Annotated in this window: 45 protein-coding genes and 1 pseudogene (1 of these 46 running past the window's edge); 20 read left to right on the top strand and 26 right to left on the bottom strand. The window is 36.7% G+C overall.

The features are described 5' to 3' along the window. Together FEDK69T_RS12115 and FEDK69T_RS12110 are read left to right on the top strand one after the other, a co-directional pair. Positions 1-85, top strand: the final stretch of a protein-coding gene (locus tag FEDK69T_RS12115) for a SprT-like domain-containing protein (protein ID WP_023574464.1). Its footprint begins 515 nt before the window's first position; 85 of the gene's 600 nt are visible here — the last part of the coding sequence; its start codon lies off the left edge, out of view; it ends in the stop codon at positions 83-85. A 38-nt stretch (positions 86-123) separates the two neighbouring features. Further along, a complete protein-coding gene (locus tag FEDK69T_RS12110) occupies positions 124-1,188 on the top strand; it encodes a mannose-1-phosphate guanylyltransferase (protein ID WP_035629509.1) in 1,065 nt (354 codons plus the stop codon). A 45-nt stretch (positions 1,189-1,233) separates the two neighbouring features. Here FEDK69T_RS12110 and FEDK69T_RS12105 read toward each other — a convergent pair whose 3' ends face one another. Together FEDK69T_RS12105 and FEDK69T_RS12100 are read right to left on the bottom strand one after the other, a co-directional pair. After that, positions 1,234-2,004, bottom strand: coding sequence for an ABC transporter ATP-binding protein (locus FEDK69T_RS12105; protein WP_023574462.1), 771 nt, complete (start codon positions 2,002-2,004; stop codon positions 1,234-1,236). Between the two features lie 4 nt (positions 2,005-2,008). Continuing rightward, positions 2,009-2,752 (bottom strand): MlaE family ABC transporter permease, encoded by a 744-nt coding sequence (locus FEDK69T_RS12100; RefSeq protein ID WP_205622819.1) that lies wholly within the window; start codon positions 2,750-2,752, stop codon positions 2,009-2,011. A 320-nt stretch (positions 2,753-3,072) separates the two neighbouring features. Between FEDK69T_RS12100 and FEDK69T_RS12095 the strand changes: the two genes are divergently transcribed. Together FEDK69T_RS12095 and FEDK69T_RS15535 are read left to right on the top strand one after the other, a co-directional pair. Continuing rightward, positions 3,073-4,314 (top strand): response regulator, encoded by a 1,242-nt coding sequence (locus FEDK69T_RS12095; protein WP_023574460.1) that lies wholly within the window; start codon positions 3,073-3,075, stop codon positions 4,312-4,314. A gap of 151 nt (positions 4,315-4,465) precedes the next feature. Beyond that, the gene (locus tag FEDK69T_RS15535) at positions 4,466-8,068 is read left to right on the top strand and encodes a DUF7619 domain-containing protein (RefSeq protein WP_023574459.1); all 3,603 of its coding nucleotides are present in this window, start codon (positions 4,466-4,468) and stop codon (positions 8,066-8,068) included. A gap of 85 nt (positions 8,069-8,153) precedes the next feature. Here FEDK69T_RS15535 and FEDK69T_RS12085 read toward each other — a convergent pair whose 3' ends face one another. Then, on the bottom strand, positions 8,154-9,002 hold the full coding sequence (locus FEDK69T_RS12085) for a glycosyltransferase (protein ID WP_035629515.1): 849 nt from the start codon (positions 9,000-9,002) through the stop codon (positions 8,154-8,156). Positions 9,003-9,121: 119 nt separating this feature from the next. Between FEDK69T_RS12085 and FEDK69T_RS12080 the strand changes: the two genes are divergently transcribed. From FEDK69T_RS12080 to FEDK69T_RS15865, 4 genes are all read left to right on the top strand, one after another. Next, positions 9,122-10,234: a glycosyltransferase family protein gene (locus FEDK69T_RS12080; RefSeq protein ID WP_023574457.1), complete on the top strand. Its 1,113-nt coding sequence runs from the start codon at positions 9,122-9,124 to the stop codon at positions 10,232-10,234. Positions 10,235-10,237: 3 nt separating this feature from the next. After that, positions 10,238-11,002, top strand: coding sequence for an FkbM family methyltransferase (locus FEDK69T_RS12075; RefSeq protein ID WP_023574456.1), 765 nt, complete (start codon positions 10,238-10,240; stop codon positions 11,000-11,002). Between the two features lie 144 nt (positions 11,003-11,146). After that, positions 11,147-12,619, top strand: a complete 1,473-nt coding sequence (locus tag FEDK69T_RS12070) for a lipopolysaccharide biosynthesis protein (protein ID WP_023574455.1) — start codon at positions 11,147-11,149, stop codon at positions 12,617-12,619. 85 nt (positions 12,620-12,704) lie between these two features. Next, on the top strand, positions 12,705-12,878 hold the full coding sequence (locus FEDK69T_RS15865; protein WP_023574454.1) for a hypothetical protein: 174 nt from the start codon (positions 12,705-12,707) through the stop codon (positions 12,876-12,878). Between the two features lie 59 nt (positions 12,879-12,937). Here the strand turns inward: FEDK69T_RS15865 and FEDK69T_RS12065 are convergent, their stop codons facing one another. From FEDK69T_RS12065 to FEDK69T_RS12055, 3 genes are all read right to left on the bottom strand, one after another. Further along, positions 12,938-14,605: an alpha/beta hydrolase gene (locus tag FEDK69T_RS12065; protein ID WP_023574453.1), complete on the bottom strand. Its 1,668-nt coding sequence runs from the start codon at positions 14,603-14,605 to the stop codon at positions 12,938-12,940. A gap of 159 nt (positions 14,606-14,764) precedes the next feature. Beyond that, positions 14,765-16,885, bottom strand: a complete 2,121-nt coding sequence (locus FEDK69T_RS12060) for a DNA/RNA non-specific endonuclease (RefSeq protein WP_023574452.1) — start codon at positions 16,883-16,885, stop codon at positions 14,765-14,767. A gap of 578 nt (positions 16,886-17,463) precedes the next feature. After that, positions 17,464-18,129 carry a CDP-alcohol phosphatidyltransferase family protein gene (locus FEDK69T_RS12055; protein ID WP_211234595.1) on the bottom strand — a complete coding sequence of 222 codons (666 nt, stop codon included), beginning with the start codon at positions 18,127-18,129 and terminating at the stop codon, positions 17,464-17,466. Between the two features lie 244 nt (positions 18,130-18,373). On the opposite strand from FEDK69T_RS12055, the gene FEDK69T_RS12050 reads away from it, so the two are divergent. Together FEDK69T_RS12050 and FEDK69T_RS12045 are read left to right on the top strand one after the other, a co-directional pair. Beyond that, positions 18,374-18,952 (top strand): hypothetical protein, encoded by a 579-nt coding sequence (locus tag FEDK69T_RS12050; RefSeq protein ID WP_035629519.1) that lies wholly within the window; start codon positions 18,374-18,376, stop codon positions 18,950-18,952. A gap of 2 nt (positions 18,953-18,954) precedes the next feature. Further along, on the top strand, positions 18,955-19,785 hold the full coding sequence (locus FEDK69T_RS12045) for a T9SS type A sorting domain-containing protein (RefSeq protein ID WP_023574448.1): 831 nt from the start codon (positions 18,955-18,957) through the stop codon (positions 19,783-19,785). Positions 19,786-19,980: 195 nt separating this feature from the next. On the opposite strand, the gene FEDK69T_RS12040 is transcribed toward FEDK69T_RS12045, so the two are convergent. From FEDK69T_RS12040 to FEDK69T_RS12000, 8 genes are all read right to left on the bottom strand, one after another. Next, on the bottom strand, positions 19,981-20,328 hold the full coding sequence (locus FEDK69T_RS12040) for a DUF1801 domain-containing protein (protein ID WP_162147250.1): 348 nt from the start codon (positions 20,326-20,328) through the stop codon (positions 19,981-19,983). Positions 20,329-20,442: 114 nt separating this feature from the next. Further along, positions 20,443-20,844 (bottom strand): hypothetical protein, encoded by a 402-nt coding sequence (locus tag FEDK69T_RS12035; protein ID WP_131494721.1) that lies wholly within the window; start codon positions 20,842-20,844, stop codon positions 20,443-20,445. A 129-nt stretch (positions 20,845-20,973) separates the two neighbouring features. Beyond that, positions 20,974-22,509 (bottom strand): serine hydrolase domain-containing protein, encoded by a 1,536-nt coding sequence (locus FEDK69T_RS12030; RefSeq protein WP_023574445.1) that lies wholly within the window; start codon positions 22,507-22,509, stop codon positions 20,974-20,976. 718 nt (positions 22,510-23,227) lie between these two features. Then, positions 23,228-23,665, bottom strand: a complete 438-nt coding sequence (locus FEDK69T_RS12020; protein ID WP_035629721.1) for a VOC family protein — start codon at positions 23,663-23,665, stop codon at positions 23,228-23,230. A 103-nt stretch (positions 23,666-23,768) separates the two neighbouring features. Then, positions 23,769-24,131, bottom strand: coding sequence for a VOC family protein (locus FEDK69T_RS12015; protein WP_035629526.1), 363 nt, complete (start codon positions 24,129-24,131; stop codon positions 23,769-23,771). A 191-nt stretch (positions 24,132-24,322) separates the two neighbouring features. After that, entirely contained in the window at positions 24,323-24,838 is a 516-nt protein-coding gene (locus tag FEDK69T_RS12010; RefSeq protein ID WP_035629527.1) for a hypothetical protein, read from the bottom strand. A gap of 209 nt (positions 24,839-25,047) precedes the next feature. Continuing rightward, a complete protein-coding gene (locus FEDK69T_RS12005; protein ID WP_023574439.1) occupies positions 25,048-25,857 on the bottom strand; it encodes a mechanosensitive ion channel family protein in 810 nt (269 codons plus the stop codon). A gap of 428 nt (positions 25,858-26,285) precedes the next feature. Further along, positions 26,286-26,831 carry a dihydrofolate reductase family protein gene (locus FEDK69T_RS12000; protein ID WP_035629530.1) on the bottom strand — a complete coding sequence of 182 codons (546 nt, stop codon included), beginning with the start codon at positions 26,829-26,831 and terminating at the stop codon, positions 26,286-26,288. A 423-nt stretch (positions 26,832-27,254) separates the two neighbouring features. Here FEDK69T_RS12000 and FEDK69T_RS11995 point away from each other — a divergent pair, with 423 nt between their 5' ends. Beyond that, positions 27,255-28,928: a T9SS type A sorting domain-containing protein gene (locus FEDK69T_RS11995; protein WP_023574436.1), complete on the top strand. Its 1,674-nt coding sequence runs from the start codon at positions 27,255-27,257 to the stop codon at positions 28,926-28,928. 111 nt (positions 28,929-29,039) lie between these two features. On the opposite strand, the gene FEDK69T_RS11990 is transcribed toward FEDK69T_RS11995, so the two are convergent. Further along, the gene (locus FEDK69T_RS11990) at positions 29,040-29,468 is read right to left on the bottom strand and encodes a hypothetical protein (RefSeq protein ID WP_035629533.1); all 429 of its coding nucleotides are present in this window, start codon (positions 29,466-29,468) and stop codon (positions 29,040-29,042) included. A 463-nt stretch (positions 29,469-29,931) separates the two neighbouring features. Here FEDK69T_RS11990 and FEDK69T_RS11985 point away from each other — a divergent pair, with 463 nt between their 5' ends. Next, positions 29,932-30,444, top strand: a complete 513-nt coding sequence (locus tag FEDK69T_RS11985) for a hypothetical protein (RefSeq protein ID WP_023574434.1) — start codon at positions 29,932-29,934, stop codon at positions 30,442-30,444. A gap of 223 nt (positions 30,445-30,667) precedes the next feature. On the opposite strand, the gene FEDK69T_RS11980 is transcribed toward FEDK69T_RS11985, so the two are convergent. From FEDK69T_RS11980 to FEDK69T_RS11950, 7 genes are all read right to left on the bottom strand, one after another. Beyond that, positions 30,668-31,051 (bottom strand): SpoIIAA family protein, encoded by a 384-nt coding sequence (locus tag FEDK69T_RS11980; RefSeq protein ID WP_023574432.1) that lies wholly within the window; start codon positions 31,049-31,051, stop codon positions 30,668-30,670. 197 nt (positions 31,052-31,248) lie between these two features. Then, on the bottom strand, positions 31,249-31,695 hold the full coding sequence (locus FEDK69T_RS11975; RefSeq protein ID WP_023574431.1) for a VOC family protein: 447 nt from the start codon (positions 31,693-31,695) through the stop codon (positions 31,249-31,251). Between the two features lie 286 nt (positions 31,696-31,981). Beyond that, positions 31,982-32,440, bottom strand: a complete 459-nt coding sequence (locus tag FEDK69T_RS11970) for an SRPBCC family protein (protein WP_023574430.1) — start codon at positions 32,438-32,440, stop codon at positions 31,982-31,984. A 17-nt stretch (positions 32,441-32,457) separates the two neighbouring features. Then, positions 32,458-32,850 carry a DUF1801 domain-containing protein gene (locus FEDK69T_RS11965; protein WP_023574429.1) on the bottom strand — a complete coding sequence of 131 codons (393 nt, stop codon included), beginning with the start codon at positions 32,848-32,850 and terminating at the stop codon, positions 32,458-32,460. A 71-nt stretch (positions 32,851-32,921) separates the two neighbouring features. Beyond that, positions 32,922-33,521, bottom strand: coding sequence for a hypothetical protein (locus FEDK69T_RS11960; protein ID WP_023574428.1), 600 nt, complete (start codon positions 33,519-33,521; stop codon positions 32,922-32,924). Positions 33,522-33,834: 313 nt separating this feature from the next. Then, the gene (locus tag FEDK69T_RS11955) at positions 33,835-34,326 is read right to left on the bottom strand and encodes a hypothetical protein (RefSeq protein ID WP_023574427.1); all 492 of its coding nucleotides are present in this window, start codon (positions 34,324-34,326) and stop codon (positions 33,835-33,837) included. 455 nt (positions 34,327-34,781) lie between these two features. Next, the gene (locus tag FEDK69T_RS11950) at positions 34,782-36,182 is read right to left on the bottom strand and encodes a S41 family peptidase (RefSeq protein WP_023574426.1); all 1,401 of its coding nucleotides are present in this window, start codon (positions 36,180-36,182) and stop codon (positions 34,782-34,784) included. A gap of 527 nt (positions 36,183-36,709) precedes the next feature. Here FEDK69T_RS11950 and FEDK69T_RS11945 point away from each other — a divergent pair. Further along, positions 36,710-37,231 carry a DinB family protein gene (locus FEDK69T_RS11945; RefSeq protein ID WP_051385135.1) on the top strand — a complete coding sequence of 174 codons (522 nt, stop codon included), beginning with the start codon at positions 36,710-36,712 and terminating at the stop codon, positions 37,229-37,231. A 215-nt stretch (positions 37,232-37,446) separates the two neighbouring features. Here the strand turns inward: FEDK69T_RS11945 and FEDK69T_RS11940 are convergent, their stop codons facing one another. Further along, complete coding sequence (locus tag FEDK69T_RS11940) at positions 37,447-38,535, bottom strand: type I restriction enzyme HsdR N-terminal domain-containing protein (RefSeq protein WP_023574424.1); 1,089 nt, start codon at positions 38,533-38,535, stop codon at positions 37,447-37,449. A gap of 289 nt (positions 38,536-38,824) precedes the next feature. Continuing rightward, the gene (locus FEDK69T_RS11935) at positions 38,825-40,378 is read right to left on the bottom strand and encodes a T9SS type A sorting domain-containing protein (RefSeq protein WP_023574423.1); all 1,554 of its coding nucleotides are present in this window, start codon (positions 40,376-40,378) and stop codon (positions 38,825-38,827) included. Between the two features lie 356 nt (positions 40,379-40,734). On the opposite strand from FEDK69T_RS11935, the gene FEDK69T_RS11930 reads away from it, so the two are divergent. Both FEDK69T_RS11930 and FEDK69T_RS11925 read left to right on the top strand, forming a co-directional pair. Continuing rightward, complete coding sequence (locus FEDK69T_RS11930; RefSeq protein WP_023574422.1) at positions 40,735-41,250, top strand: hypothetical protein; 516 nt, start codon at positions 40,735-40,737, stop codon at positions 41,248-41,250. 154 nt (positions 41,251-41,404) lie between these two features. After that, complete coding sequence (locus FEDK69T_RS11925; RefSeq protein ID WP_023574421.1) at positions 41,405-41,734, top strand: hypothetical protein; 330 nt, start codon at positions 41,405-41,407, stop codon at positions 41,732-41,734. A 313-nt stretch (positions 41,735-42,047) separates the two neighbouring features. On the opposite strand, the gene FEDK69T_RS11920 is transcribed toward FEDK69T_RS11925, so the two are convergent. Both FEDK69T_RS11920 and gcvP read right to left on the bottom strand, forming a co-directional pair. Next, positions 42,048-43,106: a 3-oxoacyl-ACP synthase III family protein gene (locus FEDK69T_RS11920; protein WP_023574420.1), complete on the bottom strand. Its 1,059-nt coding sequence runs from the start codon at positions 43,104-43,106 to the stop codon at positions 42,048-42,050. Positions 43,107-43,325: 219 nt separating this feature from the next. After that, the gene (gcvP, locus tag FEDK69T_RS11915) at positions 43,326-46,175 is read right to left on the bottom strand and encodes an aminomethyl-transferring glycine dehydrogenase (RefSeq protein ID WP_023574419.1); all 2,850 of its coding nucleotides are present in this window, start codon (positions 46,173-46,175) and stop codon (positions 43,326-43,328) included. Positions 46,176-46,357: 182 nt separating this feature from the next. Between gcvP and FEDK69T_RS11910 the strand changes: the two genes are divergently transcribed. The 5 genes and pseudogenes from FEDK69T_RS11910 to FEDK69T_RS11890 form a co-directional block, all read left to right on the top strand. Further along, positions 46,358-47,173, top strand: coding sequence for a UbiA prenyltransferase family protein (locus tag FEDK69T_RS11910; protein ID WP_023574418.1), 816 nt, complete (start codon positions 46,358-46,360; stop codon positions 47,171-47,173). Between the two features lie 81 nt (positions 47,174-47,254). Beyond that, a complete protein-coding gene (locus tag FEDK69T_RS11905) occupies positions 47,255-48,643 on the top strand; it encodes a Gfo/Idh/MocA family protein (protein ID WP_023574417.1) in 1,389 nt (462 codons plus the stop codon). After that, a complete protein-coding gene (locus FEDK69T_RS11900; RefSeq protein WP_035629544.1) occupies positions 48,630-49,550 on the top strand; it encodes a nucleotidyltransferase family protein in 921 nt (306 codons plus the stop codon). Before FEDK69T_RS11905 ends, FEDK69T_RS11900 begins: the two co-directional genes overlap by 14 nt. A 1-nt stretch (position 49,551) precedes the next feature. Continuing rightward, on the top strand, positions 49,552-50,595 hold the full coding sequence (locus FEDK69T_RS11895) for a phosphotransferase enzyme family protein (RefSeq protein WP_023574415.1): 1,044 nt from the start codon (positions 49,552-49,554) through the stop codon (positions 50,593-50,595). A 511-nt stretch (positions 50,596-51,106) separates the two neighbouring features. Continuing rightward, positions 51,107-57,671 (top strand): annotated as a pseudogene (locus tag FEDK69T_RS11890) (hypothetical protein); the annotation flags it as partial.

Genomic DNA, 57,671 nt, shown 5'->3' with positions numbered 1-57,671 from the left:
CAAACGGTACGAGTGCGTCGAGATAAATTCGGGGAGAATCTATCTTTTTAACCCCAATGCCGAGGTGGAGTTGTTGCCAAATTAAGGTCTCAACAACTCGGTAACTTATCAAGTTTAAAACAGATGAATAAGAATTATTATGCAATAGTAATGGCCGGTGGAGTAGGCTCCCGATTTTGGCCTGTAAGTACAACAGAATTTCCAAAACAGTTTCACGATATGTTGGGAACTGGGGAGACGCTGATTCAAAAAACGTTCAGCCGTTTGTCACAGTTGATCCCGAAAGAAAATATCTTAATCCTTACCAATGAGGTTTACAACGACTTGATTTTGGAACAACTTCCGGGGGTGAAACAGGAGCAGATTGTTTTGGAGCCTGCTATGCGAAATACCGCTCCGTGTATTTTATATGCATCGCTGAAAATAAAAAAACAAAATCCGAACGCTGTTATGGTGGTGGCGCCCAGCGATCATTGGATAGAAGATGAATTGCAGTTTGTCTCTAATTTGCAACATGCCTTTGATTTTTGCGAGCGTGAAGACAAATTAATGACACTGGGAATTTTGCCGACATTTCCAAATACTGGTTACGGTTATATTGAATACGATAAATTGGATTCACGACCGATAAAAAAAGTGGTACAGTTCCGTGAAAAACCGGATTATGCCACGGCCAGAAAGTTTATTCAGAGCAGAAATTTTCTTTGGAATGCAGGGATATTTGTGTGGAGCGTAGAATCTATTTTGAAAGCTTACGAGGATTTTAATCCGGTGATGTATTCAGAATTTATGAACGGATTTGATGTTCTTAATACTGCGGATGAAAAACAGTTCATAAAAGAATATTATCCTAATTCCGAGAACATTTCGGTGGATTATGCCATCTTGGAGAAAGCACAAAATGTGTATGTTTTACCGGCAACATTCGACTGGAACGATTTAGGTACCTGGGGTTCATTATATGATAAATTGCCGAAAGATGAACAGGATAATGCAGTAGTGAATGCTACAGTAATTCTTGAGAATGCATCTAACAACATAATCCGTACAGAAGGAAAGAAACTTGTTGTTGTTGATGGACTTCAGGATTTTATTATTGTTGATAAAGACGATGTGTTGTTGATTTATCCAAAAGGCAAAGAGCAAGACATCAAGAGGATAACCGCAATGGCGAACGAATTGAAGTAAATAAACTGTATAAAAAAAACGGAGTCAATTTTGACTCCGTTTTTTTTATAATTTGTCGGCCCTGTTTTGCGCCTTTCTAACTTTTTTGAATAATTCTGACGAGTAAACAAAATCCACAATCGCTTCGTTGTCGGTTTTGAAAATTTCCTTTTTAGTACCTTCCCAAGCTAAAACGCCTTCTTTCAGGAACACGATTTTTTCTCCGATTTCCATTACTGAGTTCATGTCGTGTGTATTGATAACGGTTGTGATGTTGTATTCTTCCGTGATTTCCTGGATAAGGTTGTCAATAACCACAGCGGTTTTAGGATCCAGTCCGGAGTTAGGTTCGTCACAGAATAAATACTTCGGATTGTTTACTATCGCACGAGCAATCGCCACACGTTTTTGCATACCTCCCGATATCTCGGATGGTTTCTTTGTATGTGCATTAATCAGTTTTACACGATCGATTACAAAATCAACACGTTCTTTAATTTCGCGTGAATTTTTGTTTGAGAACATCTTCAGCGGGAAACCTATGTTTTCCTCTACTGTCATCGAATCAAAAAGTGCGCTTCCCTGAAATACCATTCCTATTTCGGTTCGCAATTCTCTTTTTTCATCGTCATTCATATCGGAATAAATTCGGCCATCAAAAGAGATTGTGCCTGAATCCAGTTTATGAATTCCCAATAAACTTTTAAGCAAAACCGTTTTTCCGGAACCAGACTGTCCGATAATCAGGTTGGTTTTTCCGGTTTCAAAACTGGTTGTGATTCCTTTTAAGACCTTCTGTTCTCCAAAGGATTTCTCTACATTTTTTACCTCAATCATCTTATTATTTGCTTAACAGTAATTGTGTTAGGATATAATTCACCAAAATAATAGCAACGGAAGTCCAAACGAACGAAGTTGTGCTGGCCTTTCCAACTTCCAAAGCGCCACCTTTCATGTAATACCCGTGAAAAGACGGAATCGTCGCTAATAAAAAAGCAAAACAAACCGTTTTGATGAACGCGTAAGTCACGTGAAACGGTATGAATTCTACCTGAAGCCCGGTTTGGAATTCAGTACTCGAAGCAAACCCTCCATAAACACCGGCTATCCATCCGCCAAAAATTCCCAGGAACATACTTAGTCCGATTACGAACGGGTATAACATCATGGCTACAATTTTAGGGAATACAAGATAATTCAACGAGTTTACACCCATTACTTCCAAAGCGTCAATTTGTTCTGTAACCCTCATAGTTCCTATACTTGAAGTGATGAACGATCCCACTTTACCGGCCATAATGATAGAAATGAAGGTAGGGGCGAACTCAAGAATAACCGACTGACGTGTTGCAAATCCTATCAGGTATTTCGGAATCAACGGGTTGGTTAGGTTTAATGCCGTCTGAATCGCCACAACGCCGCCCACGAAGAACGAGATGAAGGCTACAATTCCTAAAGACCCCATGACTAAATCGTCTATTTCCTTCATGATAAGTTGCTTCATCATGGACCATTTTGTCGGCTTGTTGAAGACTTCCTTCAACATCAAAAAGTATTTTCCTATTTGGGATAAATATCGAATCATGCTTATAAATATTTAGCGAAAATACGAAAATTGTTATGAGTTAGGATTTCGATTTATGAATATTTTGAAACCGGAATTACAATTGAATTAGTAAATAATAAATAAAGAATACTTTTTAAGATATTCTTTATTATTCAAGTAAATAGGAGCTTTAGTTTGTCATGAAACTTTTAAAATTCTGTCTTTTGTTTTTTTTATATCGTAACTTTGTGTAAATCAAATAGATGTATGTTTTTGGTTGTGTGTTTTGAATTTGATTTTATGCTTTTTCGTTGAATTTATTATGGAGGGTGAAAATAGTTAATTAAAAAACAAGGGAGATGAATGCAAATAAACCATCTTATGAAGAGTTAGAAGGCCAAGTGAATGCGTTGCGCGATCAGTTGGCAAGTTTGTCTTTGGTGTTGAGTGAAACCTATAAGGGAGTTAAAGTTGTTTCGGATAATTTGGAAAGCGGGGAATCGGTTGGAGGTAAATCATTGAAAACCGAGCTGATTGAATCTGTTTTACATCGGATCAAAACACCTTTAAATACCATTGTTGGTCTCTCCAATTTATTGAGTACAACTAAATTAGATTTAGAAGAAAGAAATAATTTCGCTGAAATCATAGCTAATTGTTCGAGTGAATTGGAAGAAGTTTTTTCGGAATTTCTTAATTATAATTCTTTCGAATCCCAAAAAGAAACCGTTAACAAGCAAAAGGTCTCTTTAAATGCATTGCTGGACGAATTGAAAGTCAAATTTGTTGGCAGGGTTTTGTATAAAGGATTGAATTTCAGATCTGGAAAAGGTTTGGTGGATAAGGACGATTTAGTTATGACAGATGGAGTTAAGATCAATCAGATTTTTACCAGTCTGCTTAGTAACGCATTGAAATATACAAACAAGGGTTTTATAGAAATGGGCTACCGATTGGTAAATAATGAAATTAAATTTTACGTGAAAGACAGTGGTGTTGGTTTCGATAAAAGGGCGATTGAAAAACAATTGGCATCGCAGTATACTCTCGAAAAAGTTACTGATGATGGCAATAATGTGGGCTTAGGTCTTTTTATGGTGAAACACTACGTTGATTTATTGGGTGGAAATCTGGAAATAGAATCAGAACTTGGAGCAGGAACCGAATTTTATTTCAAAGTTCCATATGAACCAGCATTAGCAGAAACAGAAGCAACCGCGTCCAAAAAAACAATTAAAGTGTTAGTTGCCGAAGATGAGGAAATCAGTTATATGCTTTTGAAAAAATTGTTGGAAAAAGGTGATGTGGAGATTATAAGAGCTAAAAACGGAGAAGAAGCATATGAAATATACAAAAACAACCCAGATATCAATTTGATTTTAATGGATCTTCGCATGCCGCAAGTTGATGGATATACCGCTGCCCAACTCATTAAAAATGAGTCACCGGAAATTCCAATCATAGCGCAATCGGCCTATTTACAGAATGATGATAAAGAGAATTACCGCAAGGCTTTCAATGGTTATCTTTCAAAACCGGTTAATAAAGAAGAATTTAAAGCAGTTGTAGATAAATACATTGCTTTGGCTTTTTTGAATTAAATAGTTTAATATAGTATCAGATAAAAAACCAACTTTATGTTGGTTTTTTTTGTTGATATCGAACTAGTTCATTTTTATTTGTAAGTATTTATTTGTGAAAAAATAACAATAACAGGTTTGAAAATATTATTTTTGTCACAAAAATGTTTTTATGATGAAAAAAATATACTTTCTTTTATTGTTGTTGATTGTTTTTGTTGGCTATTCTCAAAATGCTACAGACATCGATCCTAGTTTTAACCTAGTTAATCTACCTTATAATAATTTCTATGTTGAAAAAAATGTGAAAAATGCAAAACAATTTCCAGATGGGAAATTACTTCTCCAATTACAAGGTGTTGATGATAGGTTATTTAGGATTCAGGGTAATACCTATGATAATACTTTTTCTACTGGCTCAGGATTCAACGGTGTCATAAATGATTATGAAATACAGTCAGATGGGAAAGTGATTGTCGTTGGTGATTTCACTACTTATAATGGTCAGGATGTTGATAACGTGATAAGATTAAATGGTGACGGAAGTATTGATACAAGTTTTAATTCGGGAGGGACCGGATACAACGGGACCTCCATAGTAGGGGTTGATTTGCTTTCGGATGGAAAAATTTTTTTAAAAGGAAATTACTTCAATAGTAACTTTAATGGAATTGCAGTTGGATTATTGTTTAGATTAAACTCTAATGGCTCCGTTGATAACTCTTTTGTACTAAATATACCTAGTACAGAGTATGTGATGGCCTTTTTTGTATTGAGTAATGGTAAAATACTACTTAACCTACAGGATAATAGTTTATATAATGCTCGTAGATATCGGTTGTTGCAGGCAAATGGATCAAATGATGATGCGTTTGCAAGTGTTATTGTGGATGGTATGGCGCCTTTAAATGATGCTGAATTATTAAGCGATGGGAAATTATTAATTGCAGGTGATTTTACAACGCTTAATGGAGTTTCTAAAAAAGGGTTAGCGAAAATTAATCAAGACGGAACGGTAGATAATACTTTTGTAGGAAATGTTAGTAATGGAATGTTTGAGTCCAGTAGTGTTAAGAGTTTTGTTGTTCAGGCGGACAATAAAATAGTTTTATTTGGTCCCTTTAACCAGTATAATGGAATAAATAAACGTGGTGTTGTAAGGGTTAATCCTGATGGAAGTGTCGATAATACATTTAATGTAGGTAATGGTTTTGGGGGTGACAATTCGGCTATGAAGTATTTTTCATTTATTTTCAATGATAAAATAAATGTGTTGGGTGATTTTGGAGTCTATAATGGAAATGCAGTAGACGGATACATGAAACTCAATAGCGACGGAACAATTGACACTGCAATTCGTAACATTACTAAAGGGTTGAACGGTTTTGTTTCATCAATAACAATGCAATCGGATGGTAAACTTCTATTGTTGGGTGATTTTACGATGTATAATGGTACTAAAAGATATTGGCTGCTTCGGTTAAATACGAATGGAGAGTTAGATACAACTTTCAATTTTGGAGGGCAAACAGGGTTAGAAAGCACGATGTATAGTGATAATGCTTATTCTGTTGCTGTCGATTCCAATAATAAAGTTTATTTGACAGGACGCACTTTTTATTTTAATAACCAACTGATTCAACAAATTGTCAAATTGAATGCTGACGGATCAAAAGATACGACTTTCTCAACCGGTTCAGGATTTGATTATGATGCAGCATACACTAGTCCTAGTTCAGTTGGGGTATGTCTACAAAATGATGGTAAACTTTTAGTTTCTGGAGATTTTCGATATTACAATGGGCAGGTATTACCAATTCGTAATCTCATGCGTATGACCTCAAATGGAGCAAATGATTTGGCTTTTAATAATAATTTAGCTGCAGCTGTTTCGGGAGAGATTATTACAGGATATGCTCTTTTAAGTGATGGTAAAATTTTAGTATTAACAAATTTGAATAATAATAGCAAATTAAGGAGGATTAATAGTGACGGTACGCTAGATGTTACTTTTGCTCCAGTCCAGATTAGTGGTATACGGTCTTGGTTAAAAGTATTATCAGATGGGAAGTATTTTCTTTTAAAGAGAGTGAATAATAATGACATATTAGAGAAATACAATTCAAATGGTGTTTTGGATACTTCATTTACCATGCTGCCAATGAGTGGATATTCTAGTTTTATTTGGGATTTTGCTTTGCAGCCAGATGGTAAAGTAATTTTGTCAGCAGATTTAAACGGTAACCAAAAAATTCTTAAAAGATTAAATAGTAATGGAAGCAACGATGCTTCATTTATGACTTCTACATTGGACAATGGCTGTCAAGTACTCCTTCAAAATGATGGGAAGATTATTTTGTCAGGATCTTTTAAAAAGTATAACGGTGTTTCTGTTACTGGCATTGTACGATTACTTGGGGAAGAATTTAATGCTGTTCAAGGGAAAAACAGATTGGATTTGAATGTAAATGGATGTGATATAAATGATGTGAATTTTTCTAACTTAAAATTGGCGGTAGATTCGCCTGCATCTGATTTTGATTATTATGCAAACTCGAATGGAGATTTTAAATTTGGGGTGAAAAATGGGATAACTGTTATTACCCCAATTTTAGAAAACCCAGCCTATTTTACAGTAAGTCCATCCAGCGTAACTGTTGATTTTCCAACACAAACAAGTTCGTTGGTACAGGATTTCTGTGTCACTCCAAACGGTAATCATCCGGATCTTGAAGTGGCATTATTGCCAATAACGCCAGCAAGACCAGGCTTCGATGCGAAATATAAATTGATTTATAAAAACAAAGGTAACCAGGTTCAGTCAGGTACAATAAATTTAACTTTTAACGATGCGGTTTTAGATGTAGTATTATCGACTCCAGTTGCTTCAAGTCAAACTGTCAATACATTGTCTTGGAATTTTGCTAACTTGAATCTTAATGAAACGAGGGAGATTGTTCTAACTTTGAATTTGAACACCCCAACGGAAACACCGCCATTAAACGGAGGCAGTATTTTAAATTACACAGCTAATGTCACATCTGTGCTGACAGACGAGACACCGAACGATAACACTTTTGCTTTAAACCAAACCGTTGTAAACTCATACGATCCAAATGACAAAACCTGTTTGCAAGGAAATATAGTGGGTCTTGATAAAGTAGGCGGGTACGTTCATTATGTGATTCGCTTTGAAAATACGGGAACGTATCCGGCTCAAAACATCACCGTTAGGGATTATATTGACACAAATAAGTTTGATATTAATACATTGATTCCGATTAATGGGAGTCATTTGTTTACCACTAAAATATCAGAAGGTAATAAAGTAGAATTTGTGTTTGAAAACATCAATCTCCCTTTTGCAGATGCAACCAATGATGGTTATGTAGCTTTCAAAATTAAAACGAAATCTACATTGGTTTCCGGAGATACTTTTAGCAATGGAGCAAGCATTTACTTTGATTACAATTATCCGATTGTCACAAATACGTATGCAACAACCATTCAATCGTTGAGTAATCAGGACTTTTCATTTGCGAATTACTTAAGTCTGTATCCTAATCCAGTGAGCGATGTTTTAAATATTAGCAAGAAAGAAGATATTGAAATTACTTCGATTCATATTTATAATGTCATGGGGCAATTAATGATGGTGATTCCGAATGCGAAAAACACATCAACAATAGACGTTTCAAATTTAGCGTCAGGGAATTATTTTGTAAAAATAAATTCCGATAAAGGAACTTCTAACACGAAATTCATAAAGAAATAGCAAAGAAAAAGCCTCATACAAATGAGGCTTTTTTTATTTCTCTAAATCTGTAAAGAATAAATACTTGATGGAACAAGGTGTTTTGTTAAAACAGCTTTTCTTTCATTTTTTTCCAGCGATAGCTACGCACAAATTTTGCCTGTTCCGGTGTAACCAACATGGTTTTGTTCTCCGATTTTGCCTTCCAGAACCCTTTGATGTAATCCAAAAACAAAAGCGGTTTCCCTTTGCGCATCGCCAGTTTTAGGGAAGCAATTGACGTTATGAAAAAGCCGTAGCCTAAAGTATAGAATGCTTCGCCCTGTTTGTAGCGGGAGGCTTGGTTGTAGTTTGCTCCGGTGGGTTTCAGGTGTTTTACTTTCAGGGATTCGTCGGTAATCACTTTCCAGTTGTAGAATTTACACAGCAGTTCGTCCACGGTGTCCCAACCCATGGCCGGTTTGAGTCCACCAATCTTTTCAAAACAGTTTTTTCGGTAGGCTTTGAAAGCGCCTCGGATGTGGTCTTTGTCTGTCAGACTTTCTAAAATCCAATCGCCGTTTTTCTCGATGTAGGCAAATCCGCCCGCCATTCCGATTTGTTCATCGCTTTCAAAATGTTTGATAATCGTTTCAAAATAGTTTTCGGGAAAAATCAAATCGGCGTCGGCCTTAACGATGAGGTCGTAGTTTTGGTCGACGGTTTCAAATCCCTTCTGAAAGGCCTGAATCACCTTGCTTCCCGGTAAATGAATCGCCTCCGAGGTTTTGTTTACCAATGAAATCCACGAATGTTCTTCGGCGAAAGCCTGAACTATTTCGGCAGTCCGATCCGTCGAATTATCATTTACGACCACCACTTTTGAAGGTAATACGGTTTGCTTTACCAACGATTCAAGTGTCAGCGCCATGAATTTTTCTTCGTTATGCGAAGGAATTACAATGTAATATCTCATAATTGTACCAAAGGAATATACAAACGTACATAAATTTTATGTTGAGTAACTTGTTTCCTTTGAATAATCAAATTTAAAGAGGAAATATCTTTATTTTTGTGGGATTAGAAAATTGTTCAGTGGAAAAGAAACGATTCGCCTTTATCGAAATGGAAACCCATTCAGCCTTGCTGGAGCAGTGGTACTTATTGTTGAAGGAGATGAGTCAAATTGAATTTGAGTTTTTTGTCCACGAAAAAGTGCTGCACAAACTCAGCAGTATTCCTAAGGAATTAATCACCGTTGTGAAATCGGTTTTGGAAATTCCTGTGCGCAATTTTGATGCAGTAGTTGTAAATACCTTTCATCGCAATTTCGAACAATATAAAGCGGTTTTTGAACAAAAGCCTACGCTGTGTTTGCTGCATAATCTCAACTTCAGTCTTTTTTTTAAAGGGATTTCAATACGGAATATTTTTGGTGAAAAAGAGCGGTTGACGTATTTTCTGAAGTTGTACCTTAAAGAAAATGTCGGTTCAAACCGAAAACTGATTTTGAAAGCATACCGATTCGGAGTTTTGTCGAAAAGTCTGCAGGATGAGGTTGCTGGAAAAAGCAGGTATGCAGACCGAACTCAAGTCGTTCAGATGAATTACTGTCAGTCAAGCACTCTTCCGTCATCGGACACCATCAATATTGTAATGCCCGGCAATGTTTCCAACAAACGCAAAGATTTTACGATGTTACTTTCGGTATTGCCAAAACTTCATCCGAAATCAAAACTTCATTTTACTTTTTTGGGAAAACCTGAAAACGATATCGTGTTAGGGCAGCTTGAATCCTTACAGAAGCAATGCGATGCTGCTATTGCCATTACCCATTATAATCAGTTTATTCCGTGGGAAGAATACAGCAGAACGGTTGCTAAAGCCCATTTGTTGCTGTGTCCGATTAAAAGCGAAACGTCGTTTTATTGGGTGGATGAGGTTTATGGAAAAACCAAAGTCAGTGGCAGCGAAGGTGATTGCATTTACAACGGAAAAATAGGTTTATTTCCAACGTCATATCCAAAAATGAACTGGCACAATCTGTACTATAAAAATGCGTCGGATTTGGAAACCATTTTAAACAACCTTACTATTGCACAACTTTCATCGGAATACGAAAAATTGCAACCGTATTTGGAGCAATATACTTTTGAAAGTGTAAAAAATAATCTCGAAAACCAATTGTTGCAATTGGCAAACTCATAGAAAATGCTGAAACTCTTAATCAATCTGGCCTATCAGTTCTGGCCGTCGTTATACAAAAAGCGTTATTACAAAACATTGGATTCTTTGACAACCGGGAATTACAAATGCGAACCCGAGTTGTTGTACATACAGCAAATCCTGAAATCGGATTCGGTGTTTATCGATATCGGAACCAACAAAGGGATTTATCTGTATCAGGCAGAAAAGGTGGTTGCGAACGGGAGAGTAATCGGTTTTGAACCCAACAAAAGCCTGGTGAATTACATCAAACCATTATTTACGAAAGCAGAGATTTATCCGTTTGCCGTTTCGTCAAAATCAGGAACAGCTGTCTTGAACATTCCGAAAAAAGGTAATGGGCTGCAGGATACGCGTGCCTCGTTGGAAGCGATGGGAGAGGATGTGGAGAAAGTCGAAATTCAAATGGTGACTTTGGATGGATTTGCAAAGGAGAAAAACCTTTCGAAAATCGATGTAGTGAAAATCGATGTGGAAGGTCATGAATTTGATTCGGTAAAAGGTTGCGAAAATATCCTGAAAACCATCAAACCGATTTTTATCATAGAAATTGAATTGCGCCACGCCCATTATCCAATACACGAAATTTTTGAGTACATAAAAGGTTTTGGTTATGAAGTGTTTTACTTCGATAGAAAAACCCTGAAAACCGTTCCGTTTGATTACAAACAAATGGCCGATTTCCAGAAAGACGAATACCTGAACGATTTTAACCGATATATTAATAATTTTATTTTTATTCCGAATTGAGTGAAGAATCAAGAGTGAAGAGGGAAAAGGGATAAGTGATAAGGGAGAAGAGAAAAGGGATAAGTTTAATATTGTATCTAATAAAACTGATCTTTTAAAGACTTTAGGACTTCTAGGGTAATTTAAAAATGGAATTTTCGTAACATGAGTGTTGTCGCGCGTCAAAGTTTAAAATACAGCATCGTAGGCTATTTCAGTACGTTGATAGGTATCCTGTCGACGGTTTTCTTATATCCGCATGATTTGGATTTTGCCGGGAAAATACAATACATTTTACCCACCGCTTTGCTTGCTTTACCACTGGTGACATTTGGAATCATGCACGCCAATGTTCGCTTTTACCCTAAAATGGAGCAGTCGCAAAACCAGCACAATCTTTTGAAGTATTCCATTTGGTTTATTATCAGGAATTTTGTGATTGTCGCCCTTTTGTTTTGGGGACTGTCTTATTTTATAGAACAAATCAGACAAACCCAGTTTTATGCCTTTGGAGAATACATTTTTCCGGTGATGTTGTGTTTGGCATTGATTCAACTGTTTTCGCGTTTTATTTCGATTAAAAAGCGAATTGTTGTTCCCAATATTTTCGAAAACGTTTTCCCGAAATTAGGTTTGATTTTTGCTTTTGGCATATATTTCTTTTTGAAAGTGGAAGCCGCTACAGCGATTTGGATTGTAGTGTTGTTTTTCGTGCTGGCACTTGTCGGGATGTTCTTTTACGTACAGCGTCTGGACCGATTCACTGGGAAGACATCATTCGCCTTCCTAAAAGAGAACAATTTCCAGAAGGAACTGATGCAGTACTCATTTTACACGTTCTTTGGGAGCTTGGGTTCAATTGTAGCGTTAAATATCGACGCTTTTATGATAGGTGAGTTTATTGACGATTTCTCTCAATTGGCCATATACAACACTTCCGCCAATCTGGTGCGCATGATTACTGTCCCTGCTCTGGGAGTGTATACGATTTCGGCCCCTATCATTGCAAAGTACATCGAGGAAAACAACATGGCCGATTTAAAATCCCTGCACCATAAAACTTCCTTGTATTTGTTTACCATGGGAGCGGTTTTGTTTGGGTTGGTCGCGTCCGGTATTGAAGATTTGTTCGGATTGATGAAAAACGGCAGCGAATTGGCACAAGGTCTTCCGGTTGTATATATCCTGGGCTTTGCGCTCTTGTTTGATTTAGCCACCGGATTCAACGGTTACATCATTACGAATTCCAAATATTATAAATTCAACAATACGACCACGATCGCTTTGGCTTTACTGACAATAATAAATAACCTGATTTTCCTTCTGATCTTCAAAATGGGAATTACCGGGGTAGCTATAGCCACATCCATTTCATTAACGGTTTATAACCTGATTAAAATAGGATTCAATTACAAAAAGTTTGGTGTGCATCCGTTTAGCAGCAAGTATCTTTATGTTTTGGGACTTTTGATTGTTGTTCTTGTCGTTGGGAAATTCTTGCCTGATTTTGAAAATAAGTTTATTACGCTTTGCTACAAACCGGCTGTTGCCTTTGTGATTTTTGCATTGGGCAATCAAATGTTCAAAATTATTCCGCTGAAAGAGGTGATGCCGAAATCACTTTTTGGGAAGAAATAGGTTTTCATTTTGCGAGCTAGGTCGGGGCTGAGGTCCTCGAAGCGGCGTTCTTATTTGAGGGAGTTAGCATCGAAATCATTAAGCCTTGCCATACATAACACAAAATAACAACGTCAGTTTCGAAATTATCCTAACTCCTGTGGTTAAAGGAAATCTTCTTAACGAAACTGACTTTGATTTTATTAACGGTTATGTGTTCTTTGGACTTGTGTTTTCCGATGGGGAATTCAAGCCCAATAAAAAATCAATTGATTACTAAAGTTCAGTAGCGACTTTATACCCGATGTTTGCATATTAGTCTCCTATGAAAGACACTTTTTATAATACATTTGTATCAATTTCAATTTCCTTGAATAAGTGGGTGATGCTCTCTCTTATTGAATCACTTATTGTATTTTTCTCTTCCCTGTCATCCCCATCATTATCGAAAAAACCATGATCCTCAGCTTTTCCTCGGTATCCTATTGGGGCTTCCTTTGCTGAAGGTACCAGTGCAATCCGGTTTTTGTATTCTCCATTTTCAAAAAGAAAGTTATGTATTTCTTCCATTATTTCATATTCAGTATAGGGGCTTTTGCCACAAATGTGTTGATCCAACCCAAGTAAGCAGGTGTCGCCTTTTACATCTTCATCAAACCATTTGTCGCCATCTTCGCATAAGCCTGATACGAGATATAACAGAGAAAGAGGGTATACCCAGTGAAGATATTTTTCATCAATCAAAATATCTTTACGTTCGAAGTCCATATGCATTGTAAACATTCTGAATCTGTTATAACGATTCTTCATAGGCATCACTGTTTCGTAAAATAGGTCGCACTTGACAGCCGGGGCCATAAACAATACATTGTTAAACGTAATGTGCCCATAAAGGTTATTGTTTTTTTTGAGCATGTCAAATAGCTCGCATATAGCAATCGCTCCAGCACTATGTGCTACCAATTCAATTACCACATTCCCTCCTTGTTTTTGCACTTCTTTTGTGTATTCTGACAGTTTATCCCAAAAGTATCTTCCTGCGAATTGGTCATCACCTTTTTTGTGATCGTTGCTCTTCCACATTGAAGCTGCTTGTTGTTTCATTTGGTCCCAAATTCCGATAGCTGTTTTTTCTACACTGACAAAATTACCTACTTTGATCTGTCTGTAAGTTTCTTCCAATACCGTTCCTTTAATGCCGTGATCTCGTTTGCGTGCAAAGCGGTAAATACATCGAGCAGCCACTTTTATACCTGCCCAAATCACGTTGTTTATTCCTAAGAATCCTTCGTTGGAGACTAAAGCATTCTTGTTCATTTCATACAAGTGGAAAGCTTTCTGTTCAAACGGATTAGTTTCTGACAAAAGTTCTTTTTCGATTTCTTCCAGTGACAGGTGTTTATAACCAGCTGCTGCAGTTTCTATTTCTAATATCTTTTGCTGTGACTCGATGTAAAAAAAATCATTTGTTTTTATGAAAGAGATATGTGGTTTACCTTCATCCTCTGTTATCCCTGGAACTTTTATTCCTAGCTTACTAAGTATACGAGAAGCAGCATCGCCAAAGATCGATTGAAAGTAACTGTCGCCAACAGCATCTTTTACATATTCAATTAGAGACGAAACAAAACCTGTTTCCCATATAAAGGATACAGGATATACATCATTTACACCATTGTAAAAATGATAGAACCGCTCTGCAGCAGCCATGCCTGAGCATTCTCCAACCAAACCACCGTGGAAAAACAGTGCAATATGCCTTTTGTTTCCAGCTCTGATGGTCTCAAACATTGCATCAACATCCGTATATGAAGTTTGTATTTTGCTGATGTCAGGACCAACAAGTATCGGTTTATAGGGTTTCAAAGTCCCATAGGGATTCACGTTGACAAAGTGATTTTTATCTAACTGTTTGTTACATTGTTTTTTTTCCATGACCTTTTCTGTTAAATTAGTTGATGTCAAATTATTGGCTAGAGTTGCTGTTTTTACTCTAAAACCATTCATAAATCCTTAAAAATTAGTCATAACGTTTCGGATATTGCTGAAGACAGGATTTTCAGCACTACCACTTGATAGGATTGCAAATATTAAACTACTTACGTCAACCCAGTAATGTTGTATCAGCCCTGTTTTTGGCAATACCTTGGTGGCTACGGCTCTTTTTTATTTGAGCAAGTCGTCCCAGTCTGAAATAATGGTTTTTGCGAATGCTTCTTCTCCTACATTTGGTTGTTCAACAGAAGAAATGGTGTCTGCCAAAATTATGTCTTTCCCAAATTTTAAATCTGTCAGTCTTTCAATTTCTTTGATTGAAACTCTCCACTCGTTTACATCAATAGTATTAGCAGGTTTAGGTTTTCCTAAATTTTTTCGTTCTTCTGACAATAGATTGCTTTGGTCAACTATCAGTCCAACTGATTTTAATTCTTTCTGCTTGTTTCTCCAAACCGCAATCTTGAAATATTTGGATGGAATTTGGAAATCACCAGCCCACAAGTCTATTTCGTCATTATAAATAGGTCCTTGGAACACAGAAATTTTATTATTAACGCCATCGTTAATTACTCCCTTTTCCAAAATATATCTTTCTACACCCTGCCAATACTTTACCGTTTGATTGAATCTGAAGTGCTGGATTGAGCAATTTGAAAAATGAAAAGTATCTGCATCGGCTCTTAATGCCTCCTGATCTGTTCCCCAAGATGTGTCTGTTCTTCGGGTTAAATGTCCTCGGTCAAAAAAATGAGACCAATTTGAGAAAAATGGTTGATTGAGATGAAAGTCAGGATTTATTCTATCATCTTCGTACCAAGTTTCACCTTCGTCTTCATTAATATTCGTCCTGTCTGTTATTTCCCCTGTTTTTCTATTTATCGATTTGTAAGTTTCACCGTCTATATTAGTTGCAGAATAAAATGCACAACGTTTTTCTTTGTTTATTACAATTGAAAAATGTTCATATTTCAAAATTCCTTCTTTGTAATTAGGTTGGTTGGAGTATAGGGGAGCAATGTCCTCTTTGTTGCCAATTTTAGGCAAGGGTATTTCATGTGAGGTTATAAAATTCATATTATACCCTTTCCTGTTTGAGTAATTTTTATCTATTTTATTTGCTTCTGATTTTACTAATGCTGTAGGGGTACTGCTAATTTCATCTTTTCCGATACCGTTGCTAGTACTTGCTTTTCCAATACCAATAGTTATTTCCAATGGGATTTGAATTTTTATATCATTTGTATTTGAGCCCATATTGGTTAAATTTAGTTGATGGCTGTTTTCATTTTTTGGGATTTCTGAAGTGGATTCTACTGTACTTTTCTTTGGTAATGGTACTTTGTGAGAAGTCAAAGGATTTGTTTTTGCGTATGAAAGTGCTTCTAATAAAGTGTTTTTTTGTGAGTTCTGCAGAGTATCTAACTGATTGTTCAGGAATTTGTAAATCGAACTTATTCTAATTCCTTCGTTAACATAGTTTGGCAGATTGCTATTCGGATTGTCTAACTTGGCTTTGTAGGGTTCTCCCCAGTGGTGTATAGCAACTAAATCCCAGTTATCATTTAATACAGGTGAACCTGATGAACCATTTTCTGTATCGGTTTCATAAAGTAGCGATGTGTCTGTCCTTTCTACAAGGGTATTGTTCCTGAAAACAACTTTCTTAGGTAAATCTAGCGGATGTTGAATGATGTTGACATTCATGCCAAGAATGTGTTTGTCTGACGAATCGGAAATTATAAAGTGCCCAACCTCTTCAATTGATAAATTTCCTGATTGTTTTTCTCCAATTTGTATAACTGAAAAGTCTAAATCATTTTCAGGACTTGTTATAAAAAAAGCAGTTGGGTTAAATCTAAAAATGCTCGTTTGCTTTGGAAAACCGTTTTCATCATTCTCTTTATTAAAAGTGACAAATGAATTTTCAGCATCATTGGCACTTGATATGATGTGATTATTTGTCATAAAAAGTTTATCGCTTATCATAAATCCAGAGCCAGTTGTAACTTTCCCGTCTACTCTTACTGTTACATACCCAACGGCCTGTTGGATAATGCTTCCTTCTGTTAAAAACGAAGTGTCAATCCAGTCTAATGTATCACCTATTTGAGATTCCTTTCCTCTAATTCTATTCTTGAGCTTATTTTTCAGGACAAATCTATCTTTTCTCGTTTGGTCAGTTTCAGCTTCTGTCCACTGGCCAATGTCAACCAAATGTCTTACTCTGTCTCTTTTTTCTTCTGTGCTTTTTATAAGCTGCTCAAATTTTGAGATTGAATCTTGTGTCATAATAGAAGTTTTTTGTTACTAAAATTAATAATGAGATGTAAGGTTTAGGTTAATTGAATATTTTAAAAAAAATCATTCAAACCTCTCAAAGTTAACTATAAAAAAAAACTTACACAATAACCTAATTTGGTGATTTTTAAAAAAGTAGCGTAAAAAACTGAAGAGTCTGTAGAAGGATTGAAGTCGGGTGGTTGAGATTCTTAAAGCCAGGGACCGTACAGAAAGTTAAGTTTTCAAACCGAAAACCGAGACTCTCAAATATCAGGGTTACTATTTTTTTATTTTTGAAGACGAGAATTTGATTCGTGTTTTTTCCAATATATAAGGATAGACGATTTCCATAAAAACACCAACAAATAGACCTTTAAAGAGTAGGTGAATAATGCTGTAATCTTTGTCACCGATAAAATAGCTAAAGAGCCAATATATGCCTATAAAGGATAGTCCGTTCAACAGTATGGATACAGTTTTATATTTCCAGTGTGATGTATTCACGCTTCTATTTTTATAGCGTTTTATAGTTTGGTAAAACAATATGATGGTTGTTATAGTATTATCAAATCCTTTTAGCAGGAGTATTATCCATTGAACATTTTATGTCTTTTAATGTCTTTGCCTTGTCTGAGTTGCAATGAATGATAAAAGGAGGGTACATCGGTTGCCCAGTTTTTTAAAGTCAGAATGATAGCTATAATTTCAAGTCTGGTCAACAAGCCAACCCAAAAGCAAATGTCAAATAAAACGGTTGACTGACATTGCATAATGATTTGAATAAGTGTTGCAAATAATAGTAAGGTCCAAACTTTGGCGCCAATTGAATGCGTAGCAATTTCTTTTCTGAATTTAAAAAAACAGACTATATATGTTAATGCCTCGGCACCTATAAGTATTGTTAACTTTAAAGCATTATCTGTGAAAAAGTCAGGGCATTGAATATAGGTTGCAACTGCAACGGAAACGAAAAATACTTGGTCAACTGTTGAATCTAACCGTCTGAGTTTCTGTGTTGAAATGTTTAGTTGTCGTGCAATAATGCCGTCAAAGATGTCTGTCAACAATCCAATTGTCAAAAGTGTTATCGCAATTATTTCGTAATTGTCAATATGAAAACAGCTAAAGGCAATTATTGCAAAACCGATAATAAGTCGTGAAAAGATTAACGCTTTTGGAATTTGGTGCTTCATAAATATTTCTGCTAGCTTCCTGCTGGTTGTGATTTTTGTTCCTTCAGGCTGTTTTGTCACTAAACCAAATATACAAAAAGGGTTTTAGTTTATTGCTATCGGGACAAGCAAGTGAAAGGTCAAATTAGTTTGAAGACCTGCATATGGGTATAAAAGGTTTGAAAAAATAAGAATTTTACTTCAAAAAAATCAATATATTTGTTGCCAGACGTGATGACTCAACCAATGCTGTTTAGCCAGAGCTAAGAAAACTGTCTAAGGGCGTTCAAAAAATTAGGTCTAAAAACAACCATTAATCAACTAAATGATGAAACAAATTATTTTTTTATTTATTGCTTTTTATGCTAACAGCATAATTGCTCAAATTGTGTCTAAAGATTTGAGTTTTGACTCAAATTCTATTGAAAAGGCATTGAATTTAATACCTGTCGGACAGGAGAAGAATTTTGGTTTTAATACAAGAGAAGAGTTTGCGGAGTCTAAAATTGGCGTCCCTCTGTTAGTTACCAAAATTAACAGTGATGGAAAATTATCAATACAAAATGAATGGCGTATACCGGTTGTTGTCAATAATGAATACAGGCTATTGTTTACGGTCATAAAAAACACAAACGGTGAATTCGAGATTGTCGATCTTGGAGGCTCATCTCTTGCTAAAGAAATTAGCACTATCGTAATTAATGGTAAGAATCCCGATGTATTACTCAGAAGCTATGCTTTTAAAATAGATTTCTTATCCGTAAACGAATTAATTACTGCTTCAGGCCTTCAAAATTGTATCATCCCTTTACAATCTGCCAAAAATTTCTTTTTATCCAATAAAAGAATTTCTATTGAAGATACAATTTCCAGACAAGGGTTAACTAATTTAATGTCAAAATAATCATGAGAAAAACAATACTTTTTTTCGTTCTGTTTTTATCATTATATGATCTAAAAGCACAATATTTAGCCGTACCGCAAGTCATTCAGGAACAAGACCAATGGTGTTGGGCAGGAGTTACAAAATCTATTCTTAATTATTACGGAACTAATGTTTCACAATGTGAAATAGCAGACTACGCTAGACAGGTTATTACATGGCATAATTTCGGTTCGGTAAATTGTTGTACAAATCCTAACTCAGGTTGTAATTATTGGAACTATAACTGGGGAAATTCGGGCAGTATTCAGGATATTTTAGTTCACTTCGGCAATATTCAGAATTATGGATATGCTAATCCTTTGAGTTTGTCTCAAATTTTAACGCAAATTAGCGCAGGCAGGCCATTTGTAGTACGATGGGGCTGGGTTTCCGGTGGAGGACATTTTGTAGTAGGTCACGGGATTAATGGAAGTAATATTTCTTATATGAATCCTTGGTTTGGGGAAGGACATCATATAAGTACCTATAACTGGTTGGTTAGTGATGGAAATCATGATTGGACTCACACTAATATTTTAACAACTAATTTAAGTACTGACGAAAATATGGTTTCTGATTTGGAACTTTTTGTTTATCCAAACCCGGCTCAAAATGAGATTACTGTTAAGGGTACCGAAATCATTGAAGATGTAAAAGTGTATGATGCTACCGGTAAACTGATAAAACATTTGAATTTTATTCCAACAGAAAACAATGTGAGATTTGATGTCTCAAATTACCAAAAAGGACTTTACTTTTTGGAAATTCAATTAGGCGGAAAGAAATGTCTTAAAGAAATCGCCATCGAATAACATCGAATAACATTCTGATAAAAGGGTTTGTGGGAGTAGTGTTTTAAAGTACGGTTGATTTAAAAACCGTCTAACACTTAGATAACCATACATTGCGGCTGATTTTCCACACGGAAATTCAGCCGCAATTTGTTTTCTTAATTGTTTGATAAATGATTCCTCGAAGTCAGGAGACTTTGCTGAGCTATGCCATCATTAATCTATTTTGCTCCATCCTGGTAATTCTAAGGCTTGTTTCAGCCATGAACGTATCAGCTTCTCATCAAAATCTTTATCGTTATGAATATCAATTCTGCGAGCCTTGTATTCTATGGCTCTGTTCCATGGTCCCGCCATTTTTGTCACAGGAGGTTCAGGGTGCAGAAGTGTTCCAGCTATAAATCCAATCCCTACACTGTCCTTGAACGACCAAAGAGCAATCATCCAACCTTTATCTGGCAGTCCGTAAAAAGGCACACCAAGCGGTTGGGAAGGTTTATGCCATTTTGTAGTACATCTAATTTCGGGGATTACTTCTCTTATGAGTTTGTCAATACGTGACACGATTGAACTATGCTCAGGTTTTACTCCATCAATCCAAGCTTGTACATTTTGTTCTCCTATTTGGTTTTCATTTTTCATTTAATAATTATCAAAATGATGGCTAATTTAAAAACTTTATGCGCTCTTGCTCTTGAAAATTTGGCCAATTAATGCAATAGTTGCATAAATACAAATTGGCATAACAATGAAAAACATTGGCAAGGCAAATCCCAAAGCGTTATCTTGTGTAAACTGCAAAATGAAAGTAAAAAGCATAGCAAATAGCAATAGGGTGTAAACAATAGGAATTAATAGTTTTGTATTATTCCTTTTTGCAAAATAAAACAACCCCAGAAAAGCGGGTATCAACATAGGTAAATCCGCTATAATAGTTACCATTTCCCAAACCCTGTCTTCTGCAGGAGAGAGGATGGTAACACGTACACGTCCATAGATGGAAAAGATGGAATAAGCTAGGGTTAGTAAACTGCTTATGAGAATAATTAATCGTTGATTTTTTATGAGGAATTTATTCATGAGCATATAAATTAAATGTTAGTAACTGTTGTTTTGTTCAAATAATCCCAAACTCGTGTTAGTGGGCGTGTACGTATTCCTTCAGCAGTCGCTGTACTCAAGTACAAGTCAGTGCTGTCGGGGATTAATCTATTTTTTACTTTTCTTTATTTCTTTAATATTATATTCCTGAATTAGTGGCGGATTCTCAGGGGTTAGCGTAAAGCTTATTTCTATATCACTATTTTCCCCTTCCAAAATGAATGATCCTCTCAGATTGTTTTCAGGAATAAGTTCTCCCGTTTTAATTATTTTACCGGCTTTATTAAATAAGGAAGTCGCTTCTTTTCTTAAAGAATCAGGGAAATAATCCATAAAAAAGTTCTCTGCAAAAATGGGCTTTGTTTCCGGATCCTTCCATTCAGGCAATAAACTGATTAATTCATTTTTTCTCTGATTTAAAATAGCCGATGCGGGTAATTGACGTGGTTTCAGTTTTGCAAGGGAAATAACTGTGTCTAAAACTTTTAAGTTTATCAGATTCATATTGGCATAAGTAAGATTGCTGAAAGAGATAATCCCTATTCCGTAGTCAGGCATTATTTTCCAATTGCTTCCAAAACCCGGCAATCCGCCACTATGTCCGATATATACGTTGTCGTTGCAGTATTTTTTCCAACCCAAGCCATAACAATAGGCTGCTACCGCAGGGCATATACGATCATAAGGATAAGTGTTTTGAGGATCAAAAGAACCGAGGTTCGAAGGAAACTGCATTTCACGGATAGAGCTTCTTTTTATGGGGCCATTGTCTGTATCATTTCGCGGTGGCCAGGCAGAAAGATGCAATGCAGTATATTTGCCGAAATCTTCGATGGAAGTAATCATACCGCCCATAGCTCCGTAAGTGCCATCGTGTAACATAGGTTGTTCTATCCATTGATCATTGAGCCAACGGTATCCATGCGCGAGTTTATTTGGAGGCACTTTGCTGTATTCAAAATAAGTGTGCAGCATGCCCAGAGGTTCCAGAATATTTTTAGTGATATAGGTTTGATAGGGCAACCCTGAAACCTTTTTAATGATATAGCCCAGCATGGCATAACCCATATTGCTGTATTCATATGTCAAACCCGGGTTATTAGAAAAAGAAATTCCTTTCTTAATCATAGCAATAAATTCTTCATCTGTTTTAGCCATTTGACGGTCTCCCCAAGGATTGTCTTCCGGAAACCCCGCAGCGTGAGTGAGTAAATGGCGAATGGTTATGGGGGAGGCATCCGCAGTCAGATACTTTTGCGCTGCCATTTCGGGAATATATAAATATACCGGATCATCGAGTTTAAGTTTGCCTTCATCCCTGAGTTTTACAATTGCCATAGCTGTAAAACTCTTTGTCATTGAAGCAATCCTGAATTCTGATTTACTATCGGCTGTATTTTTTTGTGTAGTGTTTAAATAACCGAAATTCCCGGTATGGATTAACTTTCCGTTTACTACGAGTCCGTATACCAATCCCGGAAAATGATTTTGTTTGGCATAGTCGCTAAACATTTTGTCAATAACGGGGTAGGTGGCTTCAATATTTTTAACCGTGTTATCCTTGGTTTGCGAATAGATTCTGTTACCAATACTGCTATGAAGAAGTAATGCTGTCATTACAATCTTTAAAAATGTATGGTTCATTTTTTTTTTAGATTAAGGGTTTAAATAAACGATGCTTAACGTTCCGCCGGTTATAAGAAGGAAAGGGCTTCAGTTTGTTTTGCTTCTAAATCAAATATACAAAAAAGGCTTACAATTTCACCTGAAAATCTGCTTACAAAGTCTCCCGAATTTGCATAGCCGGGAAGTTGTTTGTGATTTACAATTGTCATTGTGCCGCTTTATGATAATCAACAACAGTCTTGAAAAACACGGTCATGAACGATTACAAACGTCATAAATAACACGAGTAGGATTGATAACAAATTAATAATTGTGAGCATTATATAATATCTTATCTGAAAAGCATTGGATTTGATACTGATTTTTTTCTCGTAAAATTTAGATGCAATTGGAATCAGTGTTACTAACAATAACGTAATAATCCCCGGATAAAGGCCGGTAATTGTAATGCCAATAAGACTGAGTGCCGCTATTGTAATGATTAGAATCATGGAAACAGAGGTAGCAACTCTAAATATTTTCATTAATCGTTCCGCGTTTTTATGATGAAAAGAGAAATATATTGCAATACCAATAAGACAGAGTGCTGTAACCGAAATAGTTGTAATAATGGATGTGATGGTAATAAATCTAAATGTTTCCACTTTTATTTTCATTTGAATTTATTACTTATTCCATTCAGTTTTTGACAGCACGTTTATTTTTGTCAACAAGTTATTTGAACCTTTTTCATTCGTTATCCGTTACGTCTTGCGTCAAAATTTACCATCCATTCAATGCCGTATTTGTCTCTAAACATGCCAAAATAGGAACCCCAAGGGCTGTCTTCAATTGGTATTTCTACTTGTCCGCCTGCCGAAAGTCCACTAAATAATTTGTCTGCTTCCTCTTTACTTTCTGCACTGATTGAAATTTTGCTTCTGTTTTCGTTTTCGTTTACCCGCCCCATAAATTGCGGAACATCATTTGCCATTAGCATATTACTTTTGCCAATAGGCAGGGCAATGTGCATTATTTTATTTGCTTCACTTTCAGACCACTTATTGTCTGGGTCGCTTGGCAAATCTTTGAAACGGACTATCGAGGCGAATTCGCCACCAAAAACTGATTTGTAAAAATTAAATGCTTCTTCGGCGTTTCCGTTGAAGTTAATGTGAGGATTGATAATTGCCATTTTGTTATATTTTTTTAAGTTGTAAAATTTAATACTGTTCGTTTTACATTGTAATTTGGTGAATGTCACTTTACAAAACCGCTGTTAGCGGCAGATGCTTAATTTACCAGTGTTGAATGATTATTCCCAATTGTTTATCTTTTAAGGCAAATTCCTTTGCGCCCCATGAACGAAGGGTAATTTCTTTGAGGTTTGGATGGAGAAATTCAGGGTATGATTTAGAAACTTTTCTATAGACTTCTTTAATATTTTTGGTTACCAATCTAAATTCAGGACTATGTTCTTTGGCTAGTGCTTCATTTTCAAAAAGATTTATGCGTAATCCATCTTTCTCCAATACACAAAATGGTTGGTCAGATTTTATTTCATCATGCCCGATAGTAAACCCTAAGCAGTCAACAAACATTATCAAGCCATCTGTTATGTCAACATAAAATATATTGGGGACTAATTTTTCAAAATTCATTAACTAAGATTTATAATTATACAATTTGTGCTTAACAATTACCGTCAACATCACGCCGGCTTTGATCTGGAGGTGTTTTTTGTTCTTTAGTTTGTTTTGACGCTAAGTTAAATATGCAAAGACCGTCTCATTATGCTTCAATTCCTACTTGTGCAAAACTGCTGCTAGCTGTGGTTTTTATTTTAATTTATTTATTCCTTTTTTTGATTTTTTTCATCTTTTTCTCCAAAAATGTTTTTTGACAGTCTACTAAAGGTTTTGATTACTTCTGCACTACTAAATCCTGCCAAAAAGCCAATTCCAAAAGATGAAAGTGTTGATGCAGTTGATGGTTGAATATTTGTATCAGCTCCGAGAATAGTTAAAATTCCACCTCGAATTAGGGCAAAAATAACAACTGCTAGGATTGCGGCTCCAAAAGGTCTAAATAAATAATCACCAAGGAATACAAGTTTGAAACCATCTGCTGTAGTGTGTCTTTGGAGATTCATCATTCCAAACGAAATACCCCCAAATGCTCCTCCAATCATAGAGTAAAATGCCATTTTAAGTAAAATTAGTTTTTCATTTTCTATTGGCAAAGTCAAATCTAAATATCTGAATATTGTAAAATTGTCGAATGCTATATCTAGTAATAACCAACCCCAAAAAAATATACTCAAGGTTAAATAAACGGCAATTAGTCCTGGAATTACATATTTTTTCATTTTGATATAGAATTAAGTTAATGAATTCTCCATTTTATGTAAAATTTCTGCTAACTATGAAATATATGTAATACAAAAAATATCCGCTCAAAAAGTTAAATTACATCCGTCAGTTCAATAGTATTGTAAGCCACGCTTTTGGTAATGCCTTGTTAGCGGATGGCTCTATTGCTCTTCAATAATACTACAGTGACTCACTTTGGAAGCGGTTATTTATTGATAATAACCCTAGTTGGAATTGGTCCTGAAACATCGTTTTTATTCCAAGCATTTCTCACATCTTCCTGCACTGTAAAAAATGCATCCCAGTAGTCATCAGAGGCTGCATAAGGACGAATTGCAAACGTAATCATTCCATCGCCCACTTTAATTACATTTACTGATGGAGCAGGCTCCTTTAAAACAAACCTGTTTGCTACAATTGCCTGCATAGCAATACTGCGCGCTTTTTCAATATCGCTGTCCGGAGCTACCGCCATTGTAATATCCACACGCAGATTCCCGTGTCGGGTATAATTAACTATTGTATTATTTGATACGCCGCCGTTAGCAAGTATTACCGTTTTGTTTTCAGGCGTAAGTAAGATAGTGTTGAAAATCTGGATTTCCTGAACACGTCCAGTTTGTCCGCCGGATTCAATTACATCTCCGACTTTAAAAGGCTTAAAAACCAATATTAAAACGCCGCCCGCAAAATTTGCCAGTGATCCCTGCAAAGCCAGACCTACAGCCAGGCCTAATGCACCAATTACAGCAACAAAAGAAGTTGTTTGGATGCCTAACATACCTGCAACGGAAATAAGCAGCAGTATTTTCAACCCAACACTCACTACACTTCCAAGAAAAGATTGAAGAGACACATCGATTTCACGTTTCATTAGGCCTTTTGAAATCAGGCGTGTCACCATGTTGATCAGGTAAAGCCCTATAATAAATACCAGTATTGCACCGATAAGTTTTGGACCGAAGGTTGCAATCCAATCCATGAATTTTGACGAGTAATTATCCAGATTATCCATATTGTGTTATTTATTGCGGTTTATTTAATATATTTTTAATCGAGAGTTGCAACCAATTATTAAACATACGTATGCAAAAAAATATGCCCTTTGAACTCGCGCATTCCTTCTGTGGGCTTATAAATTTTTAAAAAAGGGCTTTAGATATAGATGGGGACTTTTGTCAGTTTTTTATGTAACTAACTCACTATCAAATATAATGATAAAAAAAGACCTACGCAATCGCTAAAGGGATGGTTTTTAAAAAGTTAATTGGATTTAACTAACGTTATTGAGCATCTTTAAAATAAAAAACTACAACTTTTTACGATTGTAGTTTTTATTTAGTCTGTTTGTGAGTACGGATTCCTTCAGCTTTCGCTACGTTCGAGTGGAAATTCGTTCGGTCGGCTTTCTTGTTTCTCATTCATTGTTCTTGTCAGTCCATATTATTTTGAATATGTCAAGACCACTCCGCCTGTCAAAAGTTGTTGTGTTGAAATGAGTGATAAATTCTTAGTAGCAATTCCTGGTCTGAAAAGTGGTCGTCCGCTACCTAAAATGGCCGGTGCAATTCCTATGCGATATTCATCAAAAAGATTGTCATTCATAAAAGTTTCCGAAAGGTTTGCACTACCGAAAACATACATATCTCTACCGCCTTGTTCTTTAAGTTTTTTGATTTCGGCATTGGCATTTTCACTGATAAGTGTAGTGTTGTTCCATTCAGCAGATTTCAATGTTTTAGAGAATACAAGTTTTGGTATTTTATTCATCAGGTCAGCAATTTCTCCTTCTGCCTTCGTCCAATATTCCGCCATGCCCTCATAAGTCACACGACCAAATACGAGGTAGTCTGCAGCATTCAATTGTTCAATGCTTAATTTCTCAAGTTCTTCTCCCCAAATAACATTATGAAAAGATAAATCCCAATTTTGGTTTCCTTCAAAATACCCGTCAAGGGTCATTATGTTCCACATTATAAGTTTTCTCATATTGTTTCTGCTTTAAGTTATCCTTAGTTTTTTGTAGGCTTCTGTTAACGATCCGTTAGTTTTTTGAAGGTAAAGATTTTTGCTGCTGTTGTTACAAATTTATCGAAATTTTGAGAGAAAAAGTTGAGAGAAGAAGACCTGTAATAAGCTTTCTTTTTTGTATCCATAAAAAAAATCACTTATTATTTAATGGATAATAACTGTAAAAATCTAAATCACTAAAGCTATAGCCTTGTTGTCTTGGTATATTCAGTACTACAGCAATCTAAAAAATAGTATATCTGCTTATCAATAAACCTAATTTTGTATTTGTAACAAAAATCAAGTATTTTGTGAAATGATAAAAGTGGGAAGAAAAAAAAATTTGTGAAAAGTTCAAAATAGTAAATTAGCCACAACTATTAATTTAAATTGTAACATTTTATGAAAAAAACTTTACTATTTACTTCTTTTGTCGCATTGTCCGCATTGGTTTCACAAAAAACGTTGGGACAAAACCTTCAAACAATTCCAATTCAAAGTGGTTTTAATGCAGATGTGGTTGCCAATGGTATTGGATCCGCTTCAACGTCAACGAATAGTGATGTTGATGGAGTGAGTTATGCCTTTGTTTCCAGAGACTTTCAAGTAACTTCCGCCAGTACCCCATTAACGTATGGGCTTCCTACAAACGGACTTATTAACAGTGCTGTAAGTTCTCCATCCGGGTTAAACTATCAACTCGCTTCGTATAGCGGAAACAATGCTTTGCGACTTCAAAATACTGATGACTCCGGAACTTTAATCTTTGCCAATCCTTTAGCGGCAGTCAATTTATATATGTTGGCTACAGGAGGAAGTGGTGTCTGTACAGTAAATGTAACTGTTAATTTTGCGGATGCTACAAACCAAACATTCACTAATATCAGTATTGCAGACTGGTATGGTGGAACTAATTTTGCAATACGAGGCATCGGAAGAGTTAATCTTACTAACGATGGTTTAGAATCCGGAAATGGGACCAATCCTAGGCTTTATCAAATTCCGTTAGCCATAGATAGTGCCAATCAATCAAAACAGATACAAAGTATAACTGTTACAAAATCAGGATCTGGAGGAATTCCTAATATCTTTGCTTTTTCAGCGGATGCCTATACCAGTTGTCCAGGGCCTACTAATATAACTTATACATCTACTAATGATGGAGGAATTTTTAACTGGACTGCACCATCCAGTGCACCATCATCCGGTTATCAATATTACTACAATAGTTCTCCAACACCACCAACGGCTGCAACTGTGCCAATGGGTAATATTGCTGCTGGGGTAACCACTCTTGCCCTTACAGGACTTAACCTGGGAGCAACGTATTACCTTTGGGTTAGATCTAATTGTGGAGGGGAACCAGGTTTTTGGCAAATGAAAATGTTTACAACCGGGCAAATGATCACTACTTATACAGGGGGAGATATTACTACTGAATATGCATCTTCACCTACAACAACAAGCGCAAATTCATGTCCAAGTACACTAGCAATAAATGTTCCTGCAGGCTATCAAATTGGATCAACCGATGTTTCTTATACTATGACTACAGCGAGTGACGGTTGGATGAGTGAGCAGAGAAGTCTTTTGGTATGTACTACTAACAATACATCTGAAGCAGCAGTAACCTCTGGAAGCGGAGGTTCTGCTGGAACCTATTCTTATAACAGAACAGGATTAAATATAGCTAATGGTCTTACAGGTAATGTTAATTTTGAACTTAGAGCCTGGAGAACATATGGCGGCTCAGGTTGTAATGCTTCTTACAACAAAGTAGATAATAATACCTGGAAAATAACCGTTACGCTTGTACAAGTGCCTTTATCTACAGCTGAAGTAACAAAACAGCAGGAGATAAGAGTTTATCCAACTCCATTTACTGATATGATTCATTTAGATAAAGCAGCTGAAGTAGAAACTATCGTTCTTTCAGATCTTGCCGGGAAGACGGTAAAAACTATTGCGCAGCCGCAACATGATATTTATTTAGGAGATTTAACAGCTGGTGTTTACTTTCTCAATATGACCATGAAAGATGGTAGTGTGAAAGTCACTAAAGCCATAAAGAAATAAATTTATAAACAAAAAAATGAGGCATTAATTGCCTCATTTTTTCGCTTAAATTTTTGACTTAAGCTCGTATTTATTAAAACCGCTGTTAGGCACAGATTTGTCAATTTTTGTTTATTTTCTTTTATTGTCGGAAACTAAAAAATACATTTCTTTATTTGGGCCTTCAAGTTGCAAAAGATCATCCGTTCTCTCTTTTATATCAAATTGAATTTTATCATCTGCATCATAGGAAAAATACATGGATAGTTTGAAGTTTTCAATCCGACAATAAAGCGGTTTCTTAAATTGGAATTGACGATCTGTTTGTATACTGCCAGATGAATTTATATCAATATAAAAAAGATAGGGATGATTATCAATGATAGTTGACTCCTCACAAATAAAGTCTGTGGTTTTTTGTTCTCCAGGAGCGCCATAAAAAGCTTTAATGGCGTACCAACGTTTGCCAAATATGTAGTCTTTGTCGCTTTGTGCTAAGCATATTAAAGGGAGAATCATTATTATAAATGATATTGTCTTTATTTTCGTATTGTTTTTCATATTCCAATGATTTAGATTATCTTTTTTAAAGGGCTAAGATAGAGTAGAGCTTTTGTGCTTAACTATTAAATATATGTATGAAAAGATATTTCCTTTGACCTCAAGCAATCCTTGTACAGGCTCATTAATTCTTTTGAAAAAGGACTTTAAATATGGATGGAGGCTTTTGTCAGTTTTTATGCAACTAACTCACTATTAAATGTAATGATAAAAAAAGGCTTATACAATCACTAAATCTGGTGATTTTAAAACTGTATCCGAAAGTTTGGTATGGCTTTGATCCGATTGTGTGGATTTACACTTCTCTCCTGTCTTTTCAAATTTCGCTTTCCGGCTTTTGGTATATTTGTAAACATCAGTTTCAAAACCCTCAACCCACGTTGGGGATTTCTATTTTAATATTTCAAAAATAGTTTTAACAGCAACTGACTAAAGTTGCAATTGAATTATAAATTAAACTTAAATGAAGAAAATTTTATTTTTTATCTGCCTTGCCCTATTAATATCCTGTTCAAGTGATAATGATAACGATAATAAAAAACCCGTTTTTACACCTATTTTAAAAAGTGTAGAAACATGGAAATTAATAAGTATTAAAGATGAAGCGGGTAACGAAATAGCCAACGATTGTGAACTTCAAAATGGTAAAATTGTTATAAATGACGATCAAACAATTGAAGATCCTTTTCAGCAAACAATAGCCACCATAACAGAAGGAAAAATTGAAGGTCAAGAATGTTATACAGTAACAACTACCAATATTCATTGGTATGATTTTGGTGGTATATTGAAATGTACTTTTCCGAATAATGGTTACATTTTTGATTACAATTGTACACGTTCATATGATAACAATCATAATGTGTATAAGACGATAACTTTATCCGAGTATCACGGTGATACAGGTGCTTACTATTTTGGTGAGTATCAAAAAACCTATAAATATATCCTGGAAAGTACAGTATATCCGGATTGATAAATTAACCTGCTCCGCAAAGTCTGACTAAGTCGAACCATTTCGTTAGGTTTCCTGACTTTATGTCCTCATTTTTAGAACAAAAACAAAAAGCTACAACTTAGCGTTGTAGCTTTTCTTTTTATTTTACAGATAGTATTGTTGTAAATAGTATTGGTCAAAGTCGGTAGATTTTGCGCAGGTTGGGACAACAATCTTCGTTTACTTTTATATCAAAACAACTTTACCCTTCTATAAATTGTAACGCTTCCTCCAATTGCGCTGTATCAAAATATTTTTCTTCAAAAGCATCATTTACAAGGTGAAGCGCTTTGTTTTCAATTTTGACCACCGACTTGATTACGTCTGATTGGGCCACTACCGCGCAACGGCCTAATTTACCAAAATGCTTAATTCCCCATATTTCGGCTTCCCAAAATGCTTTTAAATCCATATTCTTAAGTAGGGACAGATCTTTAACTTTGATTAATATATTAACGTGTTTGTGGCCTGCATTCAATTTTTCCTCAAAAAGCTGTTCGATCAGTAAAGTGTCAGCCTCTGTAAATCGCCCTGTTAATTCCAAAGCAAGGGCATTGCCTTCAAATGTTTTTATTTGTGTTACCATAATTCCGTTTTTTAAAAAGTTGGGCATTTTGTTCGTGCATAATCTAATTCAAATCAATTTTCAGAACAGTTAAAACTTTTTGTAGGTATGAGCAGGATGCTCACTCCAGCGGGGGGACTAAAGCCAGACATATAAAATAATCTTAAACTTTGTCTAAAGCCCAATTTCTTAAAACTGTTGTTATGCGTTGCTTAATTTTATTTAAGTGGTTCGGCAAGTCCGATTAAAATCCCTTCGGGTCCACGAATGTAACAAAGCCTATAAGAGTCTTGGTACTGAACTACTTCTTCGACAAGTTGTGCGCCGCGTTTGTAAAGTCTGACAAGCGTATCGTCTATGTCGGCAACCGCAAACATAACACGTAAATAGCCTAGGGCATTTACCGGAGCATTGCGATGATCTGCTATTACTTTCGGATTAATGAATCTCGATAACTCCAGTCGGCTGTTTCCGTCTGGTGTAACCATCATGGCTATTTCTACGGATTGATTGCCAAGTCCCGTAACACGGCCAGCCCATTCGCCCTCAATCATTGCTCTTCCTTCCAGCTCCAAGCCGAGTTCAAGGAAAAAAGAAATAGTTTCGTCGAGAGATTCTACCACAATTCCGACATTGTCCATTCGAAGCAAATTATGTTTTGTCATAGTCCAAAATTTATGGTTTAGCGGATTTTCTTTAAGTTGTGTATAACTCAAATGCACATACAATCAAACGCTATCTTTTTGTCAAAGAAAATTTGAGCTAGTACTAAGATAATCATTTGCAATAAAACTCATTAAGAAGAAATCAAAGTTTGTCAACTTTTAGCCATAGCTTACAAGTGTCTATAAAACAAAAAAACTACAACTTTTTGGTGTTGTAGTTTTTTATTTATTCTGTTTGTGAGCAGAAGTAGGGTGCTCACGCCAGCGGGGGATTTTCATAACCTTCTTATTGTTCGCATATTTCTTTCAACTTGTCCAGTGCTTTAGGGTAAGTATCGTTCATATAATCTAAAAAATCTTCTGTGGAGTCTAAGTCAACAGTAACTGTTGTAGTCCCATTGTTTTCTTCGAAGGTATAGTTTTCAAATCCGTTTGCCCATTTTTCAACTTCAGGGCCTTCGGTAATCTCTTTACCTGCGACTAAAATTCCGATGTGTTTGATTGATATAAAATTATTGGGAATGTTTTCTACTATTTCAGAAACCATTCCTCCTTTTTCACCTTTTTCATCTGTACCGATAAAGAGCATTTTGCTACTCTTATCCCAAGATCCTTCATAAGTGGATGTCGGGTTAAAGAGAGCAGTCCACTGTTCGTAATTTGATTTATTGCTAATGCCAAGCATAACATCATAAACCTTAATTACAGGTGCATTAATTTTTACTTTGAATTGAAGTTTTTTCATAAATATAAAGTGTTTGGTTATCGTAATTTTATGAGTAGTCCTTTTCTCTTCACTATATTTTTATAATCCCATTGAATTTCCTTTGATTTAATCAGCCATCTTTTTAAGTCGTCAGTGTTGATATCAGATAGTTTGTTGTAAAAAATTGAAGCGTCTTTGAATTTCTCACCTTTAACATTAAGTCCAACTTCGTCAAAGTCAGCACCGCTCCAAAACATCAGCCTAATTCCCTTTTTCTGTTTGCTGTAACCAACAATCGGGTTGCCGTCTAAAAACCAAACAGGATGTGCGTGCCAAATTTTGCTTTCAGCTTCGGTTAGTTCGCTGTCAATGATATTGGCAAGCAAGTCGCAAATTTCTTTGTCGCCTACTGTTTGTTTGTTGTTAAATGCTTGAATTTCTGAGTTCATAAGCCCATTAGGTGAACCAAACCCCAGTTTGCACGTCATCCCGACTGACGCAAAACCCGTGTTGGCAGCTGTTATAAAATTGTTTTTTTATCTAATTCGATTTGAAGTTGCTTTGTTCTTTCACTGATAATTTCATCAAAGTCGTTGGGGTAAGGTGCTCCTAATAAACCAGGGAGAGTTGGCACTTCAGAACGAAGTATCCCTTCATAAATCCCAACATGTCGTAAATATTTTTGCAATACGTCGCTTAATTTATCGTCAAACTTCGCTAAGTGTCTGTAATTAATAATAATTGATACAATTTCTCGATGATTTTTTATAATGATATTTTCTTCAACATATTGTCCTATTTTTTTTTGTAACTCATCATTTTCATTTCTTTTTTGAAGAATTGCCCTCCAAATTGAGGTGTTTTGTTCTAGCCTAGTCAATATTGGCCAATAGAAGTTTTTTAGTTTTTCTTCCAATACACTTCTCCTAAGCTTTTGTCTATTTAATAATAAATCATAACCTGATTTTAATAAATATCCTATTACCCCAATAAGAGCAGGAAGAATAAGTGTACTTAAAAATTCGGATATAGAGTTACCATTTCCCACCGTTTCTCCATTTTGTGAAATTGCCTTGTATCCAATTAAAAGGAGAAAAAGGCTTGTAGTTATTTTTTTCATATTAGTTCTAGTTATTTAATCAAATTAGGTAATAGCTGCAAACTTGAATATATCTGCAATCAAATTTGTCTTTTATCAAAAAAGAAAATTTTATCTCCCACTAAGATACTAATTTGTAATAAAAATCCTTAAACTGTAATTAAAGTTTTTCAACTTTTAATCATAGCTAACAAGCGTCATTAAAATAAAAAACTACAACTTTTTGGGTTGTAGTTTTTTGTTTATTCTGTTTGTGGGCACAGATTATACCCGAGGCTTTAGCCGAACTGACGAAGTAAATTAGGGCTATCAGGGGTTGGTGGTTCGTTGTCTTTTACATCATTCCTGCACTGGAACCTGACATACAAGCTACAAAATAATTTGTTGCATAAACTCCAAGTAATAACAATAACGGGTCTTTTGATTTATTGTCGTCTGTGATGTTGTATACTATGTCATAATTGTAGTGAAATTCTCTCCAATTAAATTTAGGGTCAAGTTGAATTATTTTTTCTTCTTTTTTATTTTCAATTATGTACTTACCGAAAAAAAACGTATTCAATTTCAAAACATATTCTTCACCATCTTGGTATGAAATAACAATTTCACCACGCCAATTCATTACTAGTTTTGCAATTTCAGTTCCGTTTTGTGTTACGTTAATACTTGTCTGAAAAAGGCCAACGGGTTTTATTTCAAATACATCTGAACTTGTCAGTTTAATTTCAGCATTTAGAAAAAACAAATTTTCATAAATGAGTTCTCCTAATTGTTGTCCGTTTTCAGTCAACTGAAAGGTTTTTTTGTCTGTCGATTGAGCTTTCATTTATTTGATATTTATTCTTAAAAATTTTCTTTTGCCAGTGTTTGTTTTACATTGACCGCCTACTTGAATATATATAGAATCAAACTCTATGGTTTTATCAAAAAGAAAATTTGATCTTGTACTAAGATACTAATTTGTCATAAAACTCCTTAAGCGCAATTAAAATTTATCGACTTTTAATCATAGCTCGCAAACATCTTTAAAATAAAAAACTACAACTTTTACGGTTGTAGTTTTTTATTTATTCTGTTTGTGGGCACGGATTCTTTCGGCTACCTGCTCCGCAAAATCTCCTGACTTTGCATGCTCATTCATATTACAAAAACAAAAGCTACAACTTAATGTGTAGCTTTTTGTTCTATTTTAAAGTTATTATTGCAAACATTATTACTCAAAGTCAGGTGACTTTGCGTAGCGAGGATTTTTTTTTGTAGTAAGTGTATTAAAAAACGCTCTTAATTTTTAGAGAATAATGAAATTGCATACATAATCCAATCCTTTTCTTTTGCAACTTTATACATAGGTTCAATGCCTACGAATTCATATTTGGATTTCTCCTCGTACTTAGTGGTTGTGGATCGGATAGTGTATTTTCCGCATGGGGTTTGTCCAGTCATTACATTTCCATAACCAATATAACCACCTGAATTATCACCAATTGTAATTACTTTATCGCTTTGTAAAAAATACAAAATCATACCTTCAGCGGCACTTGCCGTACCCCGGTCAAACAAAAGTGCTATTTTTTTAGGATAGGTTGTTGAGGTCTCTAACGTCCAAGTGTCATTTCCTTTTTCAGAGTAGGAAATAAAAGTGAAAGGTTTGGCTTTTTTCATTCGTTCGATAAGTTCCGCATTTCCATCGGATGCTATTTCTTCATATCGTTTGATGTTTTCCGGAGAAACCCATACCAATGCAGCATCGATTTTCAAAGGTCGCGTATAGGCATAAGGCAATAAATTCAAATACGATTTTTCGCTACCGCCACCATTGTTTCTAAGATCAATTATCAAATAGGGTTTGGCTTGAATGGGCTTGTCTATGCCGTTGTAAAAGGAGTTGAGTTGGTCGGTAAGCTTGTGGTCAAACGAACTTAAACGTAAGTAATTGACTGAATCATTTACGGTTTTAAATTCATATTCCTTTTCGTTGGAGGTAGAACCGGTATTTATTTTCGAAAATCCGAAGTTTGTAATCTGCCCGTTTTCGATTTTAAGATTCTTGAATATTCGGTTAGTATTAAACCCCAAAAGACCAACATTGTAATTGACATCAAACCTTTGCACTTCTTTTTGAGTGAGTTCTAACAATACGTGGCCTACATCTAACAGTTTGTTTTTTTTCAGTACCACACCTTGGTATTGATTGAGAGTATTTTCTTTTTTGATGATTCCGAAAACAATTTTTCCTCCATCGCTGTAAATCCCTTCGATATCGGATGTTTTTTTGGCACGCAACAATGGGATCAATTGAACAGTATCGATACTTGTTTTTTCAAATTGCAGGTAATTTTTTGAAGATTTAAAATTGGCAATGAGTTCTGGCGTACTTAAGTCGGTTCGTTTCATTTGGAAACCAATATCACTGTGATGGTCTTTTAATAACGAAACATACTGGTCAAGATAAACAATACAACGATCGCTGTCTTTTTCAAGTTTTGTTGCCGTTTTTAACTTTTCAGATTCCTTACGGTATTTTTTATAGTCTTTTGGATTGTTTTTAATTTTCTGAAAAGCAGGATTGTTGTTTTCAAAATAGGTTATTACATGCGACAATTCAGACGAACAATCACAATTTTGTCCAAAAAGGTAAACTGTAACAAACAAAAACCCAAGGGTAGTAAAAATTCTCATCATGTAGACTTTTTTTAATTATTATAAAATTGATTTTGTCACCTACTTCAAAATTACGCAATTTTAGCATCTAATTATTTGATCGCGAGGTTGTTTGAAAGCCATTGAATATTTATAGATGAATTTTATGTATTTTTCAGTTGTTCTCTAAGAACAAAATTCTGCTGCTCAAAGTCTGACTACGTCGAACCACTTCGTTAGGTTTCCTGATTTTGCGTGCTCATTTCTAGAACAAAAACAAAAAGCTACAGCGTTAAGTTGTAACTTTTGTTTTTATTTCACAGTTAGTATTGTTGTAAACATTATTGCACAAAGTTGGGAGACTTTGCGCAGCGGGGCTTTCTACGGTTGTAGTTTTTTATTTCTTCTGATTGTGGGCACGGATTCCTTCGGCTGTCGCTATGCTCGAGTGCACCCGAGGCTTTAGCCGAACTGACGAAGTAAATGCTCGCTATCGGGGTACTTTAAAAACAAAAAAACATTCAGTGTTTTTCACTATCTTTAGAATAGTTAAAATAAATTTAAAGCTTATGAAATATTTACTTACATTTTTCGCGCTTTTGCTTACATCAACTGCATTTTGCCAGGGGCAGTTTCAGAAAGAATCTGTAGGTTCCCTTACTTATGTGTCCGGACATGTAATGCAACTTGCAAAGGCTATTCCGGCTGAAAAGTATTCTTATTCACCCGGGAAAGGGGTTCGGTCTGTTGCCGAGGTCTGCAGCCATATTATTTCATCGAATTATTTTTTTGCATCGAAGCTAGGTGCTAAAATCCCTGCAGATGTGAAAATGGAAACTCTTGAAAAAGACCTCAAAACAAAAGACGCTATTGAAAAGGAATTGAAAAGATCCTATGATGTAATAATCGAAACGATCAAAAATACAAAGGATAGTGCTTTGGCGAATAAGATCGTGTTTCCATTCCCCGGTGAATTTACCAACATGAGTGCAATTTTGATTGTTCTGGGGCACTCGAATGAACATCTCGGACAATTAATTGCTTATGCTCGAGTGAACGGAATAACACCTCCTTGGAGCGAATCAAAATAATCCTCGCTCCGCAAAGTCTCTTGGCTTTGTGGAAGCATTTGTCAAACAAATGTAAAAAGCCACAACGTTAAGTCGTGGCTTTTATGTTTATCGCTTTTTGGTATTATTGATAAAAATCTTTGCGTAAAGTCGGGAAACCTAACAAAGTGGTTCGACGTAGTCAGACTTTGCGCAGCGGGCGTTGTTAGTTGCTAGTTTTATCTAAATTTTTCAGTTTAAACTTCTTCAATTTTAAACCCTTTTTTTCTTGCCAAATCAACAATATTTTCAATATTTCCCTTTCCCCATTCTGTCGAAACTACAAACTTCACATTATCACTGCTTGTCAAAATATCTTCATTTCCGGTAAAGTGTCTTTTGTTTGATTTATTAGCATATTTTGTTTCAACCAATTCAAGTTTATTAATTACACCAGTTGAACCTTGATATTCATCTCGAAAAACATTTTTAAGACTTCTAAAATCTAAAGGGTTTTCTTTCAAGAAAGCTCTAATAAATTCTAAAACAAATCTGTTTTTTGCAAGTTTTGTTCCCATTCCATTGATAATGTATCTTGTATGGTCTTTAGTGTTTTTACTTTCAAATTGTTTGTAGATATTTTCTTGAATTTTTGGTATCCCATTTTCAGTTGTATTTTTCGCTGTAATGTTTACTGATAAACCTTGCAGCACGTTGTCGATTATTTCTCCATCGTATTTATTTAGAAAGTCCAGCTTGATTAATTCTAAAACTTTCAATTCGTAATCGGGCGATAAAATTTTCTCCCACAATATTTTTTGCTCAGTTCCTCTGTTGATTTTGTCAAGTGAATTTTGCGTAAATATTTTCAATGAATCATAACTAAAATTCTCTTTACTAAATAGCTCCACAAATTTCACCCCTTTTTCACTTTCTTTTTCAAATTCAATAGTTTCAAGTAAAACTGGGTCTTCGTGTTCTGTTAAATCTCCATCATAAAAAATTTGGATTTCTTGACCAATTAAAACACCATATTCAAGTTTTAATTGACGCATGTAAGAAAATAATTGTTGCTGAAATTTAGTATTCAACTGTATGTTTGGTTGTTTGATTTCAATTACGAATAAGTTTCTTTTTTCTGGCGAATTGATAACTATGTCAGGCGTGATTCTATTTGATGCACCAATATGAAAAGAAGGACGAATTTGAAAATCCCCTGAATATGCCTTCCAATTCAAAACTCTTAAAGCTTGAATTATATTTTGTTCAAAATCACTTTCGCTAATTGCAGTCACTATACTTTCAGATAGCAAAAAGCATATTTCTTCCCATTTTTCTTTATTCATCTTAATGTTTTTTACGTTTGCAGTCAACTAGATTATAGTTACAATACACCTCTCTTTAAAGAAAGTAATAAGTAAGATTTGTCCTTTGTACTAAAATAGTAATAGATGATAAATGTTTAAAATTTTTGTTAAAATTTTTTATAACTACATGATTTATTTGTGTTATATATGTAAATGCTGTAGCGTGTAACCGTCTTTACAATAAAAAACTACAACTTTTTACGGTTGTAGTTTTTTATTTATTTTGTTTGTTGGGACGAGCATCCTGCTCGCGCGAGCGTAAGGGGAATTATTGTTTTTTAATAATTTTTCTTGAGTTTGAATAATTTTTGTTTGAAATAGTTATAGTATAAACACCTTTTGTTAATGTTGTAATATCGACTTCAGTTATATTTTCAGAGTTTAACTCAAAAACTTTTCTTCCACTTATATCATGGATGATTACTTTAGAAACTATTTCATTTGAATTGGACCTGAATTTCAATAAATTTTCAGTTGGATTTGGATAGATTTCAAAATCTGTAAACTGAAAATTTTCACTATTTAAAGTGCCAGTAGCTAATTTAGTTACCCAAAAACCTCTACCGTTGCTTTCAAAGCAGTCATCGTTGGAGTTGCCCGATTTTCCAACAGCAATAAATTCATTTGTACCAACCTCAACTACGTCGCTTAAATGGTCATATCCGAAGAAACTACTTCCGACAGTTTTTTGCCATTGTAATACGCCATTATTATTTATTTTTATAATCCAGCCATTCTCAACACTATATTGACCAAGATTGACAGTTACTTGACCATCGGAAGAGTATGATGAGCCTACAACAATATAACCACCATCCACAGTTTGTTTTATAGATAAGGCTTTGTCATGTTCAGTGCCACCATAAGAGTTTTTCCATTGTAGGTTGCCGTTAGAATCAATTTTAATCACCCAAAAATCGGTAGCTCCTTGAGGGTTATCGCCACTATTGCCCCTACCAATAAGTACATACCCGCCGTCAGTTGTTTTGATAATTTTATGTGGAGTACTGAAATAATTTGAGCCTGAATAATTGGGACCAAAACATTTTGTCCATATAATATTACCAGAGTTGTTACACTTTACAACCCAAAAATCTGATTCACAAGTAGAAGGGTTCCTACAAATTACTTGGCCAGTATAAGAAAATGCCTCTCCCAATACGACATAGCTACCATCTTGGTTTACAACTGATGACATGCCATAATCATTTCTAGGGCCTCCATATATTTTGCTAAATATTATGTTGCCATTAATGTCGAGTTTAAGTACCCAATAATCATCATATCCAAAACTTGAACCTACATGCCCATCGGCAGATCGAGAACTGCCTGTTACAAGGTATCCACCTGTACTAATCTCACAGACACTTTTTGCATAATCTTCATTTGTACCCCCATATCGTTTTTCCCAGATCACATTGCCTAAACTATCAATTTTAACGATCCAAAAATCAGTTAGTGTTGAACCAGGTTGATAAGGTAAACTCGTATGTCCTGTAAAAATGTACCCACCATCGCTAGTTTGCTTTATTTCTTTGATTTCATCTAGTCCTTGAGTTCCATAACATTTAGACCATTCTAATTCATACAAAGAATTTAGTTTAACTATAAATCCATCCCGACTGCCGTGAAAATCCACTGCTTCAGAATGTGAGTTTTCGGCTATGCCTGCAATAACGTAGCCTCCATCAGAAGTCTTTAATATTGATGTTGCTTCACCGCTATTTCCTCCGTAATATTTCCTCCAAACTATATTTGGTACTTGGGAATTTACAATTGGTGTAACTAAAAGTAATAGTAATAAGATTTTAAATTTATTCATCTTTTCTTTTTTTATTATATCATATTGTATTGTCCTAAAATAGCTTGTAACTCGTTTATATATTCAATAAATCCCTCTTTTTAGAAACGAAAAGTAAGATTTATTCATTAAGCTAAATGGTAATTTGTGGTATAGTAGTCATGTGCAATGTTGAGACTGATACCTCAATAGAGTTATTTTTTGTTATATTTAGCAAACGTAATCATAAAAATTAACCTACACAATCACTAAACTTGGTGATTTTTTGAAAGTACATTTATAGAATGTTACATGCAATACTTGTGTCCAAATATTTTTTTTCAGAAAAAGGACACACTTTTTGTGTCTATATTTGAAAAATAAAAAAAAGGACACAAATGAAAAAAACGCCCGAGCTAAAAAATATTCTAGGATTAAACCAAGAGGAAATGGGTATGCTTTTGGGTATACACAGAACCCAATGGACGATGTTCAAATCCGGTGACCGTAGTCTGCCACTGCATGCCCAACAACAATTTGGTGCCTTATTGCAGGGCACACAGAATGAAAAAGTATCAAAAGAAGGTCAGCAACTCCTAAAAGAGGAACAGCATAAAGCAAAGGAAAAGCTAAAACGCGAATATCAAAAGGTGCAGATAAAGCTGCTCCGCACCGAAAGGGAAATCGGTATAGTAGAGAACCATCGTCAAGAATGTCTGGTAGCCTTAAAGGTGGTGGAGTTTTTAGCCAACCAAGAAGAGTATGCCGTGTCGCCAGATCTTATAAAGATTATCAAAACACGAGCAACAAGAACGCTCAGCCGTCACAGTTTACACAAGCTGGAGCTACTACAGTTGCAGAAGGAAACGCTCGAAATGTTAAAATTAAAAATGGAGAAAAAATTAAATCTGTAGGAAAAATAATTAAAAATAAATTCTCTAAATCAAATTTTAAAAAGAAATATTTTCTTATAATGTGTTAAAATTTATGTAAGTAGTTTTTGTTAGAAATTTTTGGTATCGTCTTTGAAAACTGTAAGAGTATTATTGACTTTTTAAAAATTAAATTATGTATTCATTTAGTAGAATTGAGAATGCACCAGATTGCGATTTTTTATTAACATGGGCTTCCAAAGAAAAAGCAGACCTGACTTTAAAGAAATTGAATGAGGAACACTCGGTTTCCGATTACGGAGATACTTCGGTAGAAATCGGAGCTGTTTTGCAAGGGGTAATCGCCGAACTTGCTGCCATTCAAATCATGATTGACAATTTGCCGGCAGGCCCTACCAAACAAGATGCGATTAAAAAGAAAAAAAAGATTGGAATACAGACAATTCGTGTTGGAAAACCGTCAGGAAAGCTATGGTTCTGTAGCCTTACTGGAAAAGCAACTTGATTTAAACCGTATTAACCGCGAACTGGAAGAAGTAGAAGCTTTCATTGCTGGGAGTAACCACACACAAAGCGACTTTATAAAAAAGAAAATAGAATATAGAAAAAGGGCTGTCTCAAACGAGTAGCCCTTTTTTATATGAAATATCTAAGTGTTGATTAAGGTTTAGAAGTTTCCCTTTTTTAATTTTGCTAACTGCTAACTGCTAACTGCTAACTGCTAACTGCTAACTGCTAACTGCTAACTGCTAACTGCTAACTGCTAACTGCTAATTGCTAACTGCTAACTGCTAACTGCTAACTGCTTCTCCCTTTCCCTAAAAACGATACACAAACGCATTAATGTTCATTCCCGCACCTACCGAAGCGAATAGAATTACGTCGCCCTTGTTTATCTCCTGATTTTCAATTTCGCCTTTCAAGATCAAATCGTATAGGGTAGGGACGGTAGCCACACTGCTGTTGCCCAGTTTTTTAATGTTCATGGGCATTACATTCTCAGGAGGTGTAAGCTGGTATAATTTATAGAAACGCTGTACGATGGCTTCGTCCATTTTTTCATTCGCCTGATGAATCAGGATTTTTTTTAGGTCAGCAATTGGGATACCGCTTTTTTCCAGGCAGGATTTCATGGCTGCCGGTACTTGATTCAAAGCAAATTCATAAATCTTACGCCCGTGCATTTTTATGTAGCGGACATCGGGGTTATGGTCTTTATTATAGGATTTTTCGAAGAATAAGAAGTTGCTTTCTTCATAAGTAAAAGAAGCGGTTTCGTGTGAAAGGATTCCGTCGTCACCTTCCGTTAGCTCCAGGACGGTAGCGCCTGCACCATCCGAATAAATCATGCTGTCCCTGTCGTGTATGTCCACCACCCTGGAAAGGGTTTCGGCACCGATTACCAGACATTTTTTTGCCATGCCGGCTCTGATGAACGCTTGTGCCTGAATCATGCCTTCGATCCAGCCCGGACAACCGAACATAACATCGTAAGCAACACATTTTGGGTTTTTTATTTTCAGTTTGTTTTTAACGCGTGATGCCACACTGGGTACGGTATCACTTTGAATGGCGCCGTGCCTGACATCGCCAAAATTATGGGCTACAATGATGTAATCCAGTGTTTCCTTGTCCAGATTAGCATTTTCGATGGCTTTTTCGCCGGCAAAGAAAGCAATGTCAGAAGTATTTAAATTATTTTCTACATAACGGCGTTCCTCAATTCCGGTAATGTCCAGAAATTTTTCGGCAATTACATCATTGGGAACGGCAAAAGTAGAACCGTCCTCATTTAGAAACTGATGACGTGCAAAATCGGTATTCGTAACAACTTGTGTTGGGATGTAACTTCCTGATCCCGTTATTTTTATAGCCATGGCCTGAGTTTTAACCGCACTAAGGTAAGAAATCTGTCGGAGTTACTGTTTAAAAATTAGTTTTCTAACCTTTTTTTACAAAAAAATTAGAGTAAAATTAGTGAGAGTATTAAATGTGTTTTTATTTTTTAGTTTGTAGCTAAAATGTTTTGATTGTGTTCAAAAAGAAAACCCTTCCGTTTCCGAAAGGGTTTCTTGATTTAAAAAATCGTATAAATATTAATTCTCGATATAAGCCTCAATTGGTGCGCAAGAACAAACAAGGTTTCTGTCTCCGTAAGCATCGTCAACACGACGAACAGAAGGCCAGAATTTGTTATCGGCAATGTACTCCAACGGATACGCCGCTTTCTCTCTTGAGTAAGGGAAGTCCCAACGCTCAGCAGTTAGCATAGCCAACGTGTGAGGAGCATTTTTCAATGGGTTGTTAGTGTCATCTGCAGAAGCAACTTCTATTTCTTTTCTGATGGAAATCAACGCGTCACAGAAACGGTCTAATTCGGCTAAATCTTCAGATTCAGTTGGCTCAACCATTAAAGTACCCGCTACCGGGAACGATACTGTTGGTGCGTGGAAACCGTAGTCCATTAAACGTTTTGCGATATCACCTACTTCGATTCCGTTTTGTTTAAACTCACGGCAATCCAAGATCATTTCGTGAGCTGCACGTCCCATTTCTCCTGAATAAAGGATAGGGTAGTGACCTTCGAAACGCGCTTTCATGTAGTTAGCATTTAAAATAGCATGCTCGGTAGAAGAGCGTAAACCTTCAGCACCTAACATACAGATGTAACCGTAAGAAATCAAACATACCAAAGCAGAACCATAAGGCGCAGCAGAGATAGCAGAGATAGCGTCTTTACCACCTGTAGCAACTACAGGGTTAGTTGGTAAGAAGTCAACCAATTTCTCGTTTACGCAGATTGGTCCAACTCCAGGTCCACCACCACCGTGAGGGATAGCGAAAGTTTTGTGTAAGTTCAAGTGACAAACGTCAGCACCAATAGTAGCAGGGTTTGTTAGACCTACCTGTGCGTTCATGTTGGCACCGTCCATATATACCAATCCGCCGTTTTCGTGGATTAGTTTAGTGATTTCAATGATCGAAGATTCGTAAACCCCGTGAGTAGAAGGGTAAGTTACCATCAAACAAGACAAGTCGTCTTTGTGTTCGATAGCTCTTGCTCTTAAATCTTCTACGTCGATGTTTCCTTCCGGAGTAGTTTTAGTTACGATGATTTTCATTCCCGCCATAGCTGCAGAAGCCGGGTTGGTTCCGTGAGCAGAAGATGGGATCAAACATACATTACGGTGTCCTTCACCGCGAGCGATGTGGTAAGCGCGAATTGCCATCAATCCTGCGTATTCACCTTGTGCTCCCGAGTTTGGCTGTAACGAAGTTCCTTTGAAACCTGTAACCACATTCAATTGCTCTTCTAATTTTTTAAGCATTGTCAGGTAACCTTGTGCTTGATCAGCAGGAGCGAACGGGTGCATGCTGTTCCAGTTTGGCATTGAAAGCGGCAACATTTCTGCGGCAGCGTTCAATTTCATCGTACAAGAACCTAAAGAAATCATCGAGTGGTTCAATGATAAGTCTTTACGCTCTAATTTTTTGATATAACGCATCAACTGGCTTTCAGAATGATGGTTGTTGAATACCTCGTGTTGTAAGAACGATGAGGTACGGATTAATTTTTCCGGTAAGTGAGTTTCAGAAGCTAATTCAGAAACGTGAACTGCTGATTTTCCAGCCGCTTCCGCGAAAATAGCAACGATAGTGTTGATGTCGGAAATTGAAGTCGTTTCGTTGAAAGAGATTGAAACGCTTTCGCTGTTCGGGTAGAAGAAGTTTACTTCGTTTTTCTCAGCGATAGCTCTTACTTTAGCAGCGTCAGCTTTCACTAAAATAGTATCGAAGAAAGCAGCGTTCACTTGATTTACACCGATAACTGATAATGCTTTTGCAGTAGTAACTGCCGAAGCGTGTACTTTATCAGCGATGTACTGTAATCCTTTCGGACCGTGGTAAACAGCATACATTCCCGCCATAACCGCTAACAATACCTGAGCGGTACAGATGTTAGAAGTTGCTTTTTCACGTTTGATATGCTGCTCACGAGTACCTAATGCCATACGTAAGGCGCGGTTTCCGTTTACATCGATAGAAACTCCAATAATTCTACCTGGCATCGAACGTTTGTACTCTTCTTTAGTTGCGAAGTAACCTGCGTGAGGACCTCCGTAACCCATCGGGATACCGAAACGCTGTGTAGTACCAACTACTACGTCAGCACCTAATTCTCCAGGAGAAGTTAATTTTGCTAACGATAAGATATCAGCAGCAACGGCTACTTTAATTTCTTTTGATTTTGCTGTATTGATGAAACCTGCGTAATCGAAAACTTGTCCGTATTTACCAGGATATTGTAACATTGCCCCGAAGAAATCTTCTGAAAAATCAAAAGTTTCATGATTGCCGACAACTAACTCAATGTTTAAAGGAGTCGATCGAGTTTGTAAAATCGATAACGTTTGTGGCAAAATTTCTTCCGAAACGAAGAATTTGTTAACGTTGTTTTTCTTTTGGTCGCGCGTTCTTACGTCAAAAAGTAACGTCATTGCTTCCGCTGCAGCTGTTCCTTCATCAAGAAGTGATGCATTGGCGATTTCCATTCCGGTCAATTCGATAACCATAGTCTGGAAGTTCAACAAAGCCTCTAAACGGCCTTGTGCGATTTCAGCCTGATACGGAGTATAAGCCGTGTACCATCCCGGGTTTTCGAAAATGTTTCTTTGGATAGCCGGTGGAACGATCGCTGGGTGGTATCCTAAACCGATATACGATTTGAATACTTTATTTTTTGTGCCTAACTGAGCTATGTGAGTTAAATACTCATATTCCGTCATGGCAGGGTCTAACTGTAAATCTTGTTTTAAACGGATTCCGTCAGGAAAAGTTTCGTAAAGCAATTGGTCCATGTCCTTAACGCCAATGGCTTTGAACATGTGTTGTAAATCCGATTCTCTCGGACCGATGTGTCTTAAAGCAAATGCATCTGTTTTCATCAGTTTTCTCTACTGTTTGTTTAAGTGTTTGGGGCAGAGCCTCAAACTGTGATTACGTTGTGTATTTAAAGGGTACAAAAATAATTATTAATCTGCTAATAAACTCGTTTTTTAACGCCAATTTTTAGAGGATTTTTCAACTTAAATCGACAGTTGTTAACAGATTGATTACTTTTGTAAGGATGCAATTACTCAAAAAGATATTCGATTTTTATCTTCACGGAAGTATCCATGTGGCTTTGTCGGTGTATGCTTTGGTGCGCATGACGTTTCATTTTTTTCATATCACATATGATGAGCCGATGGCATTGTTTGCTTTTTTCGGGACAATTGTAGGTTATAATTTTGTGAAGTACGACGAATTAGTCCGTGCCAAAAAGCTAAAAATAACTACGGAACGAAAGGCGATTGTGGCTTTGAGTGTTTTTTCGTTTTTGGCGACGGTTTACTATTTCTTTCATCTGGAATTTCGAACACAAATGGTGTCGGTGGCTTTTTTGGGATTGACTGTTTTGTATACGCTGCCCGTTTTTCCCAAGATAGGAAATGCCCGAAACTGGGCAGGGGTAAAGATTTATATTGTCGCTTTTTGCTGGGCAGGTATTACGATGTTTTTGCCGATAATTAATGCGGATTTGTCGCTTTCCCATGATGTATGGTTAAAATTCTGCCAGCGCTTTTTACTGGTAATTATCCTGATATTGATTTTTGAAATCATCGATCTGAAACACGACGATGCATCGCTGCAGACCGTTCCGCAAAAGTTGGGTGTTCAAAAGACTAAACTTCTCAACCTGTTCCTGTTGATTCCGTTTTACTTTTTGGAATTCTTACGATCCGATGTTGAGGTATGTCAATTATGGATTAATCTGGTATTGGTTATCGTTATTGCTCTTTTTACCTTTTTTGCCAGTCCGAAACGCTCGAATTACTACACTGATTTTTGGGTTGAAAGTGTCCCCGTTTTTTGGTGGCTGATGGTGGTTTTCTGGAAGTAGGTTTTGGTGCGATAGTTTTTTGTGGCTAAAACGAGATAATTTCTTAAAAAGCAGTATTTTAGTGTTACTAAAAAAGTTGCCATGAAGCATAATTCAAACCGACGTGATTTTCTGAAAACGACCGCACTCGCTGGGTTCGGAGCCTTAATTTTGCCTAATTCGTTGTTTGCCTCTCATGAAAGAGTGGTTAAAAAAGTCCGCTTGGGATTTATTGCAACGGGTCTCAGAGGGCAAGGGCATATGCAGGAAATGCTAAAAAGGGATGATGTTGAGATTGTGGCTATTGCCGATCCAGACAAAAAGATGCTTGCGATGGCTCAGAAACTGGTGGCAAAGTATAAGAAGCCGGCTCCTAAAGAATTTTCCAATGGCAATAACGATTACAAAAATCTCCTAAAAGAAGATATAGATGCTGTAATCATATCGTCTCCATGGGAGTGGCATAAAGAACAAGGTATTGATGCCATGCGTGCAGGAAAGATTGTCGGTATGGAAGTTTGCGGTGCCATGAAACTTTCTGATTGCTGGGATTACGTAAAAACTTATGAGGAAACCAAAGTGCCGATAATGATGCTAGAGAATGTTTGTTATCGCCGCGATATAATGGCAGTGCTGAACATGGTGCGCAAAGGAATGTTCGGGGAATTGATCCACGGTCAGGGCGGGTACGAACATGATTTGAGAGGCGTACTGTTTAACGACGGTCAAAGCCCATATAATTCGGGTGTTGAATTTGGAGAAAAAGGATATAGCGAAGCCAAATGGAGAACCAATCATTACATTAACCGAAACGGCGAATTGTATCCAACTCACGGGTTAGGCCCTGTGGCTGTTATGTTTGATATCAACAGGGGAAATCGACTGTTGCGTCTTTCTTCATTTTCGAGCAAAGCAAGAGGTTTGAATAAATACATCGTCGAACATCCCAAAGGTGGGAAGGAGCATCCTAACGCAAAAGTGAAATTCAAACAAGGTGATGTTGTTACCACACAGATACAATGTGCAAATGGAGAAACTATTTTACTGACGCATGATACCAGTTTGCAGCGTCCCTATAATTTAGGATTCCGCGTGCAGGGAACGGAAGGGTTGTGGCAGGATTTTGGTGCCGGTGAACTGAACAAGGGCTTTATTTATTTTGAGAAAGCCATGAAAAAAACACATGAATGGGAGACGACCGAAAAATGGCTTACCGAAAACGACCACCCATTATGGCAACGTTATTCTAAAGATGCTGAAAGTTCAGGGCATGGAGGAATGGATTTCTTCGTGGATAATACCTTTATTGAATGTATCAAACGAAATGTGGAATTTCCGCTGGATGTTTATGATCTGGCAACTTGGTACGCTATTACCCCTTTAAGTGAAATGTCCGTCGAGAATAACGGTGCTGTTCAGGAAATTCCAGATTTTACTAGCGGTGCCTGGAAAAACCGTAAACCTGTTTTTGGCTTCGATGGAGCATTCTAAAACCTATAAAACGCTTGTGATTTTAGCCGGTGGGTTAGGTTCCCGGTATAAAGGCCTGAAGCAAACCGATGCTTTGTGGACTTCGGGCGAGACGTTGCTTGAGTTTTCAATTTTTGATGCAATTCTTGCCGGATTTAATAAGTTTGTCTTAATTGTAAATCCGCATATCGCTAAAGATTATTTCACGAGACTGGAACAAATCGGCATTAAAAAAAATGTCGAGATGCATTTTGTTCCTCAGGAAATGGATGGTTTTGTGTCTGAAAAATATATTGGTTTGGCTAAGGAACGGAGCAAGCCCTGGGGAACGGCACATGCGGTTTTGACGGCTAAATCAGTGGTAAACGAGTCTTTTGTTGTTATTAATGCAGATGATTTTTATGGTCGGACTTCTTACATTAGAATTATGGAATCAATGTCGGCAGATACTATAAAAAACGACAGCTATGAAATGATTGCTTTCCCTGTCAATGCGACGCTGAGTGAAAATGGCCCTGTTTCCAGAGGTGTCTGCAGAGTGGATGATGCGTATAATCTGATTGAAGTTGTAGAGCATACTCACATACAAAGACAAGGTTCAGAAATTATATCTGAAACGGCAGCAGGTACGGAAATTTTAAATGAAAAGGATTTGGTTTCGATGAATTTCTGGTGTTTTCATCCTTCGGTTTTTGATTTTTTGCAAGATCAATTTTTGCGATACCTTCAAGAAGGAGCCGATTTAAAATCCGAATTCTATATTCCTGAAGCGATTCAGAATATGATAAACGATCATTATATTAAAGTTGAAGTCCATCAATCGAATTCTCAATGGATGGGGCTTACGTATCCTGAAGATAAAGATGTTTTGAAAGTGTTTCTTTCCGGTGAAATCAAAAAAGGAAATTATCCGGCTCAACTTTGGTAGTATGGAAAAGGTTCGGCAGATTGCAGCTAAATTTCTCCCAACTTCCTTAACGGATATCTGTGTTTCGGAAATTGGACACGGATTGATTAATGCAACTTATCTGATAACCGATTCCAAAACGAATAAGGATTATGTCCTTCAAAAAATAAACAATACTGTCTTTAAGGATGTGAATGCGCTTTCTCATAACACCAATAGCGTGATTGCTTTTCTAAAGCAATCGGATTATCCGTTGGAAGTTAGTTCGCCAATACCTACACAGGATAACAAGCCGTTATTTTTAGATGAAAATAATGATCCGTGGAGGATGTTTACTTATATAAAAGACAGTGTTTCGTTGACTAAGGCTGATTCACCGGCTCTTGCCTTTGAAGCGGCTAAAGCATTCAGCGAGTTTTATCAAGTGATGAACAGTCCTTCCGGCGAAATAAAACTACAACCGGTGCTTCCGGATTTCATAAATTTCGAAAAAAGGATTTTGGATTATAAAACTGCCTTGGCGGGTGCGTCGGAAGAACGTAAAACAGCTTCGGCTTCTGTGGTGCAGTTCGTTAACGATCATCTTGAATTGCCAAATGCCTGGATTGAACTGCAGAAAAATGGGCTGCTTCCGAAAAGAATTATTCATGCCGATCCGAAAATCAGTAATGTGCTGTTTCATGAAACAAAGCGCGAGGCAATTGCCGTAATCGATTTGGATACCGTAATGGAAGGGACACTGCTCTACGATTTTGGCGATATGATTAGGTCCTATACCAATACTACAGCGGATGAAAGTACAATTTCAGGCCAAGCTAATTTTGATCCGGAACTTTTTGCTGCTGCTAAGAAAGGTTTTCTGTCCTCTCTTGAAAAAGTTCTAGAACCTATTGAAAAGGAAAATCTGGATTATGCGGCTAAAGTGGTTGTATTCATTCAGGCAATCCGGTTTTTGACCGACTACTTAAGCGGAGATGTTTACTATCAGATCTCCTTTGAAAATCATAATTTATACCGCACCGTCAATCAGATTAATTTGCTGAAAGGGATTTTGGCTTTTTGTTAATGGATTACATTTTTTCTTTATGTTGATATTCTGATTGGATACTCAGGTTTCAAAAAAGGCTGATTATAAATCTCTGCCATCGGCAATCTGTTTAGAATCTTCAAAATATAGTAATGGCTACTGTAAAACAGGGAAGCCTATTTTTTAACCTAAGCGGAAGAGTGTTTTTCTATGGTTTTTTGCTCATGCTTATTGACGGAAGCCTACTTGCTTGTTGTTTGTAAATCTGCATTGTTTTTTTTGAAAATAAATATTAATAATTGGAAATAGGCTGGTTTTATTTTTTTTTAAAACAATGTTTAATTTCTAACTTTAAGTTTTTTTTATTATTTATATATTGTTTCGAACTATTATTTTTTTGTTAAAAAACTACTTTTTTGGCTAAATATGTATTTTTTTAAAAACATTGTTATATTAGGGATAAAATGTTAATTTCTTGGGAAATAAAATTTTTTACAATGTTAATTCTGTGTAGATTCGTGACCAACTATTAACAAAAATTTTTTATTTTATGAAGAAAAAATACATTAAAGGGCCGGATGAGCCATCGTCCGGGCTTCTGATGAGGTCACAAAAGCTGCTCGTGCTGCTTTTGTTCGTTTTTTTTGGAGTTTCAAATGTCCGGGGACAACAACCGGTTACGGTTTACGGTGCTTTAACAGGTAACGGAAACTATGCTACTTTGGGCGCGGCATTCACGGCCATTGGAACTTCTCAAACCGGGGCTAATATCACTATTGATATTTCCGGGGATACTGATGAGCTTACCACCGCAAAACTTAATGCGGGGGATTGGTCATCCTTGACAATTAAACCGGTCGGAGGAAATAGGACAATTTCAGGTACTTTGGCTTCTGAGTTGATTCTGCTTAATGGAGCGGATAATGTTACCATAGACGGTTTGTATTCAGGAGGAAAAGGGCTGACAATTTCCAATTTAAGTACGTCAGCTAATGCCAATACCTCCACTATAAGTTTCGTGGGAGATGCTACTGGCAATACAGTAACGAACTGTAATATATTAGGTTCAAGTACAAATAATGTAACTACTGCAGGGGGAGTAGTGTTTTTCGGTACAGGACCTGAAACCGGTAATGACGGAAATACTATTTCAAGCTGTGATATTGGTCCGGCGGGAGCGGCTCTTCCGACTAAACTAATTTTCTCATTGGGGACAAATACAAGTGAAATTATTTGTAACAGTGAGATAACAATCAGCGATTGTAATTTGTACGACTTTTTTAATGCAGCTAATTATTGTGCGGCAATTTATGCTTCGACAGGAAGTTCTGCCTGGAACATAACAGGTAATAGAGTTTACCAGACGGCGACACGTACGTTTACCTCTGGTTATGTAATGTATGGTATTTATTTTTCCAGTGGTAATTATGGTAATGGTGTACGTATCATCGGGAATACCGTAGGATACGATTCTAATGCAGGTTCCGGTACATTAAGAATTGCTGCGGGATCAACACCTGGAAGTTTTACTGGTATTTTTAGCAATACTTCGCCTACTGCATCTGAAACATGTTATATTGCTGATAACACTATCGCTAATGTAACTTTGACATCTACTGCAGGTGGTACTGTATATGGAATTAGCAATGGCGTAACGACAGGTACCAGCAATACGATTGCTATAGAAGGGAATACAATCAAGAATATTTCTTCTGTTGGTCATACAGGTATTTTTTACGGTATTTCCGCAGGAGCTGCTGCTACATTGAATTGTAGTCGCAACACCCTTGAAAATTTGTCAAGGACTGTGACGGGGATTTTTTATGGTATTAATTATGGTGCAGCTGCGAGTGTAACAGTTGATCGTAATACAATTACAAATTTAAGTTCTACGGGCACTACAGGTACAGCTGCCATGGCTGCGATTTATTCATCGACAACTTCCATGGTTGAGACAGTTAGCAATAATACGATTACAGGCTTAACTTCTTCATCAACAGGTGCGCAACCGATAGATGGTATTAAGACCGGAACGGGTGTAGAAAATAAAAAGATTCAAAATAATATTGTGAGTAATATTACTGTTCCGGCTACGTCAACAGGTACTGTTAATGGAATCCGAATGGCTAACGCAGGTGTTCTTAATGTCATTTCAGGGAACACTATCGGTTCATTTTCAGGAGGAAACGGTGGGATCAATGGTATTGCTATGTCGGCAGGAACCACTAACAATGTTTATAACAATAAAGTCTACGGATTAAATGGTCCGGGAGCTGCATCTCAGGTTATTGGTTTTGCTATTACAGGTGGTGGAACCTATAGTATTTATAATAATATTATGGGTGATTTAACTGCGCCAGTGGCGACAAACGGTGGAGTTGAACCTCATCAGGTAATCGGTATTAACTCTTGGGGGATGCCTATGAATCTATACAATAATACCATTGTACTGAACGGTTTAAATACCGGAACTAATTTCGGATCGAGCGCTGTGTCTAGTGGAGGTCCGTTAACGCTGCGAAACAATATTTTGATTAATAATCTGCCGTCCAGAGGTATAGGTGTATCTGTAGTATTGAGACTGGCAGGTGGTATATCGCCTTATGACGCATCATCTAATAATAATTTATTAGCAGGTACTAACATCCATGTAAAAAACCAAGCCGCAGGCCCAGTAACGAATGATTTAGATGTAACATTGGCTGCATTTAAAATCAGAGCTGCAGGCCGCGATGTTTCGTCGGTAACTGAGAATCCTACTTTCGTAAGTACGGTAGGTTCCAATCCAAATTATTTACATATTGATACTACTGTGCCTACACAAATCGAAAGTGGCGGTGCTCCAATTACAGGAGTAACTGATGATTTTGATGGGAATACCAGAAGCGCAACTACTCCGGATATTGGAGCTGATGAGTTTACAGGGATTGCTCTTGACTTAACGGGGCCTATAGTTGTCCATACTCCGGATCCAACATGTGCTTCGGGAAGCAGAACTATTTCGGCAACTTTTACAGATGCTTCGGGTGTGCCTACATCGGGTGCCGGTTTGCCGGTAGCTTATTGGAGAATAAACTCAGGGGCTTATACTCCTGCGGTAGGAACGTTTAATGCAGGAACTGGTGCTTATGAGTTTACCATAGGTACAGGAAGTGTTTTGGGTGACGGTGTTTATTACTATTTTGTTGCACAGGACAATGTTGCAACTCCAAATGTGTCGGTATATCCTCCTCTTGGTGCAGCAGGATTTACTGTTAACCCTCCTGCAGCAACACCACCAACAACGCCACTTACGCTGGCAACTCCTATGACTGGTAATTATACAGTAGGGGTTGGTGGAAATTATACAACATTGACTGCAGCGGTTTCGGATTATAATAAAAGATGTCTGAACGGACCGATAACTTTTACTTTGACTGATCTATCGTATGCGTCCGAAACGTATCCGATTATCATTCGTCAAAATGCAGATGCTAGTGTGGTTAAGACCCTTACGATTAAACCTGCTTCAGGTGTTACGGCAACAATTTCAGGGAGTGTGGCTTCTGAGTTGATTCAATTCAATGGTGCGGACTATGTTATTATTGATGGTTTGAATTCAGGTTCAAGCACACTGACAATTACAAATACTAATGCAACTGCAACTGCCGGTACGATTAAATTTCAGAACGATGCAACTAATAATACCATCACGAACAGTTTTGTGTTGGGTTCAACTACTGTAGCCAATACAGTAGCGGGAGGTGTGATTTTCTTTGGAACTGGTACTGCAACTGGGAATGACGGGAATACGATTTCGAATTGTAATATCGGTCCTGCGGGGACCCTTCCTTCTAAATTAATTGGAAGTATCGGTTCTACGACGGATGCAACGATTGCGAACAGTGGTATAACGATTACTAATTGTAATTTCTACGATTACTTTATGTCTTCCGGATGTTCTGCGATTTATGCAGGTGCAGGGAATACAGATTGGACTATCACAAACAACAAAATGTATCAAACGGCGACCCGTAATTTTGGGGCTGCAGGGATTTTGTATGGTATTGCTTTTAGTAATGGAGCTGGTGAAAATTTACAGATTACCGGAAATACTATAGGGTATGCTGACAATTTAGGAACTGGAAATATGGTTTTGACTGGAACCGTTGCAGGGGAATTTCAAGGTATTTATTTTACTACCTCTCCTACGGCTGCAACTGTTTCTAATATAAATAACAATAGGATTGCGAATATTTCATTAGCGTCCAGTACAGGAAGATTTTTTGGTATTTACAATGGTTCAGGAGCTGCTTCAAATACAATCAATATTAATGGTAACGTTGTTAAGAATATTGTAACTACGACTACTACCGGTATTGTTAATCCGATTTATGCGGGACAGGCAGCTACATTAAATTGTAATAATAATACAATTGATACTGTTTCCAGAACTGGTATTGGAAGTTTCTATGGTATTAACTACGCTCAGTGTACAAATGCTACGTTCGATACGAATATTATTACTAATTTAAGTTCGACAGCTACAGCAGGAACAACTACTTTTGCTGGTTTTTATGCTAATTCAGCCTCTGCAACGGAGACATTTACAAACAATACAATCAGTAATTTGTCATCGTTATCTACGGCGCTTATTCCAATTAACGGTATTTGGAATAATATTTCTGTAGCTACAGGGGATAGAATTTTCCGAAATAACACTATAAGTGATTTTTCGCTTCCGGCGACAAGTACAGGTGCAATGTACGGAATCAGAATGCCGAATAGTGGTGCTTTAAATGAGATTTCCGGTAATACCATTCATACGTTTACGGGAGGAAGTACAATGCAAGCTATTAGTATAGGCGGAGGTACAACTAACAATATATTCAAAAATAAAATCTACGGATTGAGTTCAGCTTCGATAGGTTCAGTTTCTTTAAATGGTATGTATTTTAATGGTGGAACAACTAATAATGTCTATAACAATATTATTGGAAATATAACTGCTCCAGCTACAAATCTTACAGGAACACCTACTCAGGTGAATGGTATGACTGTAGCGGCTCCAACCCCAGCTATCAATCTGTATCACAATACAATCGTACTTAGTGGGACAAGTTCCGGAGCTACTTTCGGATCGAGTGTCATCAATAGCGGAACAAGTGCTGTGTTAGTTATGCGTAACAATATTTTTGTTAATAATTGTGTTGCTACCGGTACAGGGGAGGCTGCTGTGATAAGAAGAGGTGGTCTTGCAGGTTATGATGCAACATCTAACAATAATCTTTTTTATGCAGCTGTTTATTATACAGAAGCCAATGGAACTAAAGATTTGCTTTTGGATACTTTCAAAAATAGATTAGCGGGTGCAGAAAGTCTTTCTGTAAGTGAGAATCCGACTTTCTTAAGTATGGTAGGTTCAGATCCGACTTTCTTGCACATTAATCCTGCAGTGCCAACTCAAATTGAAGGTGCCGGTGCAAACATTACTTCTGTTTTAACCGATTTTGACGGAAATCCAAGACATGCAACGGCGCCGGATTTAGGTGCTGACGAATTTGCGGGGACACCTCTGACAGCGGTGGTTATCAATACTATTGGGATTACTCCTTCTGGTAATCAATGTACTGCGGTAGACAAAACCGTTACAGCTAACGTTACTGCAGGAGGGAATGCAATCACTTCGGTTGTATTGAAATATTGGTTTAATGGAGTGGCACAAACGCCTATCACAATGACAGGTGGAACGCTAACGGCAGGAACAACATCTGATTTTACAGCAACAATTCCTGCAATATCTAATGTGAACGTTACTTGGGAGGTGTATGCAACCGATGCTGTAACGACTAAATTAAAAGCGGGGACTGCATATAAAGATGCACCTTTATTCGGTCTTGTTGGGGCTGCTTCGGCTTCTTTAAATAATCTTTGTTCAGGAGGTTCTTCTGTTTTATCTGCCAGTATGGTGCCTCAAACAACATACTACAGTAATTCTTTTGAAACTGGGGTGACTGAGTTTGCAGGAGGTGCTGTTGCAGGTACAGCTAATTTAACGCAGTCTACGACCTATGCGTCTAATGGAACTGCTTCAATGTATTTAAAACCGGTGGGAGTTAATTCGAATGTATATGCGAACCTTGCTTCTAATGTTGATTTGAGTACTTTACCTCAAGCTTATCTGACGTTTTCTCACATTGCGGGAATGGAAGGTCCATCAACAGCAACCGATTTAGGTTATGTGGAATATTCTACAGATGGAGGAACCAACTGGATTGTATTCCCTACATCGAGCTACCAAGGAGCTGGGACATTGTTCAATTCAGCAGTATGTTTTTCGGCAAAAAGTTATACTAACTGGACCAGTGCATTTGTTGCGGCTGGGTCAACGCCAAACAATTCTTTATGGCAGAGTGAAACGATTGCGATTCCAACGGCGGCTTTAACGTCGCAATTCAGAATCCGTTTCCGATATATAGTAAACAATATTAATAATTATTATGGTTGGTTGATTGACAATGTGAAAATTGTTTCAGGAGCACCATCGGCTATAACTAATTATTCATGGTCAGACGGAACTACGGTAGTTGGAACAACTAACAATCTTTCTGTATCGCCAACAGCTACTACAACCTATACTGCTACATTAACTTCCGGAGGATGTACAGTAACTACGCCTCCTGTAACTGTAACTGTAAATACAACGGCTCAGCCGTCTGCATCAGCACATGTTTTCTGTGGTAATGCAACAGTTGCAAGTTTAAATGCGGCAGGAAATGGAGTTCAGTGGTATGCTGGACCAACGGGTGGAGTACCTATGTCACCGGCAGATGCTTTAGCAACTGGGACTTATTATGTTACTCAAACGATTTCAGGATGTGAGAGTCCAAGAATGGCGGTTCCTGTAACTATCGGAACTGCTCAACCAACAGCTTCTGCACAGACTTTCTGTACTGCTGCAACTGTAGCGGATTTAACGGCAACGGCGACAGGAACAGCAATTCAATGCTATGCTGCACCAACAGGTGGTTCGGCTTTATCGTCGACTGATGCTTTATCTACAAACACTTATTATGTTACACAAACAATTTCAGGATGTGAGAGTCCGAGATTAGCAGTTGCTGTAACAGTAAATA

Source organism: Flavobacterium enshiense DK69 (genome assembly GCF_000498495.1).
GTDB classification, from domain to species: Bacteria; Bacteroidota; Bacteroidia; order Flavobacteriales; family Flavobacteriaceae; genus Flavobacterium; species Flavobacterium enshiense.
This window is presented reverse-complemented; position numbering and strand designations above follow the sequence as displayed.

What these genes read in the sequence shown, in the direction of transcription:
- FEDK69T_RS12110 (WP_035629509.1), top strand. Translation starts at nt 124, where the DNA reads ATGAATAAGAATTATTATGCAATAGTAATGGCCGGTGGAGTAGGCTCC.
- FEDK69T_RS12105 (WP_023574462.1), bottom strand. Translation starts at nt 2,004, where the DNA reads ATGATTGAGGTAAAAAATGTAGAGAAATCCTTTGGAGAACAGAAGGTC.
- FEDK69T_RS12100 (WP_205622819.1), bottom strand. Translation starts at nt 2,752, where the DNA reads ATGATTCGATATTTATCCCAAATAGGAAAATACTTTTTGATGTTGAAG.
- FEDK69T_RS12095 (WP_023574460.1), top strand. Translation starts at nt 3,073, where the DNA reads ATGAATGCAAATAAACCATCTTATGAAGAGTTAGAAGGCCAAGTGAAT.
- FEDK69T_RS15535 (WP_023574459.1), top strand. Translation starts at nt 4,466, where the DNA reads ATGATGAAAAAAATATACTTTCTTTTATTGTTGTTGATTGTTTTTGTT.
- FEDK69T_RS12085 (WP_035629515.1), bottom strand. Translation starts at nt 9,002, where the DNA reads ATGAGATATTACATTGTAATTCCTTCGCATAACGAAGAAAAATTCATG.
- FEDK69T_RS12075 (WP_023574456.1), top strand. Translation starts at nt 10,238, where the DNA reads ATGCTGAAACTCTTAATCAATCTGGCCTATCAGTTCTGGCCGTCGTTA.
- FEDK69T_RS12070 (WP_023574455.1), top strand. Translation starts at nt 11,147, where the DNA reads ATGAGTGTTGTCGCGCGTCAAAGTTTAAAATACAGCATCGTAGGCTAT.
- FEDK69T_RS12065 (WP_023574453.1), bottom strand. Translation starts at nt 14,605, where the DNA reads ATGAATGGTTTTAGAGTAAAAACAGCAACTCTAGCCAATAATTTGACA.
- FEDK69T_RS12060 (WP_023574452.1), bottom strand. Translation starts at nt 16,885, where the DNA reads ATGACACAAGATTCAATCTCAAAATTTGAGCAGCTTATAAAAAGCACA.
- FEDK69T_RS12050 (WP_035629519.1), top strand. Translation starts at nt 18,374, where the DNA reads ATGATGAAACAAATTATTTTTTTATTTATTGCTTTTTATGCTAACAGC.
- FEDK69T_RS12045 (WP_023574448.1), top strand. Translation starts at nt 18,955, where the DNA reads ATGAGAAAAACAATACTTTTTTTCGTTCTGTTTTTATCATTATATGAT.
- FEDK69T_RS12035 (WP_131494721.1), bottom strand. Translation starts at nt 20,844, where the DNA reads ATGAATAAATTCCTCATAAAAAATCAACGATTAATTATTCTCATAAGC.
- FEDK69T_RS12030 (WP_023574445.1), bottom strand. Translation starts at nt 22,509, where the DNA reads ATGAACCATACATTTTTAAAGATTGTAATGACAGCATTACTTCTTCAT.
- FEDK69T_RS12020 (WP_035629721.1), bottom strand. Translation starts at nt 23,665, where the DNA reads ATGGCAATTATCAATCCTCACATTAACTTCAACGGAAACGCCGAAGAA.
- FEDK69T_RS12015 (WP_035629526.1), bottom strand. Translation starts at nt 24,131, where the DNA reads ATGAATTTTGAAAAATTAGTCCCCAATATATTTTATGTTGACATAACA.
- FEDK69T_RS12010 (WP_035629527.1), bottom strand. Translation starts at nt 24,838, where the DNA reads ATGAAAAAATATGTAATTCCAGGACTAATTGCCGTTTATTTAACCTTG.
- FEDK69T_RS12005 (WP_023574439.1), bottom strand. Translation starts at nt 25,857, where the DNA reads ATGGATAATCTGGATAATTACTCGTCAAAATTCATGGATTGGATTGCA.
- FEDK69T_RS12000 (WP_035629530.1), bottom strand. Translation starts at nt 26,831, where the DNA reads ATGAGAAAACTTATAATGTGGAACATAATGACCCTTGACGGGTATTTT.
- FEDK69T_RS11995 (WP_023574436.1), top strand. Translation starts at nt 27,255, where the DNA reads ATGAAAAAAACTTTACTATTTACTTCTTTTGTCGCATTGTCCGCATTG.
- FEDK69T_RS11990 (WP_035629533.1), bottom strand. Translation starts at nt 29,468, where the DNA reads ATGAAAAACAATACGAAAATAAAGACAATATCATTTATAATAATGATT.
- FEDK69T_RS11985 (WP_023574434.1), top strand. Translation starts at nt 29,932, where the DNA reads ATGAAGAAAATTTTATTTTTTATCTGCCTTGCCCTATTAATATCCTGT.
- FEDK69T_RS11980 (WP_023574432.1), bottom strand. Translation starts at nt 31,051, where the DNA reads ATGGTAACACAAATAAAAACATTTGAAGGCAATGCCCTTGCTTTGGAA.
- FEDK69T_RS11975 (WP_023574431.1), bottom strand. Translation starts at nt 31,695, where the DNA reads ATGACAAAACATAATTTGCTTCGAATGGACAATGTCGGAATTGTGGTA.
- FEDK69T_RS11970 (WP_023574430.1), bottom strand. Translation starts at nt 32,440, where the DNA reads ATGAAAAAACTTCAATTCAAAGTAAAAATTAATGCACCTGTAATTAAG.
- FEDK69T_RS11965 (WP_023574429.1), bottom strand. Translation starts at nt 32,850, where the DNA reads ATGAACTCAGAAATTCAAGCATTTAACAACAAACAAACAGTAGGCGAC.
- FEDK69T_RS11960 (WP_023574428.1), bottom strand. Translation starts at nt 33,521, where the DNA reads ATGAAAAAAATAACTACAAGCCTTTTTCTCCTTTTAATTGGATACAAG.
- FEDK69T_RS11955 (WP_023574427.1), bottom strand. Translation starts at nt 34,326, where the DNA reads ATGAAAGCTCAATCGACAGACAAAAAAACCTTTCAGTTGACTGAAAAC.
- FEDK69T_RS11950 (WP_023574426.1), bottom strand. Translation starts at nt 36,182, where the DNA reads ATGATGAGAATTTTTACTACCCTTGGGTTTTTGTTTGTTACAGTTTAC.
- FEDK69T_RS11945 (WP_051385135.1), top strand. Translation starts at nt 36,710, where the DNA reads ATGAAATATTTACTTACATTTTTCGCGCTTTTGCTTACATCAACTGCA.
- FEDK69T_RS11940 (WP_023574424.1), bottom strand. Translation starts at nt 38,535, where the DNA reads ATGAATAAAGAAAAATGGGAAGAAATATGCTTTTTGCTATCTGAAAGT.
- FEDK69T_RS11935 (WP_023574423.1), bottom strand. Translation starts at nt 40,378, where the DNA reads ATGAATAAATTTAAAATCTTATTACTATTACTTTTAGTTACACCAATT.
- FEDK69T_RS11930 (WP_023574422.1), top strand. Translation starts at nt 40,735, where the DNA reads ATGAAAAAAACGCCCGAGCTAAAAAATATTCTAGGATTAAACCAAGAG.
- FEDK69T_RS11925 (WP_023574421.1), top strand. Translation starts at nt 41,405, where the DNA reads ATGTATTCATTTAGTAGAATTGAGAATGCACCAGATTGCGATTTTTTA.
- FEDK69T_RS11920 (WP_023574420.1), bottom strand. Translation starts at nt 43,106, where the DNA reads ATGGCTATAAAAATAACGGGATCAGGAAGTTACATCCCAACACAAGTT.
- gcvP (WP_023574419.1), bottom strand. Translation starts at nt 46,175, where the DNA reads ATGAAAACAGATGCATTTGCTTTAAGACACATCGGTCCGAGAGAATCG.
- FEDK69T_RS11910 (WP_023574418.1), top strand. Translation starts at nt 46,358, where the DNA reads ATGCAATTACTCAAAAAGATATTCGATTTTTATCTTCACGGAAGTATC.
- FEDK69T_RS11905 (WP_023574417.1), top strand. Translation starts at nt 47,255, where the DNA reads ATGAAGCATAATTCAAACCGACGTGATTTTCTGAAAACGACCGCACTC.
- FEDK69T_RS11900 (WP_035629544.1), top strand. Translation starts at nt 48,630, where the DNA reads ATGGAGCATTCTAAAACCTATAAAACGCTTGTGATTTTAGCCGGTGGG.
- FEDK69T_RS11895 (WP_023574415.1), top strand. Translation starts at nt 49,552, where the DNA reads ATGGAAAAGGTTCGGCAGATTGCAGCTAAATTTCTCCCAACTTCCTTA.